At 62.5% G+C, this 57,671-nt stretch carries 46 protein-coding genes, 6 tRNA genes and 1 pseudogene (2 of these 53 running past the window's edge); 35 read left to right on the top strand and 18 right to left on the bottom strand.

Annotation, left to right across the window (positions count from 1 at the left end; genetic code table 11):
* From cysS to PQQ52_RS10105, 7 genes are all read left to right on the top strand, one after another.
* On the top strand, nt 1-19 hold the 3' end of the coding sequence (cysS, locus tag PQQ52_RS10135; protein WP_408209934.1) for a cysteine--tRNA ligase. The gene continues 1,379 nt to the left of window position 1, outside the view; 19 of the gene's 1,398 nt are visible here — the last part of the coding sequence; its start codon lies beyond the left edge, outside the window; it ends in the stop codon at nt 17-19.
* A 47-nt stretch (nt 20-66) separates the two neighbouring features.
* Nucleotides 67-1,143 carry a DNA-3-methyladenine glycosylase family protein gene (locus tag PQQ52_RS10130; protein WP_408209931.1) on the top strand — a complete coding sequence of 359 codons (1,077 nt, stop codon included), beginning with the start codon at nt 67-69 and terminating at the stop codon, nt 1,141-1,143.
* Nucleotides 1,144-1,362: 219 nt separating this feature from the next.
* On the top strand, nt 1,363-2,334 hold the full coding sequence (locus PQQ52_RS10125; protein WP_074283028.1) for an acetyl-CoA carboxylase carboxyltransferase subunit alpha: 972 nt from the start codon (nt 1,363-1,365) through the stop codon (nt 2,332-2,334).
* A gap of 48 nt (nt 2,335-2,382) precedes the next feature.
* Nucleotides 2,383-3,891 carry a tRNA lysidine(34) synthetase TilS gene (gene tilS, locus PQQ52_RS10120; protein WP_408209928.1) on the top strand — a complete coding sequence of 503 codons (1,509 nt, stop codon included), beginning with the start codon at nt 2,383-2,385 and terminating at the stop codon, nt 3,889-3,891.
* Nucleotides 3,892-4,284: 393 nt separating this feature from the next.
* The gene (locus PQQ52_RS10115) at nt 4,285-5,535 is read left to right on the top strand and encodes an aspartate kinase (RefSeq protein WP_408209925.1); all 1,251 of its coding nucleotides are present in this window, start codon (nt 4,285-4,287) and stop codon (nt 5,533-5,535) included.
* A 193-nt stretch (nt 5,536-5,728) separates the two neighbouring features.
* Nucleotides 5,729-5,822: transfer RNA gene (locus PQQ52_RS10110), tRNA-Ser, on the top strand.
* 723 nt (nt 5,823-6,545) lie between these two features.
* The gene (locus PQQ52_RS10105) at nt 6,546-6,893 is read left to right on the top strand and encodes a hypothetical protein (RefSeq protein WP_408209922.1); all 348 of its coding nucleotides are present in this window, start codon (nt 6,546-6,548) and stop codon (nt 6,891-6,893) included.
* 131 nt (nt 6,894-7,024) lie between these two features.
* Here the strand turns inward: PQQ52_RS10105 and PQQ52_RS10100 are convergent.
* Nucleotides 7,025-7,126, bottom strand: a pseudogene (locus PQQ52_RS10100) (enoyl-[acyl-carrier-protein] reductase FabI); the annotation flags it as partial.
* Between the two features lie 165 nt (nt 7,127-7,291).
* Here PQQ52_RS10100 and PQQ52_RS10095 point away from each other — a divergent pair.
* The 5 genes from PQQ52_RS10095 (at nt 7,292) to PQQ52_RS10075 (ending at nt 13,903) form a co-directional block, all read left to right on the top strand.
* Entirely contained in the window at nt 7,292-9,286 is a 1,995-nt protein-coding gene (locus PQQ52_RS10095; protein ID WP_408209920.1) for an extracellular solute-binding protein, read from the top strand.
* 40 nt (nt 9,287-9,326) lie between these two features.
* On the top strand, nt 9,327-10,364 hold the full coding sequence (locus PQQ52_RS10090) for a microcin C ABC transporter permease YejB (protein WP_266257344.1): 1,038 nt from the start codon (nt 9,327-9,329) through the stop codon (nt 10,362-10,364).
* On the top strand, nt 10,364-11,470 hold the full coding sequence (locus tag PQQ52_RS10085) for an ABC transporter permease (protein WP_408209918.1): 1,107 nt from the start codon (nt 10,364-10,366) through the stop codon (nt 11,468-11,470). The genes PQQ52_RS10090 and PQQ52_RS10085 overlap by 1 nt, the downstream gene beginning before the upstream one ends.
* A gap of 5 nt (nt 11,471-11,475) precedes the next feature.
* Nucleotides 11,476-13,101 carry an ABC transporter ATP-binding protein gene (locus tag PQQ52_RS10080; RefSeq protein WP_408210332.1) on the top strand — a complete coding sequence of 542 codons (1,626 nt, stop codon included), beginning with the start codon at nt 11,476-11,478 and terminating at the stop codon, nt 13,099-13,101.
* Nucleotides 13,102-13,237: 136 nt separating this feature from the next.
* Nucleotides 13,238-13,903, top strand: a complete 666-nt coding sequence (locus PQQ52_RS10075; protein ID WP_408209915.1) for a C40 family peptidase — start codon at nt 13,238-13,240, stop codon at nt 13,901-13,903.
* Nucleotides 13,904-14,086: 183 nt separating this feature from the next.
* On the opposite strand, the gene PQQ52_RS10070 is transcribed toward PQQ52_RS10075, so the two are convergent.
* Nucleotides 14,087-15,037, bottom strand: coding sequence for a patatin-like phospholipase family protein (locus PQQ52_RS10070; protein WP_408209913.1), 951 nt, complete (start codon nt 15,035-15,037; stop codon nt 14,087-14,089).
* A gap of 403 nt (nt 15,038-15,440) precedes the next feature.
* Here PQQ52_RS10070 and gltX point away from each other — a divergent pair, with 403 nt between their 5' ends.
* The 7 genes from gltX (at nt 15,441) to PQQ52_RS10035 (ending at nt 18,363) form a co-directional block, all read left to right on the top strand.
* Complete coding sequence (gene gltX / locus PQQ52_RS10065) at nt 15,441-16,850, top strand: glutamate--tRNA ligase (RefSeq protein ID WP_408209911.1); 1,410 nt, start codon at nt 15,441-15,443, stop codon at nt 16,848-16,850.
* Between the two features lie 122 nt (nt 16,851-16,972).
* Nucleotides 16,973-17,048: transfer RNA gene (locus tag PQQ52_RS10060), tRNA-Ala, on the top strand.
* 165 nt (nt 17,049-17,213) lie between these two features.
* Nucleotides 17,214-17,289, top strand: a tRNA-Glu gene (locus PQQ52_RS10055).
* A gap of 82 nt (nt 17,290-17,371) precedes the next feature.
* A tRNA-Asp gene (locus PQQ52_RS10050) sits at nt 17,372-17,448 on the top strand.
* Nucleotides 17,449-17,509: 61 nt separating this feature from the next.
* Nucleotides 17,510-17,585 (top strand) — tRNA-Glu (locus PQQ52_RS10045).
* An 83-nt stretch (nt 17,586-17,668) separates the two neighbouring features.
* A tRNA-Asp gene (locus PQQ52_RS10040) sits at nt 17,669-17,745 on the top strand.
* Between the two features lie 153 nt (nt 17,746-17,898).
* The gene (locus PQQ52_RS10035) at nt 17,899-18,363 is read left to right on the top strand and encodes a GNAT family N-acetyltransferase (RefSeq protein WP_408209908.1); all 465 of its coding nucleotides are present in this window, start codon (nt 17,899-17,901) and stop codon (nt 18,361-18,363) included.
* Between the two features lie 74 nt (nt 18,364-18,437).
* Here the strand turns inward: PQQ52_RS10035 and PQQ52_RS10030 are convergent, their stop codons facing one another.
* The gene (locus PQQ52_RS10030) at nt 18,438-19,307 is read right to left on the bottom strand and encodes an AraC family transcriptional regulator (RefSeq protein ID WP_408209905.1); all 870 of its coding nucleotides are present in this window, start codon (nt 19,305-19,307) and stop codon (nt 18,438-18,440) included.
* A 236-nt stretch (nt 19,308-19,543) separates the two neighbouring features.
* Between PQQ52_RS10030 and rraA the strand changes: the two genes are divergently transcribed.
* Nucleotides 19,544-20,038 carry a ribonuclease E activity regulator RraA gene (gene rraA / locus PQQ52_RS10025; protein WP_408209902.1) on the top strand — a complete coding sequence of 165 codons (495 nt, stop codon included), beginning with the start codon at nt 19,544-19,546 and terminating at the stop codon, nt 20,036-20,038.
* A gap of 52 nt (nt 20,039-20,090) precedes the next feature.
* The gene (locus tag PQQ52_RS10020) at nt 20,091-20,492 is read left to right on the top strand and encodes a gamma-glutamylcyclotransferase family protein (RefSeq protein ID WP_408209899.1); all 402 of its coding nucleotides are present in this window, start codon (nt 20,091-20,093) and stop codon (nt 20,490-20,492) included.
* Between the two features lie 243 nt (nt 20,493-20,735).
* On the opposite strand, the gene aceB is transcribed toward PQQ52_RS10020, so the two are convergent.
* Together aceB and PQQ52_RS10010 are read right to left on the bottom strand one after the other, a co-directional pair.
* Nucleotides 20,736-22,346 carry a malate synthase A gene (gene aceB, locus PQQ52_RS10015; protein ID WP_408209897.1) on the bottom strand — a complete coding sequence of 537 codons (1,611 nt, stop codon included), beginning with the start codon at nt 22,344-22,346 and terminating at the stop codon, nt 20,736-20,738.
* Nucleotides 22,347-22,429: 83 nt separating this feature from the next.
* On the bottom strand, nt 22,430-23,260 hold the full coding sequence (locus PQQ52_RS10010) for a (S)-2-haloacid dehalogenase (protein ID WP_408209894.1): 831 nt from the start codon (nt 23,258-23,260) through the stop codon (nt 22,430-22,432).
* Nucleotides 23,261-23,433: 173 nt separating this feature from the next.
* Here PQQ52_RS10010 and PQQ52_RS10005 point away from each other — a divergent pair, with 173 nt between their 5' ends.
* Together PQQ52_RS10005 and PQQ52_RS10000 are read left to right on the top strand one after the other, a co-directional pair.
* Nucleotides 23,434-24,336: a LysR family transcriptional regulator gene (locus PQQ52_RS10005; RefSeq protein WP_408209891.1), complete on the top strand. Its 903-nt coding sequence runs from the start codon at nt 23,434-23,436 to the stop codon at nt 24,334-24,336.
* 226 nt (nt 24,337-24,562) lie between these two features.
* A complete protein-coding gene (locus PQQ52_RS10000; RefSeq protein WP_408209888.1) occupies nt 24,563-24,997 on the top strand; it encodes a universal stress protein in 435 nt (144 codons plus the stop codon).
* 258 nt (nt 24,998-25,255) lie between these two features.
* On the opposite strand, the gene aceA is transcribed toward PQQ52_RS10000, so the two are convergent.
* The 3 genes from aceA to PQQ52_RS09985 all read right to left on the bottom strand — a co-directional run bounded on the left by aceA (nt 25,256) and on the right by PQQ52_RS09985 (nt 29,505).
* Nucleotides 25,256-26,560, bottom strand: coding sequence for an isocitrate lyase (gene aceA, locus PQQ52_RS09995; protein ID WP_325046871.1), 1,305 nt, complete (start codon nt 26,558-26,560; stop codon nt 25,256-25,258).
* A 451-nt stretch (nt 26,561-27,011) separates the two neighbouring features.
* A complete protein-coding gene (locus PQQ52_RS09990; RefSeq protein WP_408209885.1) occupies nt 27,012-28,667 on the bottom strand; it encodes a DEAD/DEAH box helicase in 1,656 nt (551 codons plus the stop codon).
* 568 nt (nt 28,668-29,235) lie between these two features.
* Complete coding sequence (locus PQQ52_RS09985; protein ID WP_408209883.1) at nt 29,236-29,505, bottom strand: acyl-CoA-binding protein; 270 nt, start codon at nt 29,503-29,505, stop codon at nt 29,236-29,238.
* 160 nt (nt 29,506-29,665) lie between these two features.
* Here PQQ52_RS09985 and tsaB point away from each other — a divergent pair, with 160 nt between their 5' ends.
* From tsaB to PQQ52_RS09965, 4 genes are read left to right on the top strand one after another with little or no spacing between them, the layout of a single operon-like run.
* On the top strand, nt 29,666-30,481 hold the full coding sequence (tsaB, locus tag PQQ52_RS09980) for a tRNA (adenosine(37)-N6)-threonylcarbamoyltransferase complex dimerization subunit type 1 TsaB (RefSeq protein ID WP_408209880.1): 816 nt from the start codon (nt 29,666-29,668) through the stop codon (nt 30,479-30,481).
* The gene (rimI, locus tag PQQ52_RS09975; protein ID WP_408209877.1) at nt 30,478-30,972 is read left to right on the top strand and encodes a ribosomal protein S18-alanine N-acetyltransferase; all 495 of its coding nucleotides are present in this window, start codon (nt 30,478-30,480) and stop codon (nt 30,970-30,972) included. Before tsaB ends, rimI begins: the two co-directional genes overlap by 4 nt.
* Complete coding sequence (locus tag PQQ52_RS09970) at nt 30,959-32,014, top strand: uracil-DNA glycosylase (RefSeq protein WP_408209875.1); 1,056 nt, start codon at nt 30,959-30,961, stop codon at nt 32,012-32,014. The genes rimI and PQQ52_RS09970 overlap by 14 nt, the downstream gene beginning before the upstream one ends.
* Nucleotides 32,011-33,111: a DUF1853 family protein gene (locus PQQ52_RS09965; RefSeq protein ID WP_408209873.1), complete on the top strand. Its 1,101-nt coding sequence runs from the start codon at nt 32,011-32,013 to the stop codon at nt 33,109-33,111. The genes PQQ52_RS09970 and PQQ52_RS09965 overlap by 4 nt, the downstream gene beginning before the upstream one ends.
* Nucleotides 33,112-33,165: 54 nt before the next feature.
* Here PQQ52_RS09965 and thiD read toward each other — a convergent pair whose 3' ends face one another.
* Both thiD and lplT read right to left on the bottom strand, forming a co-directional pair.
* A complete protein-coding gene (thiD, locus tag PQQ52_RS09960; RefSeq protein ID WP_408209872.1) occupies nt 33,166-33,972 on the bottom strand; it encodes a bifunctional hydroxymethylpyrimidine kinase/phosphomethylpyrimidine kinase in 807 nt (268 codons plus the stop codon).
* 58 nt (nt 33,973-34,030) lie between these two features.
* On the bottom strand, nt 34,031-35,338 hold the full coding sequence (lplT, locus tag PQQ52_RS09955) for a lysophospholipid transporter LplT (protein ID WP_408209869.1): 1,308 nt from the start codon (nt 35,336-35,338) through the stop codon (nt 34,031-34,033).
* A gap of 218 nt (nt 35,339-35,556) precedes the next feature.
* Here lplT and alr point away from each other — a divergent pair, with 218 nt between their 5' ends.
* The 3 genes from alr to PQQ52_RS09940 all read left to right on the top strand — a co-directional run bounded on the left by alr (nt 35,557) and on the right by PQQ52_RS09940 (nt 38,576).
* A complete protein-coding gene (alr, locus tag PQQ52_RS09950; RefSeq protein WP_408209866.1) occupies nt 35,557-36,627 on the top strand; it encodes an alanine racemase in 1,071 nt (356 codons plus the stop codon).
* A 149-nt stretch (nt 36,628-36,776) separates the two neighbouring features.
* Nucleotides 36,777-38,153 (top strand): DNA repair protein RadA, encoded by a 1,377-nt coding sequence (gene radA, locus PQQ52_RS09945; protein ID WP_408209863.1) that lies wholly within the window; start codon nt 36,777-36,779, stop codon nt 38,151-38,153.
* Between the two features lie 144 nt (nt 38,154-38,297).
* Nucleotides 38,298-38,576 (top strand): DUF2866 domain-containing protein, encoded by a 279-nt coding sequence (locus tag PQQ52_RS09940; RefSeq protein ID WP_408209861.1) that lies wholly within the window; start codon nt 38,298-38,300, stop codon nt 38,574-38,576.
* A 99-nt stretch (nt 38,577-38,675) separates the two neighbouring features.
* Here the strand turns inward: PQQ52_RS09940 and PQQ52_RS09935 are convergent, their stop codons facing one another.
* Together PQQ52_RS09935 and PQQ52_RS09930 are read right to left on the bottom strand one after the other, a co-directional pair.
* The gene (locus PQQ52_RS09935) at nt 38,676-39,746 is read right to left on the bottom strand and encodes a CaiB/BaiF CoA transferase family protein (protein WP_408210329.1); all 1,071 of its coding nucleotides are present in this window, start codon (nt 39,744-39,746) and stop codon (nt 38,676-38,678) included.
* 133 nt (nt 39,747-39,879) lie between these two features.
* Nucleotides 39,880-41,814, bottom strand: a complete 1,935-nt coding sequence (locus tag PQQ52_RS09930) for an ATP-binding cassette domain-containing protein (protein ID WP_408209858.1) — start codon at nt 41,812-41,814, stop codon at nt 39,880-39,882.
* A gap of 135 nt (nt 41,815-41,949) precedes the next feature.
* Between PQQ52_RS09930 and PQQ52_RS09925 the strand changes: the two genes are divergently transcribed.
* Nucleotides 41,950-42,429 (top strand): glutathione peroxidase, encoded by a 480-nt coding sequence (locus PQQ52_RS09925; RefSeq protein WP_408209855.1) that lies wholly within the window; start codon nt 41,950-41,952, stop codon nt 42,427-42,429.
* 143 nt (nt 42,430-42,572) lie between these two features.
* Here the strand turns inward: PQQ52_RS09925 and cls are convergent, their stop codons facing one another.
* The 6 genes from cls to dapC form a co-directional block, all read right to left on the bottom strand.
* The gene (cls, locus tag PQQ52_RS09920; protein ID WP_408209852.1) at nt 42,573-44,012 is read right to left on the bottom strand and encodes a cardiolipin synthase; all 1,440 of its coding nucleotides are present in this window, start codon (nt 44,010-44,012) and stop codon (nt 42,573-42,575) included.
* A 398-nt stretch (nt 44,013-44,410) separates the two neighbouring features.
* Complete coding sequence (gene prmB / locus PQQ52_RS09915) at nt 44,411-45,295, bottom strand: 50S ribosomal protein L3 N(5)-glutamine methyltransferase (RefSeq protein ID WP_408209850.1); 885 nt, start codon at nt 45,293-45,295, stop codon at nt 44,411-44,413.
* A 16-nt stretch (nt 45,296-45,311) separates the two neighbouring features.
* The gene (dapE, locus tag PQQ52_RS09910; RefSeq protein ID WP_408209848.1) at nt 45,312-46,451 is read right to left on the bottom strand and encodes a succinyl-diaminopimelate desuccinylase; all 1,140 of its coding nucleotides are present in this window, start codon (nt 46,449-46,451) and stop codon (nt 45,312-45,314) included.
* Nucleotides 46,452-46,697: 246 nt separating this feature from the next.
* Nucleotides 46,698-47,063, bottom strand: a complete 366-nt coding sequence (locus tag PQQ52_RS09905; protein WP_408209845.1) for an ArsC family reductase — start codon at nt 47,061-47,063, stop codon at nt 46,698-46,700.
* Entirely contained in the window at nt 47,063-47,890 is an 828-nt protein-coding gene (gene dapD / locus PQQ52_RS09900) for a 2,3,4,5-tetrahydropyridine-2,6-dicarboxylate N-succinyltransferase (RefSeq protein WP_063496544.1), read from the bottom strand. The genes PQQ52_RS09905 and dapD overlap by 1 nt, the downstream gene beginning before the upstream one ends.
* Nucleotides 47,891-47,972: 82 nt before the next feature.
* The gene (dapC, locus tag PQQ52_RS09895; RefSeq protein ID WP_408209843.1) at nt 47,973-49,190 is read right to left on the bottom strand and encodes a succinyldiaminopimelate transaminase; all 1,218 of its coding nucleotides are present in this window, start codon (nt 49,188-49,190) and stop codon (nt 47,973-47,975) included.
* 368 nt (nt 49,191-49,558) lie between these two features.
* Between dapC and PQQ52_RS09890 the strand changes: the two genes are divergently transcribed.
* From PQQ52_RS09890 to ligA, 4 genes are all read left to right on the top strand, one after another.
* Complete coding sequence (locus PQQ52_RS09890; RefSeq protein WP_408209841.1) at nt 49,559-50,545, top strand: DMT family transporter; 987 nt, start codon at nt 49,559-49,561, stop codon at nt 50,543-50,545.
* A gap of 149 nt (nt 50,546-50,694) precedes the next feature.
* Nucleotides 50,695-54,213 carry a chromosome segregation protein SMC gene (gene smc / locus PQQ52_RS09885; protein ID WP_408209838.1) on the top strand — a complete coding sequence of 1,173 codons (3,519 nt, stop codon included), beginning with the start codon at nt 50,695-50,697 and terminating at the stop codon, nt 54,211-54,213.
* A 117-nt stretch (nt 54,214-54,330) separates the two neighbouring features.
* Complete coding sequence (locus PQQ52_RS09880) at nt 54,331-55,602, top strand: cell division protein ZipA C-terminal FtsZ-binding domain-containing protein (RefSeq protein ID WP_408209835.1); 1,272 nt, start codon at nt 54,331-54,333, stop codon at nt 55,600-55,602.
* Nucleotides 55,603-55,777: 175 nt separating this feature from the next.
* Nucleotides 55,778-57,671, top strand: the 5' portion of a protein-coding gene (gene ligA, locus PQQ52_RS09875) for an NAD-dependent DNA ligase LigA (RefSeq protein ID WP_408209833.1). It continues 173 nt past the right edge of the window; the window shows 1,894 of its 2,067 coding nt (coding positions 1-1,894); it begins with the start codon at nt 55,778-55,780; its stop codon lies off the right edge, out of view.

Here is a 57,671-nt window from a genome sequence, read left to right as displayed (position 1 = left end):
CGAGTGGCGGCGCGTGTGAGCGCACCTCGAGCTTCCCTTTGATCGACTCGCCAGGCAGGAGGCAGGATGGCAACGGCCACGAAGACGCCGGCTAAACGAGCCGCGTCTCAAACAAACGCGGCAGCCGCGGCAAAGTCGACACGAACGTCGGCTCGCGCGGGCAGCAGCGCGGTAAAGAAAGCATCGTCGAAAGCCGCCGGAGCGGCTGCGAAGACTGGCGTGCGCGCAGCGGCGGGCTCGGCTGCGACGGGCGTGGTGAAGAAGGCCGCGGTCAAACGCGCGCTGAACGGTGCGTCGGCGCATGCGCCTGTTTCGACGCGTGCCAAGGCATCGCGTGCAAAAAGCAATGGTGCGTTGCCTGCCGAACTCGCCGGCGACGTGCAGGAACTCGCGCGCATTACGAGCGAAGGGCATGAAGGCGAAGTCGTGCGCAAAACGCGTGCGTCATCGAGTGCGGGCGGCGAAGCAGCGGGTGCTGCTGAAATCGCGGTGCCGGTGCAGATCGGCGGCCTCACGCCTGAAGTCACGCGTCCGGTATATTGGGACAAAGCGTGCGCGGACCTCGTCAAACGCGACCGCATTCTGAAGAAGCTGATTCCGAAGTTCGGCCCGGTGCATCTGCTGAGCCGTGGCGATCCGTTCGTCACGCTCGCGCGTTCGGTGGTCGGGCAGCAGATTTCGGTGGCGTCCGCGCAAGCAGTCTGGGCGAAAGTCGAGGCAGCGTGTCCGAAGCTCGTGCCGCAACAGTTCATCAAGCTCGGTCAGGACAAGCTGACCGCGTGCGGATTGTCGAAGCGCAAGGCCGAATACGTGCTCGATCTCGCAGAACACTTCGTGTCGGGCGCATTGCACGTCGGCAAGTGGACCTCGATGGACGACGAGGCGGTGATCGCCGAACTTACGCAGATCCGCGGCATCGGCCGCTGGACCGCGGAAATGTTCCTGATCTTCAATCTGTCGCGCCCGGACGTGCTGCCATTGGACGACCTCGGCCTGATCCGCGCGATCAGCGTCAATTACTTTAGCGGCGAACCGGTTACGCGCAGCGAAGCGCGTGAGGTTGCGGCAAACTGGGAGCCGTGGCGCACCGTCGCCACCTGGTATATGTGGCGTAGTCTCGATCCGTTGCCGGTCGATTACTAAGCGCCCGCGACGCGGCGGTTCGCGGAGGGCAATCCCCGAGTCCCCACGGGTCTCCTGCGGTGCGGAAAGCTTGCGGCGTCCCCGGCGGTTTCTTGAGAAGAACAGGAAGCATTGTTTAAAAAGCTATCAATTGTTAAAAATTGATAGTTGTGAGATGGTTTTGACATCGGCGAGCGCGGTTAGAATACGCGCTGCCGGTAAGTCCAAGGATTACAACCAATGAAGACCACGTTTCTGGATTTCGAACAGCCGATCGCTGAACTCGAAGCGAAGATCGAAGAATTGCGCTTCGTGCAGGACGATTCGGCCGTCGATATTTCGGAAGAGATCGAGCGGCTGTCCAAGAAGAGTCAACAGCTCACCAAAGATCTGTACGCGAACCTCACCCCGTGGCAGGTTTCGCAAATTGCCCGACACCCCCAGCGCCCGTACACGTTCGATTACGTGAGCGAGCTGTTTACTGATTTCCACGAGCTTCACGGCGACCGCAACTATGCGGACGACCTGTCGATCGTTGGCGGCCTCGCGCGTTTCAACGGCCAGGCTTGCATGGTGATCGGCCATCAGAAGGGCCGCGACACCAAGGAGCGCGCGCTGCGCAACTTTGGCATGCCGCGCCCGGAAGGCTATCGCAAGGCTGAACGCCTGATGCGTCTCGCCGAAAAGTTCGGCTTGCCGATCTTCACGTTCATCGACACGCCGGGTGCTTATCCGGGTATCGGCGCGGAAGAGCGCGGCCAGTCGGAAGCGATCGGCCGTAATCTGTACGTCATGGCTGAACTCAAGACGCCGTTGATCGCTACGATCATCGGCGAAGGCGGTTCGGGCGGCGCGCTCGCGATTGCCGTCGGCGACAGCGTGCTGATGCTGCAGTTCTCGACCTATTCGGTGATTTCGCCGGAAGGCTGCGCGTCGATCCTGTGGAAGAGCGCCGCGAAAGCGCCGGAAGCAGCGGAGGCGCTCGGTCTGACCGCGCATCGCCTCAAGGCGCTCGGCCTGATCGACAAGATCGTCAACGAGCCGCTGGGTGGCGCGCATCGCGATCCGAAGGGCATGGCCGCGATGTTGCGCCGTGCGCTCGCCGACTCGCTGCGCCAGTTCCAGGGCATGAGCATCAACGACCTGCGTCAGCGCCGTTTCGAACGGTTGATGTCGTACGGCAAGTTCAAGGAAACGACGCCGGGTGCTTAAGCCCGCGCGCGTTCTCTTTCGTCCTTCAGCGCTTCACGCGCGAGCGACGTGACTCCCACCGCTGATTCGCCCGCCGCCCGCCGCGTTCTCGCGGCGGTCGGCGTGGCGCTGTCCGCGTTGCCTGCGAATGCACGCATCGCGGTCGCGTTCAGTGGCGGAGTCGATTCGAGCGTGTTACTCGATGCGGCCGTGCGTGTCGCGGGTGCGTCGCGTTGTGTTGCGCTGCATGTGCATCACGGCCTGAGCGCTCACGCCGACGAGTGGCTCGCGCACTGCAAAGCATTTGCACAGGAACATGGCGTTGAGTTCGCGGCGCAGCGTGTGGACGTGGCGCGCGACGGGGGCATAAGTGTTGAAGCGGCGGCGCGTGATGCGCGTTATCGCGCATTGGACGCAATGTGCGCAGCACGCGCCGTTCACACGCTATGGCTCGCGCAACACGCGGACGACCAGGCGGAGACGGTGCTCCTGCAACTGCTGCGCGGTGCGGGTCTGGCGGGTCTTGCCGCGATGGCGCCCGAGTACTTGCCGGCGGGTGCCGCTGCGGTGCGCGTGAGGCCGTTGCTGCACCTGCTGCGTGCCCAACTCGAGCAGTACGCGAGCGCGCGCAATCTGCGCTGGATCGACGACGAATCGAACGCGGACACACGTTACGCGCGCAACGCATTGCGCCATGAGGTGACGCCGGCGCTGGCCGTCCACTTTCCTGGTTTTCGCGACGCACTCGCGCGCACGGCAGCGCATGCGGCATCGGCCCAACGTCTGCTTGACGATCTCGCGCGCATCGATCTGGACGCAGTAGTGCGCGATGAAGGCCGTGCGCTTTCGCATGATGCCTTGCTCACCCTCGACGACAATCGTGCGCTCAACCTGCTGCGTTACTGGATGCGTACGCTGGGTTTCATCGCGGCGTCGACCGCGCGTCTTACCGACGCTTTGCGCCAGTTGCGCGAAGTCAGCGAGGCAAACGAAGGTCATAGCCTGCGTATCGATCACGCAGGGCAGGCGTTGCGCAGTTATCGCGGCCTCGTCTATTGGGAAGCCGGTGATAGCGGCGAACCCGCTGACGAAACCGCGCTTACCGAGCGCGCCGTCAGCGAACTCGTCTGGCAGGGTGAAGCGATCTGGCGTTTGCCGCAATGGCGTGGCACCTTTGTGTTCGTCGCTGTCGATGCGAATCTGCATGGGGATATGGACGCGGATCCCGATGCCGGTCCCGATCCCGATGCCTCCGGCAACGCAGATACCGTGCAGGATGGCCCCGATACGCTCCCCGTCAGCGTGCTGCGCCGGGCAGTGTTGAGCGCGCGATCGCGCATCGGTGGCGAACGGATGCGCACCGGCGCTGCACAAAGCAGCCCGAGCCGCACGCTGAAAAACCTGTTCCAGGAGCGCGGCATTCCTGCATGGAAGCGCGACGTGCCGCTGCTTTATGTAGGCGATGATCTGCTGTTCGCGCCCTTGCTCGGCCTGAACCGCGCAGCGTTGCCCGAGCAGGTCAATGCGGCCGAACCGCGCGTCAGGATCATCTGGCGCGACGACCTGCTGATTGCGTGACCGACCGATCGGACGGGCCGCTTAACTGGACGGTGCATCCCGGAAATAGGGCGCAAAACCGCACCGGATAAGCCTTTGCGGGCCGCAATGTGGGCCATCCGACCGGCATTTCGGCTTGTCTTTTTGCGCTCGATCGGGTAATTTAACTTGTTTGCCCGACCCGATTTCGCCGTCGCTTTTGTCATTTTTTCGTATTTGCCGGTTTGCGAGCGTGATCCGTCGTTCCCGGTAAGCCACTAGCGATCATTCCCGGGCAAATCCGCGCGTGTTACACGCGCGCTGCATCTACGCCGCCACACACTTTGCCGTCGTTCACAAGACGTTGCGCTCCTGTGCTTTTGTGCGGTCGTCTCCAGCGCGCCAGCGCGGTTTATCCTCCAGTTCAGAACGACAATGGCACTCATCGTACATAAATACGGCGGCACCTCGATGGGCTCGGTCGAGCGCATCAAGAACGTCGCCAAGCGCGTCGCGAAATGGCACAAGGCCGGCCACAAGATGGTCGTCGTGCCGTCGGCAATGTCCGGCGAAACCAACCGCTTGCTCGGTCTCGCGAAAGAAATCACGAGCCAGCCGAGCCCCCGCGAACTCGACATGATCGCCGCTACCGGCGAGCAGGTCAGCTCGGGACTGCTCGCCATCGCGCTGCAGGAAGCCGGCGTCGACGCGGTTAGCTACGCCGGCTGGCAAGTGCCGGTCAAAACCGATAGCGCATTCACGAAAGCGCGCATCAGCGAAATCGACGGCGAGCGCGTGCTGCGCGATCTCGAGGCGGGCAAAGTGGTGGTGATCACGGGTTTCCAGGGTATCGACCCTGACGGCCACATCACCACGCTCGGCCGCGGCGGTTCGGATACGTCGGCTGTTGCAGTCGCTGCCGCATTGAAAGCCGACGAGTGCCTGATTTACACGGACGTCGACGGCGTCTACACGACCGATCCGCGTGTGGTGGAAGAAGCACGCCGCCTCGATCGCGTGACGTTCGAAGAAATGCTGGAAATGGCAAGCCTGGGTTCCAAGGTGCTGCAGATCCGCTCGGTGGAATTCGCCGGCAAATATCAGGTGAAGACGCGCGTGCTGTCGAGCCTGACCGATCCGCTCATCCCGCTCGACGCTGAAATGAAGTCGGGCACCCTGATTACTTTTGAAGAAGACGAGACCATGGAAAAAGCAGTCATCTCGGGCATCGCGTTCCAGCGCGACGAAGCTCGTATCGCCGTAATGGGTGTGCCCGACAAGCCGGGCATCGCGTATCAGATTCTCGGCCCGGTGGCGGACGCGAATATCGACGTCGACATGATCATTCAGAACCAGAGCGTCGAAGGCAAAACGGCCTTCACGTTCACCGTTGGTCGCGGCGACTATCAGCGCGCCATGGACATCCTCACGGGTCAGGTGAAGGGCCACGTGCAGGCTGAACAGGTGCTGGGTGATCCGAAAGTGTCGAAGGTGTCGGTGGTCGGTGTCGGCATGCGTTCGCATGTGGGTATCGCGAGCACGATGTTCCGCACGCTGTCGGAAGAGGGCATCAATATCCAGATGATCTCGACCTCCGAAATCAAGATTTCAGTGCTGATCGACGAGAAGTACATGGAGCTCGCCGTGCGCGCGCTCCATAAGGCGTTCGAACTGGATCAAGCATAATTTGCTGCACGGGGTGGGGCGTACAAGAGCGCCTCATCTTTTATGCGTTACCGTGTGCGCGGCCGGTGTGAATAAATTGCGTCATCCATGACAAACCTGGCACAAAAAATGTGCGGTAGACATTGACCTTCGCGGTTCGGCCCGCTATTATCTTGGCTTCGTTGCGCTGACTCCCTGCGCAACCGAAAGTTTGGGAGACGTGGCCGAGAGGTCGAAGGCACTCCCCTGCTAAGGGAGCATCTGGGCCAAAACCTGGATCGAGGGTTCGAATCCCTCCGTCTCCGCCAGAAGTGGTAGAGAGAACCCCGCAGAGTCTAGGCTCTGCGGGGTTTTGTTTTTTCGGCTCGCAGTTTACACGGCGGCAAGTCGCGGCGGCGGCTGGGCTGCAGCGTATTCCGTGCTTTGCGTGTTTCAGCGGACAGGCTGGCTCAACGCCGGTAGCGACCCGGTTGATTTCATACGCCAGTCTGTCGGTGTGTGAAGCACTCCGCCGCGAGAGTCGATCGCATCATCCATGCTGATCCGGTAAGAGCTCCGATAGAGAGGGGTAGGGCGCCAGCGCGCGGTAAGGCAAGGGCGATTGAAGTGGATGGGATGGACGGGTCTCAGAGTCTCGCCAGACTCGTTGCCCCGCTACATGCCGCAAGAATGCTTCGACATCCTACTGATTTTGATGCGTCGGCAATATCGCGGCCACAAGGCTGATCGTGGAGTCCGCGGCCGGATCGCGCATGGCGCATGGCGCATGCGGGCGCAACGCCAGAATGGCCACGCAGCGGATGCGCTCGGTGACAGATGGGTAAAACCATCGACAAACGGGTGACTAACGGTGAGGCTGTTCGATTACACCGTCACTACTTTTTCACCAGACTTCTGCCCAATGTAACGAGACGTAACCAGGCGGCCAGCACTGCGATGTTATGCATCAGTTATTACAAAGTTGAAATACGCGGATTGCTACCTTGCGCTATATTTCGGCCAACAACACACATTCTTCAAAAGGGTGATCAATGAAGTCCGCACGTCTTGTTCCACTTCTGATCGGGGTTCTCGGGTTGGCTGCGTCGGGTGCTGCAATGGCCGGCGGGCTCAACATTGGCGTCAATATCGGTATTCCCGCGCCGGTCTATGTGGCCCCGGCGCCGATCTATGCACCGCCGCCGCCTCCGCCGCCGCCCGTCGTCTATCAACCGGCTCCTGTGTACTACGGCGGTCCGGCGATCGTGATCGGCTGGCACGGCGACCGCTATTGGGACGGCCGCCGCTATTGGGCGCGTGACGACTGGTATCGCCGTCATCCCCCGGGCCGCTACGACTACGGTCGTGACCACTACGACAATCGTCGCGGCTGGCACTAAGCCAGGTAGCCGCGGTTGATCCAGACGCGAAGTAAAAAAACCGCCCGTGCAGGGCGGTTTTTTTTTATTGCGCTCGCGAAACCGGCAGACCTGGTGACAGGCACCTGCGTCAATGCAGCAAGCAAGCCCAATTATTCAGCTGCGGCAGCCATACCGCCGACCACAACAGCGTTAAAGCTGCTGTCTACGTGCACGATTTCCGCCGTCACGGCGGAGGTCAGATTCGACAGCAGGCCGGTCAGCAAGATGCGTTTACCCGCGAGGAAGCCCATCAATTCTCCCGACGAGGTCTGCGCACCACGCACGTGAACGTCGTGCAGTTCAGATGTGCGGATTGCGCGAGTTTATTGGGTAGAATTCTCTCACATTGCAATTGCCCACTGACCAACAAGGCCCCTATGACAACTGGCTCGCGATGGGCTAAAACGCCTCGTGCACTTCGATGCAGCGTGATTCACGGGCTATCGCGTGTCGGTCTGCCGGTTGTGTCGCGGGTTGTACCTTATTCCTGGCGGTCGGTGCGCGCCGTCGTGCTGTGTGGCCTGTCCGTCGTGGCCGGTTTGCTCGCAGCGCCCGAGGCCCACGCGGTCTACGCGATCGCGCAATACGGCGAGCCGAAATATCCGGCCGATTTCAAGCACTTCGACTACGTCAACCCGGATGCGCCGAAGGGCGGCACGCTCGTGATGGCGAATCCGAGCCGGCTCACCAGCTTCGATAAATTCAATCCGTTCACGCTGCGCGGCAATACCGCGCCGGGCGTGGATCTGACGTTCGAAAGCCTGACCATCGGCAGCAGTGACGAAGTGGCCTCCGCCTATGGCCTGCTCGCCGACGACATCAATATTGCACCGGACGGCTTGTCGACCACCTTCCACATCAATCCGCGCGCACGCTTTTCGAACGGCGATCCGGTCACCGCGAACGACGTCAAATTTTCACTCGACACGTTGAAAAGCCCGCAAGCCGCGCCGCAATTCGCGTCGATTTTCGGCGAGATCACGCGCGCAGTAGTCGTTGACCCGTACACGATCCGTTTCGAGTTTCGCCAGCGCAATCGGGAGTTGCCGCTGCTGGCGGGCAGTATGCCCGTGTTCTCGCACAAGTGGGGGATGAAGCCGGACGGCAGCCGGATCGCGTTCGTCCAATTGGCGTTTGAGAAACCCATTGCCAGCGGACCCTATCTGATCGACCAGTACGACAATGGCCGCACGATTACGTATCGGCGCGATCCGAACTATTGGGGGGCGACGTTGCCTGTGCGGGTCGGCACGAACAATTTTGACCGGATCGTCTACAAGCTGTATTCGGATAACACGGCGCGGCTCGAGGCGTTCAAGGCGGGCGAGTACGACGTACTGGTCGAATACGTCGCGCGCAATTGGGTGCGGCGCGACGTCGGCAAGAAGTTCGACAACGGCGAGCTGATCAAGCGCGAATTTCCGCAACATAACGGCACCGGCATGCAGGGCTTCGTACTCAACACGCGGCGGCCGCTGTTCCAGGACGTGCGGGTGCGCAAGGCGCTCGATCTCGCACTCGACTTTCAGTGGCTGAACCGGCAACTTTTCTTTAACCAGTACACGCGCATCGACAGCTTCTTCGCCAATACGGATTTGCAAGCGAAGGGGGTGCCAACGCCTGGTGAGTTGGCGCTGCTCGATCCGTGGCGTTCCAGGCTCGATCCGGCCGTATTCGGCCCGCCGCCGAAGCAGCCGGACACCGATCCGCCGGGCTCGCTGCGCGCCAATCTGCTGCAAGCGCGCGCGTTGTTGCAGCAGGCGGGGTGGACCTATCGTGACGGCGCATTGCGTAACGCCAAAGGTGAGCCATTCCAGTTCGAGATTCTCGACGACTCCGGCTCGTCCGCGCAGTTCGAGCCGATCGTCGCGACGCTCATCCGCAATCTGCAGAAGCTTGGCATCACCGCGTCGTTTCGCGTATCCGACTTCGCGGTCTATCAGAAGCGACTCGACGCATTCGACTTCGACACGACCACGATCCGTATGGCGGACGTGCAGGTGCCCGGTTCGGAGCAGATCGACCGGTTCGGCAGCAAGGCCGCGGACACGCCGGGCTCGGACAACGTGATCGGGCTGAAGTCGCCGGCTGTCGATGCGATCCTGAACGGGCTCGTGCATGCGCAGACGCGGGAGCAACTAATCGACGCGACGCATGCGCTCGACCGGGTGCTGATGCATGGCTACTATGTGATTCCGCAGTGGTACAGCGCGTCGCATCGGGTGGCGTTCAAGCGTGGTCTCGCGTGGCCAAAGACCTTGCCTCTGTACTATGGCGCGGAGGGCTGGGTCACGTCGATGTGGTGGTATGCACAGCCGCACCAGCCGCACCAGCCGCAGCAAGCGCAACAGCCGCAAGCCCTGGCGCGCTAAAGCGTCATTCACTCATCGCCTTCGCACCGGAAACGACGCCATGTGGAGCTACATCCTCAAACGCCTGCTGTTGATGATCCCGACCTTGCTCGGCGTGCTGACGCTGACCTTTGTCGTGATCCAGTTCGTCCCCGGCGGCCCGGTCGAACAGATGCAGCACGAACTGCGCAAAGGCGCGGAGAACGGGGCGCCGTTCGGTCTGCGTGCGCATACCGGCGTCGACGCGCAGCAGATCGCGCAACTGAAAGTGCTATATGGCTTCGACAAACCGCCGCTCGAACGCTACGTCCTGATGCTAAAACGCTTCTCGACGTTCGACCTCGGTCAGAGCTATTTCCGTCATCAAAGCGTGTGGTCGCTGATCGTTTCGAAGTTGCCGGTGTCGATCAGCATCGGCTTATGGACTTTCTTCCTGACGTACCTGATATCGGTGCCTCTGGGTATCGCCAAGGCGGTACGCAACGGCTCGCGCTTCGATATCGCAACGAGTCTCGTCGTGTTAGTCGGCTATGCCATTCCGGGTTTTGTGCTGGGCGTGCTGTTGCTGGTGCTGTTCGGCGGCGGCAGCTTCCTGCAACTCTTCCCGCTGCGCAATCTCACCTCGGATAACTGGGCGCAGTTGAGTTTTGGCGGCAAGATCGTCGATTACCTGTGGCATATCACGTTGCCGATCACGGCCTCGGTGGTGGGCAGTTTCGCCGTCGTCACAATGCTGACGAAAAATGCCTTCCTCGACGAAATCCGCAAGCAATACGTGCTGACCGCGCGCGCCAAAGGTTTGTCGGAAAAGCGTGTGTTGTGGAAGCACGTGTTTCGCAATGCGTTGTTGCCGCTGATCGTCGGATTCCCGGCGGCGTTTATCGGGGCGTTTTTCACGGGGAGTCTGCTGATCGAGACGCTGTTTTCGCTCGACGGACTCGGCTTGCTGTCGTACGAATCGGTGGTGCGGCGCGACTATCCGGTCGTGCTCGGCACGCTCTATCTATTCACATTGATCGGTCTTGCGACCAAGCTGATTTCCGATCTTTGCTATGTGTGGGTCGATCCCCGCATCCAATTCGAACAACTGGAGCGCTGATGAATCGAGCCCGTCTTTCAGCCGATGCGGCGGCGCGCACCGAACCGGCTCGCGCTTTCGTGTCGCCTACGCCGGCGCGCCGCGTCTGGCGGCGTTTTCGTCAGCAGCGCCTTGGCTACTGGAGTCTGATCATTTTCGTCGTCGCGTTTGCGGCGAGCCTCGCGGGACCGCTGTGGTCGAACGACAAGCCACTCGTGGTGCGCTACGAAGGGCAGTTGTATTTTCCGATGTTCAAGACCTACGCGGAGACGACCTTCGGCGGCGATTTCCCGACGCCCGCCGACTATCTCGACCCGTATATCGAGCGTCGTTTCGACACGCCGGGTAATTTCGCGGTGTATCCGCCGAACCGGTACTACTACGACACGCTGAATTATTTCTCGAAGGAACCGAACCCGGCGCCGCCGTCGCGCGATAACTGGCTCGGCACGGACGACCGCGGCCGCGATCTCTTCGCACGTCTGCTGTACGGTTTTCGCGTGTCGGTGGAATTTGGCCTGGTGCTGACCTTGATTGGCACCGTGCTCGGGATTGCCGCGGGCGCCGTGCAGGGTTACTTCGGAGGACGTACCGATATCATCGGGCAGCGTCTGATCGAAATCTGGAGTGCCATGCCGGAGCTTTACCTGTTGATCATTTTCTCGTCGATCTTCGAGCCGGGGTTCATTCTGCTGATCGTGCTGCTGTCGTTGTTCGGCTGGATCGGTTTGTCCGATTACGTGCGCGCGGAGTTTCTGCGCAACCGTCACCAGGACTATGTGCGTGCCGCGCGGGCGATGGGACTCTCGAACTGGCAGATCATGTGGCGGCACGTATTGCCGAACAGTTTGACGCCAGTGATCACGTTTCTGCCGTTCCGCATGAGCGGCGCGATTCTCGCGCTCACCAGTCTCGACTTTCTTGGGCTCGGCGTGCCGTCACCGACACCGAGCCTGGGCGAACTGCTTGCGCAAGGCAAGGCGAATCTCGACGCATGGTGGATATCGTTGTCCACTTTCGGCGTGCTGGTGGCGATGCTGTTGCTGCTGACGTTCATGGGCGATGCCCTGCGCAATGCGCTGGACACGCGCATCTCCGACGCCATGCGTGCAGGAGGCAACCAGTGAGCGCCATGGTGGAAAACAACGCAAAACAAGGCACGACGCCGCCGCTGCTAGAACTCGATCATCTGCATGTGACCTTCGGCGACACGGTTGCGGTGAACGACGTGACGCTCGCGATCCAGCGCGGCGAGCGGGTCGCGCTGGTCGGTGAATCGGGTTCGGGCAAGAGCGTGACCGCACTGTCGATCCTGCGTCTGTTGAGCGATGCGCAAGTGAGCGGATCGATCCGCTTCGACGGCGAAGATCTGCTCGCAAAAAGCGAACGCGAGATGCGCGGCATGCGCGGCTCGGCCATCGCGATGATTTTCCAGGAGCCGATGACAGCGCTCAATCCGCTCTATACGGTCGGCGACCAGATTGCGGAGACGATCGTCGTGCACGACGGCGTAACGGCGAACGAGGCACGTAAGCGCGCCGTGGCGTTGCTGGGGCGCACAGGCATTGCCGAGCCCGGCAAGCGTGTGAACAGCTATCCGCATCAGCTCTCGGGCGGTCAGCGGCAGCGCGCCATGATCGCGATGGCGCTCGCGTGCCGCCCACGCCTGTTGCTGGCCGACGAACCGACAACGGCGCTCGACGTGACGATCCGCGCGCAGATCGTCGACCTGCTGCTGGAACTGCAACGCGACGAAGCCGAGAAACGCGGCATGGCCGTGCTGCTGATCACGCACGACCTGAATCTGGTGCGGCACTTCGCGCAACGCATCGCCGTGATGGAGAGGGGCGTACTCGTGGAAAGCGGGCCGGTCGAGCAGGTATTCGAGTCTCCGCAGCATCCGTACACGCAACGTTTGCTGGCGAGCCGTCCGCAGCGCACGGTGGTCCCTGTGCTGCCGATTTCACCGGTGCTGCTCGAAGCGCGCGATGTTTCGGTCGATTTCAAAACGAAACTGCCGGGCTGGAGCGGCTGGTTCCGCTCGGGGCACTTTCGTGCCGTCGCCGATGCGAATGTGTCGGTGCGCCAGGGCGAGACGCTGGGGATCGTCGGCGAATCGGGTTCGGGCAAATCGACGCTCGCGATGGCGTTGCTTGGCTTGCAACGCACCGCGCACGGTGAGATCGAATTTCAGGGCAGGGTGCTCGGCAGCTATCGCGGCGCCGAACAGACCGCCTTACGCTCGAATATGCAGGTTGTCTTTCAGGACCCGTTCAGTTCGCTGTCGCCGCGCCAGACCATCGAGCGGATCGTCGGCGAAGGGCTGGCGTTGCATCGGCCGCAAATGAGTCAGGAGGCGCGGCACGACAAGGTGGTATCGGTCCTGCGCGAAGTTGGGTTGGACCGCACGGTGCTGTATCGCTATCCGCACGAGTTCTCCGGCGGCCAGCGTCAGCGAATTGCGATTGCGCGTGCTCTGGTGCTGGAGCCGCGCATTCTGATCCTCGACGAACCGACCAGCGCGCTCGACGTGTCGATCCAGCAGCAGGTGCTGAAACTGCTCGCCGGGTTGCAACAGAAGTACAACCTCGGCTTCGTTTTCATCAGCCACGATCTGGCCGTGATCGGGGCGATGGCGCATCGTGTCGCGGTCATGCAAAACGGTTCAATCGTCGAAAGCGGCGACGTTGAGCAGATTTTTGCGACACCGGCGCATCCTTACACTCGAAAGCTGCTGAAAGCGGCGCTTGACCACTGATTTTGCACTCTTTCACCAATTGGGTGCGTGTCTCGATTGTATTTTTCTATTTGTTTTGACACACGAATACTTACTGGCTAGTATCGACCAAACTTTTTCCGTAGCCCACTGATTTTTAGGCAAAAAATACCGACCAATGCAGCACAGAAACCTAACCCAGGCTTGCACGCGCGTCGTCGCCGGGATGTTCATTGGCGTCTTGATGGCAGCAGCTCCCGGCGCTTTCGCCGACGAAGTAAGCAGTTTTAATCAGAATGCCTCATATTCGACCCCCAGCGGGTCGAATTCTTTGTCTCCCCTCAATTCGCAATCCGCCGCGCCTGACAGCGACGGCGGCGCCAAATCGTTCCTGTCCGGCATGGCCGGAAAAGCGGGCGACGTGGTGGTCGGCGCGCTGAACATGATCGGCGTTCGCTACCGTTGGGGTGGTAATACGCCCGATTCGGGGCTCGATTGCAGCGGTTTCGTTCGTTACGTGTTCCAGGACACGCTCGGTATGGCGCTGCCGCGCCGCGCCGAGGAAATGAGCCGCGTCGGCGAGAAGGTTCGCGTCAGCGACCTGAAGCCGGGCGATCTGGTCTTCTTCAATACGATGCGCCGTACGTTCTCGCACGTCGGCATCTATATCGGCGACAACAAGTTCGTGCATTCGCCTTCCACGGGCAGCACGATCCGCGTCGACGATCTGGATAGCGGCTACTGGGAAAAGCGTTTCACGGGTGCACGCCGGATCGAGACGTCCTATCAGGAAGGTGACGATCTGCGCAAACGCGTGAATGCCTCGATTGGTGGTAATCAGTAACTGATTTAGCCCGCACCGGCGGTTGGGGTGTGAAAAAAAGCCTGCTTCGTTCGAAGCAGGCTTTTTGCGTTTGAACTTGCCGATGTGTCGGCGAATCATTCGCGCCGTACCCCAGGCTATGTCCGCGCCGCGCGCGTGAGGACAGCCGAAGTGCCGGTCGCTGTAACCGGCGCTTTCCTCGGCTTAAGCCGCGATGCGGCTCGCGGCTAGCTTGCGTTGCAACTCCGGCATTATCTTCGCCACTGCTTCCTCACCGGCCAGGATCGCTGCGTTGCGCTGCGAGAAATCGCTGCCGCTCATGGCTGCCAGATTCGGCCGGATCACGACGTCGGCGTACTTGTCGAGTTCGTAGGTCTTGATCGTCTGGCCCATGATCGTGAAGGTCTGCATCAGCACGTCGAACGAACTGACAGTGAGACCGCTTTCCGGGCGCTGAGAAATGTCCACGGCGATCACGAAATCCGCGCCCATCTTGCGTGCGAACGAGGCGGGCACGGGGCTTACCAGGCCGCCGTCCACATATTCGTGGCCGCCGATCTTTACCGGCTCGAAAATCGACGGCACGCTGCATGACGCACGCACCGCAATGCCGGTGTTGCCGCGCTGGAACAGGATCGGCTGGCCGGTCCCCAGATCGGTGGCGACCACGCCGAGTGGCTTGACCATTTTCTCGATCGGACGATTGTTGAGCGTCGTATTCAGGTAGTTCTGCAACGCGATGCCTTGCAGAAAGCCGCGCGTGCGAAACGGCATGGCCCAGTCGCTGATTGACGCTTCGTCCATGGTCAGCGCGAGCTTGTTCAGCGCAAAGCCGTTCATTCCCGAGGCGTACAGCGCACCGACTACCGAACCCGCGCTCGTGCCGGCCACCAGATCGACCTGGATATTGCGCGCCTCGAGTGCCTTGATCACGCCGATGTGCGCGAAGCCGCGCGCCGCGCCGCCGCCTAGCGCGAGCCCGACGCGGATCGTTCGCTGCGGTTTGTCGAGCGGTGGCATGCTGGTGGCCGGCGTGGCGGCAACCGGTGTGCTATCGGTCTTGCTGGCGCCGGTCGTGGTGCAGGCGGCCAGCAACGCGGATGCGGCCGCCAATGAGAAGTGACGACGGGCGAGGCGAGGGGATGACGGTTTCAACGGGTTCTCCAGCAACGGCCAAGGGCGGCGCAATCGGCGCCACCTGTGCCGCGATCAGGCGGATAGTCAAACGGATCGGAGTGCCGGTGGCGATTCCATACGCTGTGGTTCTATCCCCACCCGCAGCGCGCGCACATCATAAATCAAAGCTCCGGGTGCGCGTTGACCCGGTAATGAAACGTTGCAGAGGAAGTGCTCGCAGGCTTCGCGAGCGCCTTGTGTGCTGCCGTTGGCCATTCGGACGAGGGCGGGCAACAGGTGTTCGGAAGGTATAATTCGGCTCTCGCATTTATTTCCTTCGTGTCCGTGTAAGGCGTTGTCTGCTGCACGGACGCGGTCCGCAGCCGCGCTTCACTGGCGATGTTTGCTACGGCGCCGGCGCCCGTCTTCCGAGTAACCGCTAATGACCACCTCCGTCCGTACCCGTTTCGCACCGAGTCCCACCGGCTTCATCCACCTCGGCAACATTCGCTCCGCGCTTTATCCGTGGGCGTTCGCGCGCAAGATGAAAGGGACCTTCGTGCTGCGGATCGAGGACACCGACGTCGAGCGCTCCACTTCCGAATCCGTCGACGCCATTCTCGAAGGTATGGCGTGGCTCGGCCTTGACTTTGACGAAGGCCCGTTCTATCAGATGCAGCGCATGGACCGTTACGGCGAAGTGCTCAAGCAGATGCAGGACGCAGGGCTCGTGTATCCGTGCTACATGTCCACGGAAGAACTGGACGCACTGCGTGAACGTCAGCGTGAGGCCGGCGAAAAGCCGCGCTATGACGGCACGTGGCGCCCGGAACCCGGCAAGGTCTTGCCGGAGCCGCCGGCGGGTGTGCAGCCCGTGCTGCGTTTCCGCAATCCGCTCACGGGTGTAGTCGCATGGGACGACGCCGTGAAGGGACGTATCGAGATCTCGAATGAAGAACTCGACGACCTCGTGATCGCGCGCCCGGACGGCACACCGACCTACAACTTCTGCGTGGTGGTGGACGATCTGGACATGCGCATCACGCACGTCATTCGTGGTGACGATCACGTGAATAACACGCCGCGGCAGATCAACATCCTGCGCGCGCTGGGCGGTGAGCCGCCGGTCTACGCGCACTTGCCGACCGTGCTGAACGAGCAGGGCGAGAAGATGAGCAAGCGTCACGGCGCGATGAGCGTGGTGGGTTATCGCGACGCAGGCTTTCTGCCAGAAGCCGTGGTCAACTATCTGGCGCGTCTGGGCTGGTCGCATGGCGATGCGGAAATCTTCACGCGTGAGCAGTTCGTCGAATGGTTCGATCTGGAGCATCTGGGCAAGTCGCCGGCTCAGTACGACCACGACAAGTTGAACTGGCTCAACGCGCACTACATCAAGGAAGCGGACAACGCGCGCCTCGCGGAGCTTGCAAAGCCGTTCTTCACTGAACTGGGTATCGACGAAGCCGCCATCGCACAAGGCGCCGATCTGACGTCGGTGGTGGGCTTGCTGAAGGACCGCGCGTCGACAGTGAAGGAAATCGCCGAAAATGCCGCGATGTTCTATCGCGTGCCCGCCCCCGAAGCCGATGCGCTTGCGCAGCACGTCACTGATATCGTGCGTCCGGCGCTTGCCGAGCTGGCTGCTTCGCTCAAGACGGTTGAGTGGACCAAGGAAGCGATCGCTGCGACATTGAAGGCAACGCTCGGCGCACACAAGCTGAAGATGCCGCAACTGGCCATGCCGGTTCGTCTGCTGGTGGCGGGCACCACGCATACGCCGTCGATCGACAGCGTGCTGATGCTGTTTGGTCGCGATGTTGTGGTGAGCCGTATCGAAAAAGCGTTGGCTTAAGCGCGTTCCTGCATGCCTTGAGATTGTTTGCATGCGACTTGCGAAAAAAGTCGCATGCGATTGCTCAAAGGGTATTTACAAAGCGCAAATTGGCCTCTAAAATCTCGTTTCTGTTCTGCAAGGGGGGTATAGCTCAGCTGGGAGAGCGCTTGCATGGCATGCAAGAGGTCAGCGGTTCGATCCCGCTTACCTCCACCATCAGAGCAGAGTGAAGTGGTTCCGAAGTCTGGAGCTTGTAGCAAAAAAGACTTCACAAACAGCTGTAACGTAGTTAGAATATTGGTCTTTGCTGCTGACGGAACAAAGTTAGCCTGAAGTTAAGGCGAGTTAGCGGCAAGATAAAGACAGATCTGAAAAGATTATGTCCCCTTCGTCTAGAGGCCTAGGACATCACCCTTTCACGGTGAGTACAGGGGTTCGAATCCCCTAGGGGACGCCAAACATCAGCGTCGCTTGGAAGTAGTGAAGCAGCGCAGCTTGCAGAGAAAAAACCAACGCTCGCAAGTCATGATGGGAAAACTGGAGTGGTAGTTCAGTTGGTTAGAATACCGGCCTGTCACGCCGGGGGTCGCGGGTTCGAGTCCCGTCCACTCCGCCAGACAAAGCCCGTTCATGCGAACTTGAACGGGCTTTTTCATTAAAGGTGTAAGCAGTACGTTGTCCCCTTCGTCTAGAGGCCTAGGACATCACCCTTTCACGGTGAGTACAGGGGTTCGAATCCCCTAGGGGACGCCAAGACATCGGCGTCGTTCATTGATCAATGTGAACGGTGTAGTTGGTGAAATGAGCAAAGCTCACAAGCCACGATGCAAAAATCTGGAGCGGTAGTTCAGTTGGTTAGAATACCGGCCTGTCACGCCGGGGGTCGCGGGTTCGAGTCCCGTCCGCTCCGCCAGATTTTAAGAAGCCCTCTTCGAAAGAAGTGGGCTTTTTTTATTTCCGCGGTCAGTTTGCCCGGGTATCGTCCGGGTATGCTCGGGACAAACAGCCATTGCCAGCGCGCGCGGCCTGTTTTACCGTTGACCCGACTCATCTTCGTCGCTCCACCATGTTCGATCCAACCGAAGCTCCGTCACCGTTTCATCTGCGCAGCGCCAGCATGGACGATTTCGAGTTCGCCGAGGCGCTGACCCGCGATAACATGGGTGGCTACTATCGCCGGCACCATCTGGTCTGGCGTGGCGATCTGTTTCTCGGCAGCTGGCGCGAGTCGGAGAATTTCATTCTCGAAGTGGACAGCCAGCCAATCGGCGTGCTGCGCATCACGCAAGAAGGCGATTCTCTGCATATTCGCGACGTGCAGATCGCTGAAGGGCATCGGCGGCTCGGCGCCGGCACGTATCTTCTCGATATGTCCCATCAGTGGGCGCGCGAGCGCGGGCTGCGCGAGTTGCAGTTGCGTGTGTTCGTCGACAATCCTGCCGCGCGGCTGTATCAGCGCAAGGGGTACAAGCTGACGGGACCGCGTCTGGCGCAACTCGGGGCGATCCGTCATCTGGCGCGGCGTGTCTGACTCAACGCGGTTGACTCACTGAGTTTGACTCACCGCATCTGATGCAACGCGGCTAACGGTTGTGAGCTATGCCGTCACTTTCGCGCTGTCTCTTCATCAGTTTCTGTATCGCTAGGATTACCGCTCTCCACACGATGTTCGGAGCCGCGTTCGATGAATGCACGTGGACTTTCGCCGAATGCCCGCCGGAACATTGCCGAGAACGCACTCTGGCTCTGATAACCCAGTTCCTGCGCGACATGCGAAAGCGGCCGTCCTTGGCTCAACAGCGGAATCGCGCGCGCCAGAACTGCCTGCTGACGCCATTGCGAAAAGCTTACGCCCAACTCCTGACGAAACAGCCGCGCAATCGTGCGCGTACTCGCACCCACGCTCGATGCCCATTGTTCGAGCGAATCGCCGTTCGTCGGGTCTGCGATCACGGCCTCGCACAACGCGCGCAAGCGCTTCTCGTTGGGCATCGGCACGGACAGAGGCAGTGGCTCCGAACGCGTCAGTTCGTCGAGTGCGAGCGCACCTAGCAACTGTTCGCGCGTCGCCGAGATGCCAGGCGTATCGAGCGCGGCGATGACTTCACGCAGCAGATCCGATACTTCGACCACGCGTGGCGTATCCAGTCCTTCCGGGACGGTGCTTTCGGTAATGTATAGCGTGCGCAGAAAGGCATCCTCGACTGCGACCACTTCGTGTGTCACATGCGGCGGCACCCAGATCGCCCGGGACGGCGGCACCATCCACGTCGTACCGGTCGTCGCGACACGCAACACGCCGCGCGACGCATAGGCCACCTGTGCCCACGCGTGTGTGTGTCGTGCGATACGCCAGCCCGAGGGCATCAGCCGCGAGCGCACGCGGATCGGGTGCGTTTGCGTCGGCTGGAATTCAGGCGGGATGTCGGCGAAATCGTTCCGGCTCGACTGGACTGGGTCAGTGGGCGAATTCATGTTGAAGAGCGATCCAATGGACGTAACTCAAAAACCGCAGAGCCTGCAAACACGGAACCCACGAGTTCAGAGCGCTCGGGCACCGAGCCTTCAGGCGCATAGCGTTAGGAGCGCAGACCCGAAGGCCCAGACCCGAAGGCCCAGATCCAAAACCACCCGGGGCTTCTCATTGTAGGTGTTACGCCGGTGTCAACGTTGCATAATGTCCCGATTGCACGGATCCCGAGGAGGCCCCCATGAGCTTTGCAACCGCTGACTTGTGCGACGCGCACGAGGATCAACTGGCGCTCGGAACGCTGCGCGTCCTCGAACCGGTCTTCCATCTTTTCAGTCGCGCTGAGTGTTTCAGCGGCGAGGCGGTCACGCTAAAGGTGTTCGAAGACAACGCACTCGTACGCACCACGCTCGAGGAGAAGGGCGCGGGCCGGGTGCTGGTCGTCGACGGCGGGGGCAGTCTGCGTTGCGCGCTGGTAGGCGGCAATCTCGCGCAAATTGCTGAGCAGAATGGCTGGGCAGGCATCGTGCTGAATGGCTGCGTGCGCGATACGCTGGAACTCAATGAAGTCAATGTCGGGGTGGCGGCGCTGGCGACCTGTCCACGGCGTGGCCAGAAGCTCGGCACGGGCGAGCGTGACGTGCCGGTGCAATTGCCGGGCGCGCTGGTCCGTCCAGGCGAATGGATCTATGCGGATATCGACGGCGTGCTGGTGGCGAGCGCGCCGCTGAACTGAACCCCCGGCAACGGCCAGGGCATAAACCGGTAATCAAGGAGAGCAAACGACGATGCAGACCGTCTTTGTATACGGCACGTTGCGGGCCGGTGAAGTGAACGACATCAGTGAGGCCGCGGCGCGCAACGACGTCGCCGCACCGAATCTGCTCGGTACGGCCACGGTACGCGGCCATCTATTCGACTTTGGCTTGTATCCGGGCCTCGTGGTCGACGAAGCGGGCGTGGACGTCATAGGGGACGTCTACGAAATCAACGATGAACTGGTTGCGGTGCTCGACGAGATCGAAGCGGTGTATCCCGGCGTCGAAGATCGTTTCCTCGCGCGCGAAGTGATCGTGAAAGTAGACGGTAACGTCGTGAACTGCCGCTTCTATCCAGTGGCTCCCAATGCGGTGAAAGGCCTTCCGGAAATCAGGTCGGGCGATTGGGTCGAGTATCGCAGCGCGCGCTGAGGGCGCGTAATTCGCCGACCGCGAACTCACCGCGCACACACGACGAACGCATAGCGGGCACATAGCAGCACATCGCGAGCGCATAAAAAAACGGCCCGGCAGGCATACGCCTGTCGGGCCGTCCGGTCGGTCAGCCTTGCGACCCGGGCCGCTCTTTCATCTTGCGTGGCGGGTGAAAGCGGGCCCGGTACGACGTCGTTATTGCTGGTAAATCAGGCTGATGCATGAGGCCGTTCAGGCGCCTCAGATTTCCTCGTACAGCGGCAGCGTCAGGAAGTCGGTGAACTGCTCCGACGTCGACATTTCTTCGAAGATCTGTGCGGCACGATCGTACGGCTTCGTATCGCCGCTGACTGCCTGCTTCACCTTGTCGAGTTCTTGCGCCGACAACTCGCGCACCAGCTCGGCCGTGACCTTGCGGCCGTCTTCGAGCTTGCCCTTCGGCGAGCGAATCCATTGCCATACTTGCGAGCGCGAGATCTCCGCAGTGGCGGCGTCTTCCATCAGGTTGTGAATCGGCACGCAGCCATTGCCTGCGAGCCACGAACCCAGGTAGTGAATGCCGACGTTGATGTTGTTGCGCAGACCGGCTTCGGTGATCGGCGCCTCAGGACGGAAGTCCGTCAGATCGGTCGCCGTGACGAGCACGTCGTCGCGCTGCTTGCCGATCTGGTTCGGTTTGTCGCCGAGCACCTTGACGAATTCTTCCATCGCGATCGGCACGAGCCCCGGATGCGCGACCCAGCCACCGTCGTAACCGTCGCCCGCATCGCGTGCCTTGTCCGAGCGCACACCGCCCATTGCCTTGTCGTTCGCGGCCGGATCGTTCTTGATCGGGATCAGCGCACTCATGCCGCCGATTGCCGGCGCATTGCGGCGATGGCAAGTCTTCAGCAACAGCAGCGCATAGGCACGCATGAACGGCGAAGTCATGGTGATCTGCGAGCGGTCGGCGAGACAGAAATCGCGGTCGTTCTTGAACTTCTTGATCGCCGAGAAGATGTAGTCCCAACGGCCAGCGTTCAGACCCGAGCTGTGTTCGCGCAGCTCGTACAGGATCTCGTCCATTTCGAACGCGGCGACGATCGTCTCGATCAGCACGGTCGCGCGAATTGTGCCGCGCGGCACACCGACGGCTTCCTGTGCGGCGAGGAAGATGTTGTTCCACAGACGCGCTTCCAGATGGCTCTCCATCTTCGGCAGATAGAAGTAGGGCGCCGTGCCGCGCGCAACCTGTTCCTTCGCGTTGTGAACCATGAAGAGCGCGAAATCGAAGATGCCGCCGGAGACGCGTTTGCCGTCCACCGTTACGTGCTTTTCGTCCAGGTGCCAGCCGCGCGGACGCACGATCAGCGTGGCGACCTTGTCGTTCAGTGTGTACGACTTGCCGTTCTGTTCGAGCGAAATCGTGCGGCGCACCGCGTCCTTCAGATTGATGTGGCCGGTGATCTGGTTATCCCAGCTCGGCGCATTCGAATCTTCGAAGTCGGTCATGTACGAATCCGCGCCCGAATTCAGCGCGTTGATGATCATCTTGCGCTCGACCGGTCCGGTGATTTCCACACGGCGGCATTGCAGATCGTGCGGCAGCGGCGCGATCGTCCAGTCGCCTTCGCGCACGCTTTTCGTGGCGGCGAGGAAATCGGGACGCTCGCCGGCGTCGAGCCGCTTCGTGCGTTCCGCGCGCGCCTGCAACAGCTGCTGACGGCGCGGTTCGAACGTGCGATGCAGCGCGGCGACGAGTTCGAGTGCTTCGCGGGTGAGGATTGCTTCATAGCCCGGCTTGATCTCAGCCGTGATTTCCATGCCCTGCGGCAGCGACAGCGATGATTGCGATGACAGCGGATTCGCCATGGTTTCTCCTTGGTCGGTCAGATTGCAAAGGTGCAAATGTTGAGATGCGGTTGAATTGCGTCGTGGGGTTCAGGGAGTCGCCGTCATGTGCCAGGGCTGTGGCGCGTGCGGTTGCCACCTGGATTGCCCGTGCCGCTATTGCGGTCGGACGACGCAAGGGACTTCAGAAACGCGAGCAGATCGTTCATGCCTCCGCCCGCGCCGTGCGGCGTGACGCCGAGTTCTTCGGCTGGTGCGTTTTGCCGGTTAAGCCAGAAAGTCGTGAAGCCGAACCAGCTCGCGCCTGCCACGTCCCAGCCGTTCGACGACACGAAGACGATCTCGCGCGGCGGCGCATCGAAGGCTTGTGTGCCGAGCGAGTAGGCCGTGGGCGAGGGTTTGTAGGCGCGGACTGTGTCGACGGATAGAACATGGTCGAACAGGCCCGTCATGCCGGCGCTCTTCACGGCGATGTCGAGCATTTGCGGATTGCCGTTCGAGAGGATTGCGAGACCGGGCCGTGAGCCGGGTCTGCTGCACGCAGACGCAGACGCAGGCGATGCCGAAGGCGTGTCGCGCAACTGACGCAGCGTGGGCACGGCATCGGGGAAAGCGGACAGGCACGCATATTCGTCCATCAGACGCTTCTCTGCCGCGCGGCCCAGCGTGAGATGCAGTTTCTTGGTGGCGAAGCGCAGGGCGTCGAGCGTGATATCCCAGAACGGCCGGTAATGCGTGCCGGGTGCATCGGCCGGATCAGCGAGCGTACGCAACTGCGTGTATTCGATCTGTTTTTGGCGCCACAACTGCGACAGCGCGTCGCCGTGGCCGGGAAACATCTGCTCCGCGGCGGCGATTACCGAATGCACGTCGAAAAGCGTGCCGTACGCGTCGAAAATCACTGCTTTAGGGAAGGGTGTCGTTGTGGCCGACATTGCCGTGCACTCCTATCAGAGGTCAGGACGGATTGTATTAGTGATGCTATGCGCTAAAAAAGAGGCTAAAGATCACTTGATCTTTTACTTTCATACACCTAATCTGGCGCGCACCGACCACTTTCCCGTGTAGCCCCGAGGATTTCCTTCGCGGCGTTGCGGCTCCGCTACCCATGGACCGTTTCAAGCAGATCGAGACTTTCGTTACCGTCGCGGCCAAGGGCAGCCTGTCCGCCGCGGCGCTCGCCGAGGGCGTCGCCCCCGCGATCATCGGCCGTCGCATCGATGCGCTCGAAGAGCGCCTTGGCGTCAAATTGCTGGTGCGCACCACGCGCAAGATCACGCTGACCTTCGAAGGCTCGGCGTTTCTCGAAGATTGTCAGCGCGTCATCCACGACATGCAGAACGCCGAGGCCAGCGTGTCGGCGGGCGGCGTGAAGGCGAGCGGCCATTTGCGGCTGTCGGCGCCGGCCGGCTTCGGGCGCCGGCATGTTGCGCCGCTGGTGCCGCCCTTTACCGTCGCACATCCGGATGTGTCGATTACGCTCGATCTGTCCGACCGGCTGGTCGACCTTGTCAACGAAGGGTTCGACTGCGCCGTGCGGCTCGGCGAGTTGCCCGATTCGTCGCTGGTGTCGCTCAAGCTCGGTGAGAACCGCCGCGTGTGCGTGGCCTCGCCGTCGTATCTGAGCCGGCGCGGTTCTCCGCACACACTGGCCGATCTCGCGCACCACAACTGCCTCGCGCTTGGCGCGAGCGCCAATCAGCAGCGCGGCTGGATGTTCCAGCAGGGCGACAAGGTGGTATCGATCAAGGTGTCCGGCACGATGGAATGCTCGGACGGCGCCGTGCTGCACGAGTGGTGCCTCGAAGGTTATGGACTCGCATGGCGGTCGTGGTGGGAGGTCGGGACGGATATCGCGGCTGGCCGGCTCGTTAGCGTGCTCGACGAGTTCGCCGCACCGCCGATCGGCATCCATGCGGTTTTTCCGCAGCGCCGCCATTTGCCGCTGCGGGTTCGGCTGTTTCTGGACTTTCTCAAGCATACGTACGGCCACCCTGACTACTGGAATTGAGCGTGGTTGAGTTGCACCAGACGTTTGGTGATTGGGTGCAAGGCGCCCTTGTCCCGCATTGCACAAGCGTCGCGCAGGCCCGCGCAACGGGTTTCCGATATGCGGAAAGACCCGCACGACGGCCTTACCCGCATTTCTGCGAACTACAATCGATTGAAGCGGCTTCTATGTCGAGCCTCGTGGAACGCTGACGCCGCGCTGCGCGCAGCCGGCGACGGAGGGCATTATGTTCAGGCACATCCTGGTTCCGACAGATGGTTCAGACCTGTCACGCAAAGCGATAAACGGCGCCATCGATCTAGCGCAGGCAGTCGGCGCTCGCGTCACCGCCTACGCCTGTCTGCCGCAATATCCCTACTCGCCGTTCTCCGACGTCGTGATCGAGCCGCCGGTTGAATTTTTGCAACGCAGCGAGCGTGAGGCGCGGGTGCATCTGCGGGAAGTGGAGTTGGCCGCGCGCCGTGTCGGGGTCGCGGTCGAGAGCCGCACCAGCGTGCATCCAGCGCCCTACCTCGGCATCATCGAAGCGGCCGAGCAGGGCACCTGCGACGTGATTTTCATGGCTTCGCACGGACGGCGCGGCCTTGGCAGCCTGCTGATCGGCAGCGAGACGCAGCGGGTCCTGACGCATACGAAGATTCCGGTGATCGTGTATCGCTGAGGTGCACGCTCACGATTCCCGTCGCGAGCAGGTACGACATAGCAAAAAAACGCGCCGGCGATGAGACCGGCGCGTCCTATGCTCGCCGCACAATGCGTTGTGCTGGCTTTGGTTGCTCCTGCCATCTCTCCCTAGATCCAGCTATCAGGGCAGACCGGCTACGCCTGCCCTGATAGCTTTGCTCCTCCCTGACGGCGGCCCTCTCAGGGGCCGCTTTTTTGTCTGCCTTGCCGTTATCGCGATCAGACCGCGGGGGTCTTAAGCGACCTTCTTGTCGAAGAACTGTTCGTCTTCCGTCGAACCGTGCAGCGCGGTCGTCGACGCGTCGCGCTCGACCGTTTGCGTCACGGCGTCGAAGTAGCCGGTGCCGACTTCGCGCTGGTGCTTGACTGCGGTGAAGCCCTTTTCGGCCGCTGCGAATTCAGCCTGCTGCATTTCGACGAACGCGGTCATCTGGTTGCGGGCATAGCCGTACGCCAGGTTGAACATCGAGTAGTTCAGCGCGTGGAAGCCGGCCAGCGTGATGAACTGGAACTTGTAGCCCATTGCGCCGAGTTCGCGTTGGAACTTGGCGATGGTTGCGTCGTCCAGGTTCTTCTTCCAGTTGAACGAGGGCGAGCAGTTGTACGACAGCAGCTGGTCCGGGAATTCCTTATGGATCGCGTCGGCGAATTTCTTCGCGAACTCGAGGTCCGGCTTGCCGGTTTCGCACCAGATCATGTCGGCGTACGGCGCGTAGGCGAGGCCACGCGAAATCGCTTGTTCCAGACCCGGCTTCGTGCGGTAGAAACCTTCCACCGTGCGTTCGCCCGTCAGGAACGGCTTGTCGTTGTCGTCCACATCCGACGTGATCAGGTCGGCAGCTTCAGCGTCGGTGCGGGCCAGCAGCACGGTCGGCGTGCCCGAGACGTCGGCGGCCAGACGCGCGGCGGTCAGCTTCGCGATGTTTTCGCGGGTCGGCACGAGCACCTTGCCGCCCATGTGACCGCACTTCTTCACCGAAGCGAGCTGGTCTTCGAAGTGCACACCTGCCGCGCCGGCTTCGATCATGGCCTTCATCAGTTCGAACGCGTTCAGCACGCCGCCGAAACCGGCTTCCGCGTCGGCCACGATCGGTGCGAAGTAGTCGATATAGCCTTCGTCGCCGGGATTCTTGCCTTCCGACCATTGGATCTGGTCAGCGCGCGTCAGCGTGTTGTTGATGCGCTTCACAACGAGCGGCACCGAGTTTGCCGGGTACAGCGACTGGTCCGGGTACATTTCACCGGCCACGTTCGCATCGCCCGCCACTTGCCAGCCGGACAGGTAGATCGCCTTCAGACCGGCCTTCACCTGTTGCATAGCCTGGTTGCCGGTCAGCGCGCCGAGCGAGTTCACGAACGGCTCGTTGTTGACGCTTTCCCACAGCTTTTCCGCGCCGCGCTTGGCGAGCGTGTGTTCCACTTGCACCGAGCCGCGCAGACGGATCACGTCTTCAGCGGTGTACGTACGCTTCACGCCTTTCCAGCGCGGATCGGTTTCCCATTGCTGTTGAAGTTGTTTGGCTTGTTGTTCGCGGGACATGGTGTGCTCCTTGGTTGCCTGTAATGGATAAGTGACGCTTGTCTTCGTCGAAGCGGCTGGCCCCTTAAGGCGTTTCGTTTCGTGAAGTCTTATATAAGAGTCTAGGCAAATCGATCGTCGCGCAATAGCGGCCGAGGCGTGTTTTTGTAATTTTTATTCTGATTAAAAATCAATGGCTTACTCATAGCGTTCCGCATTGAGAAATGCCTTTTTCCATCTTGCAATAGGGTATCTTGTGCCTTGCAGCACGATTTTTTACGACGCAAAAAAATTTTCCACATCGTGAAATTTCGAGGGCCGACAAAGCAGGGACGAAAAAAAACCGGCGCCTGAGCACCGGTTTCTTTTGACTGATGGGCGGCGCGGGGCCGTCCGGGTCTTTTTTCAGGCCGCCTTACGTGCTGAACGAGTCACGTAAATAGCGTTTGCCTGATGACTGCTGAGTCGCTGCTTAGCTGCCGCGACGCGCCGTACGCGGACCGTCGCTGCGGCGTGCGCCGTAGCCGCCGTCACGCGAACCGCCGCCGAAGCCGCCGCCGCCTTCACGCGAACCGCCGCCGAAGCCGCCTTCACGCGAACCGCCGCCAGCCGACTTGCCGGCCCAGCCGCCGCCATTGCCGCTACCGCTGCGAGCGCCGCCGCCGTTACCAGCCGGCTTGCCAGCACCGCTGCCGCTGCCGAAGCGACGGCCAGCACCGCTGTTGCCACCGCCCGGACGGCCACGGCCGCCAAAGCCAGGACGGCCGCCGTTGCCCGACGGAGCCGACTTGCGCGGCTCGAAGCCTGCGACGACATTGACCGCCAGCGGGGTACGCACGAAACGCTCAATGCGCTTCAGCGCGCCTTGCTCGGCGTGGTGCACGAGGCTCACTGCGATACCCGAGCGGCCAGCACGGCCGGTACGGCCGATACGGTGCACGTAGTCTTCAGCGAACTTCGGCAGGTCGTAGTTGAACACGTGCGTGATGCCCGGGATGTCGATACCGCGAGCGGCGACGTCCGTGGCGACCAGCACGCGCACACGGCGCTCGCGCAAAGCCTTGATCGTGCGGTTACGCGCGCCTTGCGGCAGATCGCCGTGCAGAGCAGCCGATTCGAAACCAGCGTCGGCCAGACGGCCAGCCAATTGGTCAGCGTCCATCTTGGTTGCCGTGAAGACGATAGCCTGATCGAGGCCCTCGTCGCGCAGCAGATGGTCGAGCAGACGATCCTTGTGATCGCGGTCGTCAACATAGTGGACGGTTTGCGCGATGTTGGTACGTTGTTCGAGGCGTTGAACGATCTCGATACGTTCCGGATCCTTCAGCAGACGGCCGGTCAGCGAACCGATCTTGCCGTCGAGCGTAGCCGAGAACAACATGGTTTGACGCGAAGCCGGCGTAGCGGCGACGATCGTTTCGATGTCTTCGATGAAGCCCATGTCGAGCATGCGGTCGGCTTCGTCGAGCACGAGGATCTGCAGTTGCGACAGATCGATACGGCCGCGTTCCAGGTGGTCGATCAGACGGCCAGGCGTAGCAACCAGGATTTCCGGGTTCTTTGCCAGCAGCATCAGTTGTTGACCATAAGCGACGCCGCCCAGAATGCTGACGGTGCGCAGACGCTTGAGGTGCTTGCCGTACGTGGAAGCGGCGGTGGTGACCTGCATCGCGAGTTCGCGGGTCGGCGTCAGAACCAGCATGGTCGGACGGGCAACCGGTTGCGGACGGCGCGTGCGGGCACCGTCAGCCGGACGCGGCTCACGCGGCTGGCTGGCTTGTGCTTTTTGCAGTTGCGAGAAACGTTCAATAGCGGGCAGCATGAACGCGGCGGTCTTGCCCGAACCGGTCGGGCTCGAGACCATCAGATCGCGGCCAGCGATCGCAGCGGGGATCGCGCGTTGCTGAACCGGAGTCGGGTTTTGATAACCAGCGGCGGTCAGGGCGGAGACGACATCCGCGGACAGACCGAGCGACGCGAACGACGGGCCGGTCGGCGCTGCGGCTTCTGCGGCGACAGCTTCCGGAGCGGCAGCAACGGCTGCTTCCTGCACGGGTGCGTCGGCGAGACCGAGGGCTTGATCGGCGATGGCGTTCAACGGGCTGCTGGGGGTATTGCTCGAAGTCATGAGAATCCTTGGTACACAGGGAATTAAAACGTCGGCGCCAATCGGCATACCCAAGTCGTCGGATTCAGCGAGCAAAGAAGCAGCGAGCAAATCGAAAAACGGGGGCAGCTCGCGACAATAAAGGCGAGCTTTTCGTTAGAAGCTGTATCGGATGCGGCATGCCAACACGGCGCGCCGCCAGCCTGGGACATGATCGCCCGTAGGGGGCTAGGCAGGAGGGGACAGGTTCTAAACTGGATTGGAGCTAAACGCTACGAGGCGCTGCGCCGCAAAGGCCGCTAGAGGAGAGCCGGGCAAAGCAGTGAAGCGCAGGCAGCATTGTATAGGGTTTTGTTGCACTGCGCCACCGTTAAGAAGTTTCCTGGCGGAAAACTTCCGTTTGGCTGCCGAACGGGCTTAAGAAGCCTGCCCACAGCCTGCGCAGGAACCCGCTCGAGGATCTGGTCAGGAGGCCTGTGCCTTTTATGGAACCATTTAAGGACCACCCAGGCGACCTGCCTTGCAGTGGCCATTCCGGAATGACCTCCCGGAATGCCGTTTCGACAACGGATTTCGCCACGGGCCAGATTCAGGCCGCGGCGCCGCTCTTCAGTGATTCGACGAGATCGATGTATTGCTGCTTCGCGGCGTCCTGAGCGGTGCCCTTGAGGGCGGCCCACGCATCGTACTTGTATTTGCCGACGATATCGGTGAAGCCGGGTTTGTCACCGTGGACGTCGCCGTCGGTAGCCTGTTTGAAGAGGGCGTAGAGGCGCAGAAGCGTGAGATTGCCCGGACGCTCGGGCAGTTGCTTTGCATCTTCCTGGGCCTGGACGAATTGCGCGTTGATGTCTGTCATTGTGGTGTTACCTGCTGATGAGGTTGGTTCTGGCTGGGCCAATGATCATAACAACTGCATGCTGCCGCGGGGCCGAGGGGTTATTCCAAACATCCATCCGCGTCCGGCTGGTGATCCCAAAACCGCATCAGCACGTGCCGTGCCGATTACAATACGGTCCATGACTCAAACTGTGCTCCTTGCCCTCGATACTTCGACCGAATTCTGCTCGGTAGCGCTCCTGTCCGCCGCTAGCGGCGCGGCGAGCCAGATAGCGGACCCAGGCCGCGCCGAAGCCCGGATTTGGGTGCGTCACGAGCAAACCGGCGCAGTTTCCAGCACGCGTCTGCTGCCCGCCATCCGCGAGCTTTTCGACGAAGCCGGCCTGAAGCTGGCGGACTGCCACGCCATCGCGTTCGGCTCCGGTCCCGGCTCATTCACCGGTCTTCGCACCGCGACGGGCGTCGCGCAAGGCCTCGCATTCGGCCTGAATTTGCCGGTCGTGCCGGTCAGCACGCTGCTGGCGTGCGCGGAAAGCGCACGGCTGCGCGATCCGTCGGCGACCCGCGTGCTCGCTGCGCTTGACGCCCGGATGGACGAAATCTATTGGGCCGACTACGCATGGGACGCCGCCCTTGGCGAATGGCGCACGCTTCAGCCGGCTTCGCTCGACGCGCCGGAACGGCTGGTTTTGCCCGACGTCCCCTTCACCCTGGCAGGCAATGCGGCTGCCGCCTTCGGCGCGCGGTTGCCCGCCGTCGCGGCTGCGCGAATCGTCGACGGTGAAGCGTTGCCGCATGCCGTGCCGCTCGCGCACGCGGCGCTGCGCGCGTTTCGCGCCGGCCGCACCGTGCCCGCCGACCAGGCCGCGCCGGAATACATTCGCGACAAGGTCGCCCAGACCACGGCGGAACGCGTCGCCGAAAAAGCCGCCAAGGCCGAGCAAGCCGCCGCCAGGCTCGTCCATGATGTGGATCAAGGTGAGGGCCGGCAATGAGCGGCGTGTTGCTGGCGGACCGTTATATGTCGCCGATGACCGAAGCCGATCTGGACGAGGTCGCGGCGATCGAAAAAATCGCCTATGAATTCCCGTGGAGCCGCGGCAATTTCGGCGATTCGCTGCGCAACGGCTACTTCGGCATTTGCCTGCGTCACGTAACAGGCACGCTGATCGGCTATTGCGTGCTGATGCCGGTGGTCGACGAAATGCATCTGCTCAATTTGTGCGTGGCGCCCGCCGCGCAAGGCGTCGGTGCCGGGCTCGCGCTGCTGCGCGAAGCGGTACGTATTACGCGCGCGGAAAAACTCGAAGGCCTGCTGCTCGAAGTGCGGCCGTCGAATCATCGGGCGATCCGGCTTTACGAGCGCTTCGGCTTTGCGTCGATTGGCCGGCGCAAAAACTATTATCCGGCGCGGCTTCGCAGCCGGGAGGACGCCATCGTGATGCGTTTCTCGTTTGCCACGGAGGGCGCAGATGGCGCTGCATGAATCGGTACTGGAAGAGTTCGGACTTGCGCCGCTGTGGGTGCGTCGCGGGATGTCGGCGGCGCAGGAGCCCGTAGTTGACGCCGCGGTCGAGCAGGGCGCTGGTGCGTTCGCGGATCAGAAGGCGCATCGCGACGATCCGCCTGTGGCGGCGCGTGAGTCATCGTCGTCCGGGCTTGCGCAGAATGGCCTGGACGGTACGCGGCCGGCAATGCAAACCGGCGAAGCTCGACAAGCCGATTCCGCACAAGTACAAGGCGAGCGCCTTGCGCCGCCAGCGCAGGAACAGCAGAGACGCGTGCAAACGCCGGTCGAAGCGCGGCAGCCATCGCAGCAACCTCGTACACCTGAAACACCGGCGTTCGACGGCCCGCCCGACAACGACTTCGCATGGTTCGACGATCAGCCGGCCCATGCGCCCGCTGAAGCGCGCCGCGAAGCGCCCGAACCCTCATCGATCCAGACGCTCGACTGGGACGCGTTGAGCGAGCAGGTCGCTACCTGCGAACGCTGTCGCCTGTGCGAGAAACGCACGAACACGGTATTCGGCGTCGGCGATCGCAATGCTGACTGGATGTTGATCGGCGAAGCGCCGGGGGAGAACGAAGACCGCCTGGGCGAGCCGTTCGTCGGACAGGCCGGCAAGCTGCTCGACAATATGCTGCGTTCGCTCATGCTCGCACGTGACAGCAACGTCTATATCGCCAACGTGATCAAGTGCCGGCCGCCGGGCAACCGCAATCCCGAGCCGGACGAAGTCGCGCGTTGCGAACCGTATCTGCAACGGCAGGTCGCGCTGGTCAAGCCGAAGCTGATCGTCGCGCTGGGCCGCTTCGCCGCGCAAAGTCTGCTCAGGACCGAGGCAAGCATTTCGTCGCTGCGCGGCCGCGTGCACGAATATGAAGGGGTGCCAGTCATCGTCACCTATCACCCGGCGTATCTGCTTCGCAGCCTGCCCGACAAGGCGAAAGCGTGGGCAGACCTGTGCCTCGCGCGCGACACGTGGCTCGCGGCTGGCGGTGTGCCGTCCAACGCGGCAAAGTGAGCGACGCGATCCGGCCGACATCGCGCTTCGCCGCCGCGCCTGGCACGTCCGCAGCGGTTCTCGAGAATCTGCTCGACACCTTGCGCGAACCGGCCGTGCGCGATCTGGCGTGGTTGCTGCTGAGCGCCGATTTGTTGCGAGCGCAACCACCGGTGGGCGCGCTCGCCAGTCCTTTTGCCTCACAGCAGGAAGCGGATGCAACCGTCGACTGGTTACGCGCACTGGACACCGATCCGGCTGAATTGCAGCGCGACCTTGCCGCGACCCGTATCACCCGTCTTGGCCGCTACGCCGAACGGCTGCTCGGATGGTTCCTGCAACACGGACCAGCGGCGCGGCTTGTCGCGGCCGGCGTGCCGTTGCGGCGTGCCGGCGTCACGCTCGGTGAATGCGATTTTCTCGTGCAGACGCAGCAGGGCGCTCGCCTGCATTGGGAGTTGGCGGTGAAGTGCTATTTGCATGCGGGCGAAAGCCGCGCGCAGTCCGCCGCCCAGCCGGCTATGCAGCCGGCGGCGCGATTAGCCGACTACGTCGGCCCGAATCTGAAAGACCGGTTCGATCTGAAGCTTGCGCATGTGCTGAATCATCAACTGCCGTTGAGCGCGCGGGAAGAATTCGCATCGGTTGGTTATGCAGGGCCGTGGACGCCGCAGATGTTCATCAAAGGCTGGCTGTTCTATCGCGCTGGAGAGGCGCCAGCCGATCCCGTCGAGCTCGATCCGTCGCACGGACGTGGCTGGTGGGTGACCCGCAGCGAGTGGCCGGACTTTGCCGCGACGCATGCGCGAACGTGGCGCGTGCTGCCACGGTTGGAATGGCTTGCGCCGACGCGGTACGAGTCAGGTACGGTGGGCGCGCCGGGTGCGGCGGAGGGAGTGGGATTCGCTTTTGTTGATGCCCAAGCGCTTGCTGCGCAAACTTCAAATCAGCACGGACCGACCATGATCGCGGCGTTCGTCGATGACAGTGCAGGTAACCGCGTCGAATGTTCGCGTGGCTTCATCGTGCCCAACGAATGGCCTGAGTTGGCGCGGGCCTACGCGCAGCAGCTACTGCCGCGGGAGCAATTGGGGCGGACGGACGCAACCAGGGCGTAAAGCCGTGCAACGCAGCGGCTAGCACTGCCTCGATGCTGAAGCTCTTTCAGCCCCTCACCACCACCGATAAAAATGATGCACCGGCCCGACGCCGCTGCCGACGTCGAGCCGATCGCTCGCCTGCAACGCGCCGGTCAGATAGAGCTTGGCGTCGGCGACCGCGCGCGCCAGATCGTCGCGTTGCGGAATCAACGCCGCGATCGCCGACGACAGCGTGCAACCCGTCCCATGTGTATTCTTTACCGGCACACGCGGGCCGCCGAGACGCAGCGTGCCGCTGTCCTGTACGAGCCAGTCGGGACTGTCCGCCGCGCTCAAATGGCCACCCTTCATCAGCACCGCGCGCGCGCCAAGCGCGCGCAGCGCTTCGCCTTGTTCGACCATGCCGGCTTCATCTGTGGCAGCCTGCACGCCTAGCAAGGCCGCGGCTTCGGGCAGATTGGGCGTCAGCAGATCGGCCAGCGGCAGCAACTCGTCACGCACGGCCGCCACCGCATCCGGCAGCAGCAGCGCGTGATTGCTCTTCGAGATCATCACCGTGTCGAGCACGATGTGCTTCGGCTTATGCCGCCGCAGCGCATCGGCGACCGCGCGCGCAATCTGCGCATTCGCCAGCATGCCGATCTTCACGGCATCGATACGGATGTCGTCGAACACCGCATCGAGTTGCGCTGTGATGAAGGCGGGCTCCGGCGCATGAATCGCCGTGACGCCGCGCGTGTTCTGCGCGGTCAGCGCGGTGATCACGCTCGCGCCGTAGGCACCAAGTGCCGAGAAAGCCTTCAGATCGGCCTGAATGCCGGCGCCGCCGCCGGAATCGGAACCGGCGATCGTCAGCACATTGGGAATGGGTTGAGTCATGGCAAAACGAGGAAAGGGGGAAGGCGCGGGCACCACTAAGAACAGTGCCCGCCGCGGGTCAGTGCTTGACTTCGCCGATCAGCGCGACCGAGTCGAACGCGCGCTGATTCGCCTGGTGGCGGCGCATCACGAACCACATCATGACGCAGACGAAGGTGCCGAATAGCACGATCACCGCCGTCACCGGCACGTCGAGCCACACCAGCACGGCGTACAGGCACAGCATCACGAGCACAGAGAGATTTTCGTTGAAGTTCTGCACGGCGATCGAGTGACCCGCCGACAGCAGCACGTGGCCGCGATGCTGGAGCAGCGCATTCATCGGTACGACGAAAAAGCCCGACAGGCCACCGACGATCATCAGGAAGATATACGCGACGATCAGGTAGCCCGGCACATGCACACGGCCGAAATACAGGCCCCAATGCGTGGGGAACAGACTACGTGTGTAGAAGGCCATCAACATCACGGCGATGCCCATCATGATGCCGACCGGAAGTACCGTGAGCGACTTCTTCAAGGGCACGCGCGAGGCTGCGAAAATCGCGCCGGCGGCCACGCCGACGGCAACCACCGCCTGCAGAATCGCGGCTTCCGAAAGCGACATGTTCAGCGACACTTCCGCCCATTTCAGCACGATGAATTGCAGCGTCGCGCCGGCGCCCCAAAACAGCGTGGTGACGGCGAGCGAGATCTGGCCGAGCTTGTCGCGCCACAACACGAGAAAGCAGTCGGCGAAATCGGTGACCAGCTTGATCGGGCCGCGTTCCTGTTTCGGATAGCGCGCGCCGGTGTCGGGAATGCGCAGATTGAACAGCGCCGCGATCACGTAGATGGTCATGATCACCAGCATCGCTGCTTCGGCGGGCGTGTTGACGGTGGGGATGTGGTGCCGCAGGATCGGCGCGGCAATGTGCGGGCTGATGAGCGCGCCGCCAAGTACCGTGCCGAGAATGATCGAGCCGACCGTGGTGCCTTCGATCCAGCCGTTCGCCGCGACCAGCCGGTCAGGCGGCAGCAGTTCGGTAAGAATGCCGTATTTGGCGGGCGAGTAAGCCGCCGCGCCGAAACCCACAATGCCATAGGCGATCAACGGGTGCGCGCCGACCAGCATCGTGATGCAGCCAACCACTTTGATCGTATTGGTGACGAACATCACGCGTCCCTTCGGACGGGAGTCGGCGAAGGCGCCCACGAAGGCGGCCAGAACGACGTACGACAGCACAAAGAACAACTTGAGCAGCGGCGTCATCCAGTTCGGGGCGTGGAGATCTTTCAGCAGTGCGATAGCAGCGATCAGAAGCGCATTGTCGGCCAGCGACGAAAAAAACTGCGCGGCCATGATGGTGTAAAAGCCTTTTTTCATCTGATGCGATGCTGTCCTCGCTGCGGTCTGTCCGCCCCGGCCGTGTGCAAGGCGTCCGGGCTTATGCCGTTCGAAATGGGTTGTGCGCACGGCTTTATATCACGAAAATAGCTGGATTCGGACTAGCAGAATCCTTGATCGCACCGCCCAGTGGGCCGCCGAGCGTTGAAAACGCCCTGTAAGCTCCTGATTCGCAAGCGTCTTTACGAAAATTACCCATGCCGCGCCCCCTCTCAGCCACGATTCATACCGCCGCACTCGCCAACAATGTTGCCGTCGCCCGGCGTTACGCACCAAAATCCAGGATCTGGGCCGTCGTCAAGGCAAATGCTTACGGGCATGGCCTCGCGCGTGCTTTTCCCGGCTTGCGCGCAACCGACGGCTTTGGACTGCTGGACCTCGAAGAAGCCGTGAAGTTGCGTGAATTAGGCTGGGCGGGCCCAATTCTTTTGCTCGAAGGCTTCTTTCGTCCAACCGATATCGACGTGATCGACCGCTACAGCCTGACCACGGCGCTGCACTCGGACGAACAGCTACGCATGCTCGAAATGGCGCGCCTGTCCAAGCCGGTCAATATCCAGCTGAAAATGAACACCGGCATGAATCGCCTCGGTTACACGGCGGAAAAATTCCGCTCCGCATGGGAGCGTGCGCGAGCCTGCCAGGGCGTCGGCCAGATCACGTTGATGACCCATTTCTCGGATGCCGACGGCGAACGTGGCATCGCCCATCAGATGGAAACGTTCGAGCGCGGCGCGCAAGGCATTGCCGGCGCGCGCAGCCTCTCGAATTCGGCGGCCACGCTGTGGCATCCCGAAGCGCACTTCGACTGGGTGCGTCCGGGCATCATCCTGTACGGCGCGTCACCCTCGGGCGTGACGGCCGCGATCCAAAGCACCGGCTTGCAGCCGGCCATGACGCTCGCCTCCGAACTGATCGCCGTGCAGACGCTCGCGGAGGGCTATACGGTCGGCTATGGTTCGACGTTCAAGGCGCGCGGGGCGATGCGCATCGGCGTGGTGGCCTGCGGTTACGCGGACGGTTATCCGCGGGTCGCGCCGGACGGTACGCCGGTGATCGTCGACGGCGTGCGTACGCGGATCGTCGGACGGGTGTCGATGGACATGCTGACCGTCGATCTGACGCCGGTCCCGACCGCTAACGTCGGCTCGCGCGTCGAGTTGTGGGGAGCCGCGCTGCCGATCGACGACGTCGCGCAGGCGTGCGGCACGATCGGCTACGAGCTGATGTGCGCGGTGGCGCCGCGTGTGCCGGTGCGGGCGGAGTAAGGCGCGGCGCTGACAGACCGGATGAGGGCCGCCGATGGCGGTCCTACCGACGGTTGCAGGGAGATTCCCAATGACGGTTGCAATGAGCGCCTCGATGAGCGCTTCAGCAAGCGCATCAATCCAAAGAACAGCAACACAGGCAAGGGCGCGTGGCTAAACAGAAGACGTTGTACATCTGCAGTGAATGCGGCGGCCAATCGCCGAAGTGGGCCGGGCAGTGCCCATCATGCAATGCATGGAACACGCTGGTGGAATCGGTCGCGGAGGCGCCGTCCACGCATCGCTTCCAGTCGCTCGCGAAGAGCGCACCGGTGCGGCGTCTCGCCGATATCGACGCGTCCGACGTGCCGCGTTTTTCGACCGGTGTCAGCGAGTTCGACCGTGTGCTGGGCGGCGGTCTGGTGCCGGGCGGCGTCGTGCTGATTGGCGGCGATCCGGGCATCGGCAAATCGACGCTGCTGCTGCAGTCGCTCGCGGAAATCGCCGCGGACAAACGCGCGCTTTATATCAGCGGCGAAGAATCGGCCGCGCAGATTGCGTTGCGTGCGCAACGACTTTCGTTGCTGGAACCTGGCTCGAAGGCCAGCGAATTGCAACTGCTCGCGGAAATCCAGCTCGAGAGAATTCAGGCGACCATCGCTGAACAGCGGCCGGACGTCGCGGTGATCGACTCGATTCAAACCGTTTATTCCGACGCGCTGACCTCCGCGCCTGGTTCGGTCGCGCAGGTGCGCGAGTGCGCGGCGCAATTGACGCGCATTGCCAAGCAGTCCGGCACCACGATCATCATGGTCGGCCATGTCACCAAGGAAGGTGCGCTCGCCGGGCCGCGCGTACTCGAGCACATCGTCGATACGGTGCTTTACTTCGAAGGCGACACCCATTCGTCGTTCCGTTTGGTGCGCGCGATCAAGAATCGCTTCGGCGCGGTCAACGAACTCGGCGTGTTCGCGATGACCGAGCGCGGTTTGCGCGGCGTCGCCAATCCGTCTGCGTTGTTTTTGTCGCAGCATGAGCAATCGGTTCCGGGGTCGTGCGTGCTGGTGACGCAGGAAGGCACGCGGCCGCTACTGGTTGAAGTGCAGGCGCTGGTGGACTCCGCCAACGCGCCGAATCCGCGGCGCCTGGCAGTAGGGCTGGAACAGAACCGCCTGGCGATGCTGCTGGCGGTACTGCATCGACACGCCGGCATCGCCTGTTTCGACCAGGATGTATTCCTGAACGCGGTGGGCGGCGTCAAGATCACCGAGCCGGCGGCCGACCTGGCCGTGCTGCTCGCGATTCACTCGTCGATGCGCAACAAGCCGCTGCCCAAGGGGCTTGTCGTGTTCGGCGAAGTCGGACTCGCCGGCGAAATCCGGCCGTCGCCGCGCGGTCAGGACCGTCTGAAGGAAGCGGCCAAGCTGGGCTTTTCGATCGCAGTCATTCCGAAGGCCAATGCACCGAAGCAGCCGATTGAAGGCTTACAGGTTGTTGCGGTTGAGCGGATCGAACAGGCCATCGACCGGGTGCGCACACTCGAATAGACGGGGCTTTGGCGCCTGCGGGCGCTATCGGCCCCGGTAATGCGCGGTAAATATCTCCATATTGGCTGTAACCAATCCGCCATTCCTTTTTCCTAAGCTGCGAGGGTATTGCATCCCTTCTGATGCCCGAAAAAGGATCGCGCCTTGAAACAGTCATATGAAACCGTTGCCGAGCGACCGATGCAGGTGCGCGGTTGCCGCGTCTCCGAGCCTATTCGCCAGCCTTGGGGCGGCGCTTGCCGGATTGTCGAGTGGATTGATACGACGGGACAGATTTCGCGCCGGGTGGTGGCCGAAGATGTCACTCCGGCCGAAGTGCGCGCGACAATCAACCGTCATGTCGAAGGCCGCAAACATTTTCTGTACGACGACGAAAAAACGCCGCGCCAGGTTTTGCCGCGGCAGACAGCGGTGCGCCGCTGAGGCGCTGAGGATTGGAGCGGTGTCGGGCATTAGCCTGCACGGCCTGAATTCAAGTCGCGGCTTGGCCTTCGCTTCACCTTTGCCACGCTTCAATCGCGCTTAACGGGTCTGGCGACCCTCGTCCCCAGCATCGTCGCCATTCGGGTCTTCGTTCATCGCTGCGTACGCTTCGCGATTGAAGAGCGGGTGCTGCGCGGCTTCCGCCGGGGTCAGCACCGGCGAAACGCAGCAGTCTAACGATTCCAGCAGCAGTACCCATTCCGCCAGCGGACGCTTGCCGATCAGGTCGGCCAACTCCTGCGTCAACGCGGCGGCGTCCGGGCCGCCGATCGCCTGGCCCAGACTCCAGTGACGCGTCGCCCATTCGGGCCGGTCCAGCGCCATGCACAGCGTTTCCCAGAACTTCAGTTCGAGCGCGCCGACCGCCAGCCAGCGGTTATCGAGTGTCGGATACAGGTTGTAGCAGGGCACGCCGCCGTTCAGCAGACCGGCGCCCGCGGTCGGCGCGGCGCCCTCATTGGCGAGCGACACTTGCGCGACGACGTTGTGCGCGTACGTGACGTGCGTCATCGATACGTCGACGAAGCGGCCGACGCCTCCGCGCGACACATGCCATAACGCGGCGAGAATCTGCGTGACCGCACTCAGCGCGCCACCGAGCAGGTCGGCAATCTGGAAATTCGGCAGAATCGGCACGCCGTCACGGCTCGCCAGTTGATCGAGCACGCCCGCGTAACCGATGTAGTTCAGATCATGACCGGCATGATCGGCAAAGGGACCGCTCGCGCCGTAGCCGCTGATCGCGCAGTAGACCAGCCTCGGATTGACCGCACGCAGGATTTCATAGCCGATGCCGAGGCGCTCCATTACGCCGGGCCGGAAACTTTCGATCAGCACGTCCGCTTCGGCCGCGAGTGCGCGCAGTACATTGCATCCGGCTTCCGATTTGAGGTCGAGGCGCGTCTCACGTTTGCCGCGATTCACCAGCCGGTAAAACGCGCCGGGGCGGCCCGCCACACGGTCGCTCGACGACTGCATCATCGTGCGGGTGGGGTCGCCCGCGCCGGGCGCTTCGATCTTGAGTACGTCGGCGCCGAGTTCTGCAAGCCTCAAGGCGGCCACCGGACCGGGCAGCAGACGCGTCAGGTCGAGCACGCGCAGACCTTGCAGCGGAGCGGGCGCGGGCACGGATGATGACGCAACTGACGGTGCGGCTGACGCCGTAGCTGGCGACTCAGACGGGCTCACAGGTGACAAGGGCTACCTCCGATCGATGCCGGCGCGGACCGCGAACAGCCAGCCGCTAGCCGATTTGTTCGAGTTCCTCATGAGTCTCGAGCCATTGGGCTTCGAGCGCTTCGAGGCGCGCGTTCACATCTGCCTGACGGCGGATCGCCTCCGTCAGTTTGCTCTTCTGGTCGGGCTCGTAGCTGGCCGGATCGACGACAAACGCATCGAGTGTCGCTTTTTCCGCGTTGAGCGCGTCCATTTCCTTTTCGATCTTGGTGATGCGGCTTTGCAGCGGCTTTTTCAGGTGTGCGAGCTTCTGGCGCGTTTCCGCTTCGACGCGGCGTTGCTCCTTGCGATTGACGCCGCTGTCCGCGCTATCCGCGCCGTTCGATGCGGTGCCTGCTTTCAGTGCCGCGCGTTGTTCCGCGGCATGTTGCAGCAGCCAGTCGCGGTAGTCGTCGAGATCGCCGTCGAATTCCTGCAGACGATGCTTCGCGACCAGCATGAACACGTCGGTGGTGGCGCGCAGCAAATGCCGGTCGTGCGAGACGAGAATCAGCGTGCCCTCGAATTGCGCGAGCGCCATGGTCAGCGCGTGACGCGTTTCGAGATCAAGGTGATTGGTCGGCTCGTCGAGCAGCAGCAGGTTCGGCTTTTGCCAGATGATCAGCGCGAGCGCCAGGCGCGCTTTTTCGCCGCCGGAGAAGGGCGCGATCTTCGCGGTCGCCATCTCGCCGGAAAAGTTGAAGCTGCCGAGGAAGTCGCGCAATTCCTGTTCGCGCGTATCCGGTGCAAGACGCGCCAGATGTTGCAGCGGCGTGTCGTCCGCACGCAATGTTTCGAGCTGATGCTGCGCGAAGTAGCCGATGCGCAGACCCTTGCCTTCGCGCACATGGCCGCCGAGCGCTTCGAGCGTGCCGGCGAGCGTCTTGATCAGCGTCGATTTGCCCTGACCGTTGGCGCCAAGCAGGCCGATGCGCTGACCGTTCTGGATCGACAGCATCACATGGTCGACGATCGGAATTTCACCGTCTTCACCGCGATAGCCGCAGCGCACGTCTTCCATCACCATCATTGGATTCGGTGCGGAATCGGGCGTGCGGAATTCGAACGTGAACGGCGACGACGCATGCGCCGGCGCAATCAACTCCATCTTTTCGAGCGCCTTCACGCGGCTCTGCGCCTGACGCGCCTTGGTGGCCTGCGCCTTGAAGCGGTTGATGTAGCTCTGCAGATGCTCGACCGTGCGCTGTTGCTTCTCATACGCGCTTTGCTGCAAAGCGATCTGTTGGGCGCGCAGGATTTCGAACTGCGAGTAGTTGCCGCCGTAACGCTTGATCTGCCGATGCTCCAGATGCAGCGTCACGTTGCAGATCGAATCGAGAAATTCGCGGTCGTGCGAGATCACGATCAGCGTGCCCGGATATCGGTTCAACCAGTCTTCGAGCCAGACGATTGCGTCGAGATCCAGGTGATTGGTCGGTTCGTCGAGCAGCAGCAGATCGGAGCGGCACATCAGCGCTTGCGCCAGATTCAGCCGCATGCGCCAGCCGCCCGAGAAGCTGCTGACCGGCTCGCGCGTCTGTTCGAGCGTGAAGCCGAGGCCGAGCAGCAAAGCCTCGGCGCGGGCGGGGGCGGTATAGCCATCGGCGTCGGCGAATGCGGCGTGCGCTTCGCCTTCCGCCGCGCCATCATGCGCGGCTGATGCTTCGGCGATGCATACTTCGATCGCGCGCAGCGCCGCGTCGCCGTCGAGCGTGTAGGCAAGGGCGGTCTTGTCTGCCGCGGGCGTTTCCTGCGCGACATGGGCGATCTGCCAGTTTGGCGGGATAGAGAAATCGCCGCCGTCGGCGTGCAGTTCGCCGAGCAGCACGGCAAACAGCGTCGACTTGCCCGCGCCGTTCGCCCCCACCAGGCCGGCCTTCTCGCCGGGGTTAAGGGTGAACGTGGTGTTTTCAAAGAGCGGCTTGGTGCCGCGCGCGAGGCTGAACTGGTTAAAGCGGATCACGAAGAGGCCGACTGAAGAAAAACGCTATTTTAGACTGCCGGGGCTGACACCGGGCGCTCAACCGGGATCGGCCATTCGGCCGACTGTACCGGCGAAGCTTTTGGCATAGACTGACGGCTTTCACGGGGAGAGCACATGACATCGATTTATTCGTTTTCTGCACACACGCTCGGCGGCGAGGAAGTGAGCCTCGAGCGCTATCAAGGCAAGGTTTTGCTGATCGTCAATACGGCGAGCGAATGCGGGTTCACGCCGCAATACGCGGGGCTGCAAAAGGTTTATGGCACTTACGCGGCGCGCGGACTCGCGGTGCTCGGTTTTCCGTGCAACCAGTTCGGCAAGCAGGAACCGGGCGACGCCACGCAGATCGGCAGCTTCTGCGAAAAGAACTACGGCGTGACCTTCCCGATGTTCGACAAGATCGACGTGAACGGCGCCAATGCGCATCCGCTGTTCCGCTATCTGACGGGCGAGGCGCCGGGCTTGCTGGGGCTCGAGGCGATCAAATGGAACTTCACCAAGTTTCTGATCGGCCGCGACGGTAATGTGGTGAAGCGCTATGCGCCGCTGACCAAGCCCGAGGCAATCACCGACGACATCGAGAAACTGTTGTAACGCGTCGTGGAGTCGGCGGTTCGGCACGGGCTGGGGCGGGTGCTGGAGTTGGCGACTGGGCGCGAGCCGGCGCTCGAACCCGAGCTGATGTTAATGCCGGTGGTGATGCCAGTGCCGGTCTCGGTGACGCAGCCGCAGGGGCGCTACAGGATCGGCGAGAACAACCGCGCCACGTGCATCAGGACGCGCCGCAGCGCGCTCGCCTGGCGATACTCGTTGCGGTCGATTTCGAGGGATTCCGCGAAGTCCTTCAGCAGCATCGTTTCGACTTCTTTGGCGAAGCCGCGGTCCACCGTCAGCACCATGATCTCGAAGTTCAGCCGGAACGAGCGGTTGTCGAGATTGGCGCTGCCGATTGCTGCCGCCACGCTGTCGATCAGCACGACCTTCTGATGCAGGAAGCCCGGCTGGTAGCGGAAGATCCGGATGCCTGCGCGCAGCGAATCGTACGCATACAGTTTCGAGGCGGTGAACACCACGCGGTGATCGCGCCGGCACGGAATCAGAATGCGTACATCCACGCCACGTAGCACGGCCAGTCGCAGCGCGGCGAACACGGCTTCGTCGGGTATGAGATAAGGCGTGGTGATCCAGATCCGCTCGCGCGCCGCGTTGATCGCCTCGACGAAGAAAAGCGAACATGTTTCCTGCTTGTCGGCCGGGCCGCTCGGCACGACGAGGCAGTGCATGCCTTCGTCGCCGGATTGAGGGGGCGGCATGTCGAACTCGGGCAACTGCTGGGTCGCCCAGTGCCAGTCTTCGGTGAACACGAACTGGATGCTGGCGACCGCCGGGCCGCGCACTTCGATATGCGTATCGCGCCATGGCGACAGCGGCGGCTTGCCACCGAGATATTCGACACCCACGTTGTGTCCGCCGACGAACGCGCGTTCTCCGTCCACCGAGACGATCTTGCGGTGGTTGCGGAAGTTCAACTGCAAACGGTTGACGAAGCGGCGATTGGTGGCGAACGGATGCGTCTCCACGCCGGCTGCGCGCAGCGCCGCCACGTAGCGGTGGGGCAGATCGAAACTGCCGATACTGTCGTACAGAAAGTAGACGCGTACGCCTTGCTGCGCTTTCGCGATCAGTGCGTCCTTTAGCATTTCGCCAAGCGCGTCGTCGCGCACGATGAAGAACTGCACGATCACGTAGTTGCGTGCGCCCTCGATCGCTTCGAAGATCGCCTCGAAAGTCGCGGCTCCGTTCACCAGCGTGCGTACGGAATTGCCCGGCAGGAACGGCATGCCACCCAGGCGCGTAAGCGAATGCACGAGTCTCGCGCCAAGCTCCTGCGTAGGCAGCCCCGCGGAGGAGGCCCGCGTATCCCATTCCTGAGGATGGGCGCGCGTGCGCAGCAATTCGTTTTCGATGCGTCGAGCGTCCGCGTAACCCTGGAATTTGCTGCGGCCGAGGAACAGGTACGGCACCAGCGTCAGATACGGCATGGCGACCAGCGACACGGCCCACGCGATCGCACCTTGCGATGTGCGGGTGTTCAGAATCGCATGGCACGCGGCAACCACGCCGAGAATATGGGCGAGGGCGACCAGCGGGCCGATATGAAGCAGGTCGAATTGCATAGGCGGGCGAAGGGTTGGCAAAGCGCTGCCGTGGCTACCTAACGGCGCAGCAGACAGCTGACCGCGTCCATCTTACCGAACGTGAGTGCGTTGAGGGGACGTGACGGTCAGGCGTCTTTGAATCCTGCGCGGATCCGGGGAGGGGCGGGTACGGTTGGTTTACGGGCACGGCCGCTGCTGCATGCGCGCGAGAAGCCGGGTCAGGGGCGTCAGCTATGGCACGGGCACGGCGAGCTGGGCCAGGAGCGTTTGCTACGGCACGGGCACGACGAGCTGGGCCAGGAGCGTTTGCTATGGCACGAGCGAGAGAGGCCGGCTCAGGAAGCGCACTCAGGTGCGACACGCGCGGCAAGCAGTCAACACCTGCCGTGCGCGTCGCGAGATGGCGCTGCAAAACGTCAGACCGGCAGATCCGCGGCCTGAATCAGGAACACGTTGTCGTCGCCTGCACTCGTGGACAGCCAGACCAGATCGAGGCCGCCGAATGCCGCTTCGACGTTCGCGCGCTCGTTGCCGATCTCGACCACCAGCACGCCGTCTTCGGTCAGCCAGTTGCGCGCGTCAGCGATGATCCGTCGCACGATATCCATGCCGTCCGCGCCGCCGGCCAAAGCCATGTCCGGCTCGTGCTTGTATTCGGCGGGCAGTCCCTGCATCGCGGTGGCGTTCACATAGGGCGGATTGCTGATGATCACGTCGTAGCGGCGCTCGGCGAGCGGCGCGTACAGATCGCCTTCGAAGAGGGCGACGCGGTCGTCGAGCCGGTAGTCCGTAACGTTGCGCGTGGCGACTTCCAGAGCGGGCGCGGAGAGATCGACGGCGTCGATATCCGCGTTCGGGAATGCGTGCGCCGCGAGAATCGCGAGGCAGCCGGAACCCGTGCACAGTTCCAGCACGGCGCCCACCTGTTCGGGATCTTCGACGTAGGGCTGCAAACCGTCTTGCAGCAACTCGCCGATGAACGAGCGCGGCACGATCACGCGCTCGTCCACGTAGAAGCGGAAGCCGTGCATCCACGCTTCCTGCGTGATGTATGCAGCTGGTACGCGTTGGCCGGCGCGGCGCTCGATCACGTTTAATACGGCGTCGATTTCGGCCGCGGAGAGACGCGCGTCGAGAAACGGATCCAGCAGGTCGAGCGGCAGATGCAGCGTGTGCAGGATCAGATAGGCGGCTTCGTCGTAGGCGTTGGCGGAGCCGTGGCCGAACGACAACTCAGCCTGGTTGAAGCGCGACACCGCGAAACGCAGCAGGTCGCGGACGGTGGAAAACGGGAGCGTCATCGCAGATATTCCTTGGTCAGGCGATCAGTTGTTCGAGCACGCGGCGATACACATTCTTCAGCGGCTCGATGTGTGCGACTTCGATATGTTCGTCGATCTTGTGAATGCTGGCGTTGAGCGGACCGAATTCGATCACCTGCTCGCAGATGCGGGCGATGAAGCGGCCGTCCGACGTGCCACCGGTGGTCGACAGTTCAGTCGTGACGCCGGTTTCGTCCTTGATCGCTTTAGCCAGCGCGTTTGACAGATCGCCGCGCGGCGTGAGAAACGGCAGGCCGCTCACGGTCCATTGCAGGTCGTATTCGAGATTGTGCCTGTCGAGGATCGCATGGACGCGAGCCTGCAGGCCCTCCACCGTGCTGGCCGTCGAGAAACGGAAATTGAACATCACGTCCGCATGGCCGGGGATCACGTTGGTGGCGCCCGTGCCGCTATGGATGTTCGAAACCTGCCAGGTGGTGGGCGGGAAGTACTCATTGCCATCGTCCCAGCGTTCGGCAACCAGTTCGGCGAGCGCGGGCGCGAGCAGATGCACCGGATTTTTCGCCAGATGCGGATAGGCGATATGGCCTTGCACGCCCTTGACGATCAGATTGCCCGACATGGACCCGCGCCGGCCGTTCTTCACCATGTCGCCGAACTGCGCGCTCGATGTCGGTTCGCCGACGATGCAGTAGTCCATGCGCTCGCCGCGTGCCTGCAGTGCTTCGACGACCTTGACGGTGCCGTCAGTAGCGGGGCCTTCTTCGTCGCTCGTAATCAGGAATGCGATCGAGCCGCGATGCGCGGGGTGCGCCGCGACGAATTCCTCGCTTGCCACCACGAATCCGGCGATCGACGTCTTCATGTCCGCCGCGCCCCGACCGTAGAGCTTGCCGTCACGGTGGGTCGGCTCGAACGGCGCCGAGTGCCATTGTTCGAGCGGGCCGGTCGGTACGACGTCCGTGTGGCCGGCGAACGCGAGCAGCTTGCCGCGCGTTCCGTCGACGCCGCGTTTGACGGCCCACAGATTGGTCACACCGTGCGATTCGATGGTTTCGTGCTCGAAGCCGAGCGCGGACAGGCGTTCGATCAGGAGGCGCTGGCAATGCTGGTCGTCGGGCGTCACAGAGGCGCGCGCGATCAGTTGTTCGGTAAGGGCGAGGGTGCCGGACATGGATTCAGTACAAGCCACTTTGAAATGAAAAAATGCCGGCTGGCGGTTGGACACCGCAGCCGGCAACAGCTTTTAAGCAACGCGGCGACGCCGCGTTTTACATCTTTTGGCGTCTTTCAGCGTCTTCGCGTGTGATTTTCGCGTTCGGCCCTAACGTCTGATACTACGCCTCGCGCCAGGTTCGACTCTCTCGCTCGATCCTGAACTTCGGATCAGGATCACGCAATCGGCCAATCAGGCAGTCAATCAGGCAAACAGCGCTTCGTATTCGTCTGCCGCAAAACCGAGCGACTTGACCTTTCCGTTGATCACCAGCACCGGCCGTTTGATCACGGACGGCTTGTGGATCATCAACGCGATCGCGCCCGATTGCGTGTCCGCCGCCGCCTTCATGTCGTCGGACAGGCCGCGCCAGGTCGTGCCGCGACGGTTCAGCAACGCGTCGAGCTTCACGTCCTTCAGCCAGTCCTGCACGAGCGGCTCGGTTACGCCGTGTTTCTTGAAGTCGTGGAACTCGAACTCGACGCCGTGCTCTTCCAGCCACACGCGGGCCTTCTTCACGGTGTCGCAGTTCGGGATGCCATAGACGACGGTCTTGGTGCCGCGTGCCATTAGTCGCCTCGCAGAAGCTCGTTCAGGCCGACCTTTGCTCGTGTCTTGGCGTCGACTTTCTTGACGATCACGGCGCAGTAGAGGCTGTGCGAGCCGTCCTTCGACGGCAGGTTGCCCGCCACCACCACCGAGCCCGCCGGAATGCGGCCGTACGTGACTTCACCGGTTTCGCGGTCGTAAATCTTGGTGCTTTGACCGAGGTACACACCCATCGAGATCACCGAGTTTTCTTCGACGATCACGCCTTCCACCACTTCTGAACGCGCGCCGATGAAGCAGTTGTCTTCGATGATGACCGGATTGGCCTGCAACGGCTCCAGCACGCCGCCGATGCCCACGCCACCCGACAGGTGCACGTTCTTGCCGATCTGCGCGCACGAACCGACGGTGGCCCACGTGTCGACCATCGTGCCTTCATCGACGTAAGCGCCGATGTTGGTGTACGACGGCATCAGCACGACGTTCTTCGCGATGAACGAGCCGCGGCGCGCGATCGCGGGCGGCACCACGCGGAAGCCGCCGGCGGCGAAGTCTTCAGCGGTGTAGTTGGCGAACTTCGACGGCACCTTGTCGTAGAACTGCGAGTAACCGCCAGCCGGCTGCACCACGTTGTCTTCCAGGCGGAACGACAGCAGCACGGCTTTCTTCAGCCATTGATTGACGACCCAGTCGCCGTCCTTCTTTTCGGCCACGCGCAGCGCGCCCTTGTCCAGTTGCTCGATGGCGTGGGCGACGGCTTCGCGCACGTCGGCCGGCGCGGCCTTCGGCGACAGTTCGGCGCGGTTTTCCCAGGCGGTATCAATGATCTGCTGAAGTTGTTGCGACATATGCGTGCTTTTCTGAAGAGTTGAAGTCTGAAGAAGGGAATGCGGTGCGCGGGGTTGCTGAATACAGAAGCTCACGAAAAACTCAGCCCGCGAGCGCGCGGCAAAAATCGACGATCCGTTGTGCGCCCTGCGTGCATTCGTCGACATCGGCGACGAGCGCGAGGCGCACGAAATTGCGGCCGGGGTTCACGCCGTGCGCAGTGCGCGCGAGGAACGAGCCCGGCAGAACCGTCACATTATAGTCGGCGTAGAGGCGCTGGGCGAACTCGGTGTCCGACAGGCCAGTGCGCGAGATGTCCGCCCACAGGTAGAACGCGGCGTCCGGCAGGCGTACGTCGAGCACCTCGGCGAGCATCGGCGTCACGGTGGAAAACTTCTGCACGTACTTCGCGCGGTTCTCGCGCACGTGCGTTTCGTCATTCCAGGCCGCGATGCTGGCACTCTGGAACACGGTCGACAAGGCCGCGCCGTGGTATGTCCGGTATAGCAGGAAGTCTTTCAGGATCGCCGCGTCGCCCGCCACGAAGCCCGAGCGCATGCCAGGCACATTCGAACGCTTGGACAGGCTCGACAACATCACGAGGCGCTCGAAGCCGCGGCCGAGCTTATGGGCCGCTTCCAGGCCGCCAAGCGGCGGATTGGCTTCGTCGAAATAGATTTCCGAGTAGCACTCGTCCGAGGCGATCACGAAGCCGTAACGGTCCGACAGCGCGAACAGCTCGCGCCAGTCGTCGAGTGTGAGCACCGCGCCGGTGGGATTGCCCGGCGAGCATACGTACAGCAGCTGCGTGCGCGCCCAGATGTCGGCCGGCACCGCCGAATAGTCGCAGGCGAAGTTGCGCGCCGGATCGCTATTGACGAAGTACGGCTGCGCGCCGGCAAGAATCGCCGCGCCTTCGTAGATTTGGTAGAACGGGTTCGGACAGAGTACGATCGCAGGCTGGCCGTCAGCATTACGCTTGGGGTCGATGACCGTTTGTGCGAGTGCAAAAAGCGCCTCGCGCGAACCGGACACCGGCAGCACCTGGGTGGCCAGGTCGACCGGGGGCAGGTTATAGCGCTGCGTCACCCATTTCGCGATCGACTCCCGCAGTGCCGGCGAACCAATGGTGGCCGGATAAGCCGACAAACCGCCGAGCGAGGCAATCACCGCGTCGCGAATCAGCGCCGGCGTGGGATGTTTCGGTTCGCCGATGCCGAAGCTGATGTGCGCGAGGCCGGCCGGCGGCGTGACGTCCTTGAAAAGCGCGCGCAGCTTTTCGAACGGGTAGGGTTGAAGGGAGTCGAGTAGCGGGTTCACTGGGCGGATCGAGCCTGATCGAAGATGGGCGCAGACAGATGCAGGGAAATGTTGGGTACGCGCGCTGACAGCAAAACGCCTGAATGGCGCGAAAACGGCGGCAGCGACGGCGAGTGAACGATTATAGCGTGGCGCGCAGCCGTTCGCGGACCGGCGCGGCGCAACCCGCCAGGCAGCGCAGGCAATGCGACGCAGCGGGAACGACGTGAACCGCAGACGGTTCGCGCAAAAAAAGAAGCAGGAGCAGCAATGTATGTAGCAGCAACGGAGACATCCGCACGATTCAGACGAAGCGGGCGCAAGAACGCCGCCGTCGGCAAAGTCAGCCACATCGCCCGCAGCAGCAACCGCCGCGGGAGTCTTACATCATGACCAACTGGCTCCGCAATGGCTGGCCGACGCTCGCGATCATGCTGGGCGCCTCGGTGTGGGGGATGATCTGGTACCCGCTACGCATGCTGAATGCGCTCGGCGTGACCGGCACAGCAGCGAGCGCGCTCACGAGCGGCGCCGGTTGCCTGTTCGTCCTGCTGGTGCGCTATCGCGCGCTCAGGACCGTGCGCTGGCACTGGCTGCTGCCGGCCCTGGCACTGGCCGCGGGCGTAACCAATCTCGGTTTCGTCTGGGGCTCGATCCACGGCGAAGTGATGCGCGTCCTGCTGCTGTTCTATCTCACCCCCGCCTGGACCGCGCTCTTTGCCCACTTCATCCTGCACGAACGGTTAACGTGGGCGGGCGCGGGTCTCGCCGCGCTGTCGCTGGCCGGCGCGATGACCATGCTGTGGTCGCCGCAACTGGGCCTGCCGGTGCCCGGCAACCTCGCCGAATGGGCAGGGCTTGCGGGCGGCATGGGCTTCGCGATGAGCAACGTCCTGATCCTCAAGACGAGCCGCGTGCTGCCTGAGATGAAGCCCGAAATGCGCACGGCGACGATCTTCGGTGGCGCCGCGCTTTTCAGCGCCTGTGCGTCGCTGTTCGAGGCGATGCCCGCACCGCCCACCGGCGCGCATCTCGGCACGGCCGCGCTGCTAGTGCTCGGCCTCGGTTTTCTGCTGGCGTCGAACAATATGCTGGTGCAATATGGGCTCGCGCGCGTGCCGGCCAATCGGGCCTCGATCATCATGCTGTTTGAGATCGTGGTGACGGCCTTGTCCGCGTGGCTCTTCGCCGGCGAGACGCCGGGCCCGCGCGAATGGGCCGGCGGCGCGTGCATCGTGCTGGCATCGGCACTGTCCAGTTGGGTGCACCGGACCAAGGCGTTGCCGCCTGATCCCGCCAATCAGGATGTGGGGCTCGACGTCGATGACGACACAGACCGTAAGGACGGTAAGAACCGCTCACGCGCGATGGTATGATTGCCCCTCATTAGCTGACGCACGCTTCACCGTGTGCGATTGGCGCCCGTATCGCGGGGGTTCGCGGCCCGTTTCGCTGCATCGGCAAACGGCTGGCGCGGTCCTCACGAGCCACTTTTTATTTTCCCTTTTCAAACAGCGAAATCGCCGTGCGTCTGACCTCGATCAAACTCGCTGGCTTCAAGTCATTCGTCGATCCCACGCATTTCCAGGTTCCGGGCCAGCTCGTTGGCGTGGTCGGACCGAATGGGTGCGGCAAGTCCAACATCATCGACGCCGTGCGCTGGGTGCTCGGCGAATCGCGTGCTTCCGAGCTGCGCGGCGAGTCGATGCAGGACGTGATCTTCAATGGCTCGACCGCGCGCAAGCCAGGTAGCCGCGCCAGCGTCGAACTCGTGTTCGACAACGCCGACGGCCGTGCCGCCGGGCAGTGGGGGCAGTATGCCGAAATCGCCGTCAAGCGCGTGCTCACGCGCGACGGTACCTCGAGCTACTACATCAACAATCTGCCGGCGCGCCGTCGCGACATTCAGGACATCTTCCTCGGCACGGGTCTCGGGCCGCGTGCCTACGCCATCATCGGGCAAGGCATGATCGCGCGCCTGATCGAGGCGAAGCCGGAAGAGCTGCGCGTGTTCCTCGAAGAAGCCGCGGGCGTATCGAAGTACAAGGAACGCCGCCGCGAGACGGAGAACCGTCTGCATGACACGCGCGAGAATCTGATCCGCGTTGAAGACATCGTCCGCGAACTCAGTGCGAATCTCGAGAAGCTCGAGGCGCAGGCGGTCGTCGCGACCAGATACAAGGATTTGCAGGCCGACGGCGAAGAGAAGCAGCGTCTGTTGTGGCTGTTGCGCAAGAACGAAGCCGGTGGCGAGCAGGAACGCCAGCAACGCGCAATCGAACAGGCGCAGATCGACCTCGAAGCGCAAACCGCGAAGCTGCGCGAAGTCGAAGCGCAGCTCGAAACGCTGCGCGTCGCGCATTATTCCGCCAGCGACGCGATGCAGGGCGCGCAAGGCGCGTTGTACGAGGCAAATGCCGAAGTCAGCCGCCTCGAGGCCGAGATCAAGTTCATCGTCGAATCGCGCAACCGTGTGCAGGCGCAGATCGCCGCATTGACCGCGCAGCGGGAGCAGTGGCAGTCGCAAGCCCAGAAGGCACAAGACGATCTCGAAGACGCTGAAGAACAGCTGGCCGTCGCCGAAGAAAAAGCCGCGTTGGCCGAAGACGAAGCCGCCGGCAAGCATGATGCGATGCCGGCGCTAGAAGCCCGCTGGCGCGATGCGCAGACGGAACTGAACGCCGAGCGCGGCGGTATCGCGCAGACCGAACAGGCCCTCAAGCTCGAAGCCGCGCATCAGCGCAATGCCGATCAGCAATTGCAGCAGTTGCAACAGCGTCACGAGCGGCTGAAGTCGGAAGCGGGCGGTCTCGATGCACCCGACGAAGCGCAGCTCGAAGACCTGCGCATGCAGCTCGCCGAGCACGAAGAAATCCTGCATGACGCGCAGACCCGTCTCGCCGACGCGCAGGAAACGCTGCCGCGTCTCGACGGTGAACGGCGCACGGCCCAGGAGCGCGTGCAGTCGGAGAATGCCCAGATTCATCAGCTCGACGCACGCCTTGCCGCGCTCAAGCAATTGCAGGAAAACGTTCAGACCGAAGGCAAGATTCAGCCGTGGCTCGAAAAGCACGAGCTGAGCGGTTTGCCGCGTCTGTGGAAGAAACTGCACGTCGAAGCCGGCTGGGAAGCCGCGCTGGAAGCGGTGCTGCGCGAGCGGCTCGCCGCCCTGGAAGTGTCGAACCTCGACTGGGTCAAAGCGTTCGCCACCGATGCACCGCCCGCCAAGCTCGCGTTCTACGCGCCGCCGGCAGCCGGTCAGCCGGTCGCTACGTCGCCGGCTTTGCGTCCGCTGCTGTCGCTGGTTCGTATCGACGACGCAGGTATTCGCGCCGTGCTGAACGATTGGCTCGGCCTCGCCTTTGTCGCTGACGATCTGCAACAGGCGCTCGCCATGCGCGCGCAGTTGCCGGAAGGCGGCTCGTTCGTCGTGAAGGCTGGGCACGTCGTGACGCGTGTCGGCGTCCAGTTGTATGCCGCCGATTCCGAACAGGCCGGCATGCTGGCCCGTCAGCAGGAAATCGAAAATCTGGGCCGTCAGGTGCGTGCACAAGCCTTGCTCGCCGATGAGGCTAAGGCCACCGCGATCCGCGCCGAAGCTGCCCACACGCAAGCCGCGCAAGCGTTGACCGATGTACGTCAACAGTCGGAGCGCGCGACCCAACGCGTGCACGCCTTGCAGATGGACGTGCTCAAGCTCGCGCAGGCGCAAGAGCGCTACATGCAGCGCAGCACGCAAATCCGCGAAGAGCTCGAAGAAATCACCGGGCAGATCGAAGAGCAGCGTGCATTGCGTGGCGAATCGGAAGCGAATTTCGAGCGTCACGACTCCGAACTCGCCGAATTGCAGGCGCGCTTCGAAGACCACCAGATGGCCTTCGAAGCACTCGACGAACAGCTCACCGCTGCACGCGCCCAATCGCGCGATCTCGATCGGGCCGCCACCGACGCGCGCTTCGCCGCGCGCAACATGGCAAACCGCATCGAGGAATTGAAGCGCAGCATCCAGGTTTCGCACGAGCAGAGCGAACGCGTCGCAGCGTCGCTTGAAGACGCGCGCGCCGAACTGGAAACGATCAACGAGCAAACCGCGCACACTGGCTTGCAGGACGCGCTCGATATCCGCGCGGTCAAGGAAGAAGCGCTGCACGCCGCACGCCTCGAACTGGACGATCTGACCGCCAAACTGCGTGCCGCCGACGAAACCCGTCTGACCGCCGAGCGTGCGTTGCAACCGCTGCGCGACCGCATCAACGAATTGCAGTTGAAGGAACAGGCCGCGCGCCTGAGCGGCGAGCAGTTCATCGAACAACTGGCCGAGGCCGGCGTCGATGAAGCGCAATTGCAGGCCAAGCTCACGCCGGACATGAAGCCGTCGTATCTGCAAGGCGAGGTCACGCGGATCAACAACGCGATCACGGCGCTCGGCCCGGTCAACATGGCCGCGCTGGACGAACTGAAGGCGGCGAGCGAGCGCAAGACTTTCCTCGATGCGCAATCGGCCGACCTGAACAACGCGATCGAAACGCTCGAAGACGCGATCCGCAAGATCGACGGCGAAACGCGTACGCTGCTGCAAGGCACCTTCGACGAAGTGAACCGTCATTTCGGCGAGCTGTTCCCGCGTCTCTTTGGCGGTGGCCAGGCCAGACTGATCATGACCGGCGACGAGATTCTCGACGCCGGCGTGCAGGTCATGGCGCAGCCGCCGGGCAAGAAGAATTCGACGATTCACCTGCTGTCGGGCGGCGAGAAGGCATTGACCGCCACCGCGCTGGTGTTCGCGATGTTCCAGCTGAATCCCGCGCCGTTCTGTCTGCTCGACGAAGTGGACGCGCCGCTCGACGACGCCAACACGGAACGCTTCGCGAACCTCGTGCGCGCAATGTCGGACAAGACGCAGTTCCTGTTCATTTCGCACAACAAGATCGCGATGGAAATGGCGCAGCAACTGATCGGCGTGACCATGCAGGAGCAGGGCGTGTCGCGGATCGTCGCCGTCGACATGGAATCGGCTGCCGGTTTCGCCCAGAATATCGTTTGAGTTTTCGTTTAAGTTGATCATCGCGGGCGTCCGCGTTCAGCGCTGTGGCCACCGGCCGCGCGACACATGGGACGGGCGCATAGCCGCGCAGACAGAAGAATTGCTGATGGAGCATGCATGGACGAGTTGACACTCGGTTTGATCGGCGCGGGTGCCGTGGTGGTCGGGGGCGTGGTCGTGTACAACGCGTGGCAAGGCGCGAAGGTGCGCCGCAAGATGCCGCGCCCGATGCCGGCCGATGCCGCCGAAAGTTTCGCGCGGGACGATCAGGAGAACCAGAGCCCGTTTATTGAACCGGCCAGGCCGACCACGCGGCGCGAACCGATAGTGGGTTCAGAGGCTGCAACGGAAACCGCGGCGGCGCGCGTCGAGCCGACTTTTGGCGTCACCGCCGCGCCGCTCGATACGCCGGCCGATATTCAGGCGGAGACGACTACGCCGAACGGTTATCCGGACGCCGAGGGCGGTGCTGAAGCCGAACGCGGCGTGGCGGGTGAAACGGGCAAGGCTGCGCAAGCCGGCGAACCGGTCGAGCCGATCCTGCCCGCTGCCACGACGATTTCGTCGGTGCCGCCGGCTATCGTCGATCGCCGCATCGACTGCATCGTGCCGATTCGTCTGAATGGACCGGTGGCCGGCGACAAGGTGATTCCGCTCGCGCAGCGTCTGCGCCGTGCCGGCAGCAAGCCGGTACATATCGAAGGCAAGCTCGAAGGCGGAGCCTGGGAACTGTTGCAGAACGGTGCGCGCTATGAAGAGCTGCGCGCGGCCGCGCAATTGGCCAATCGCAGTGGGGCGCTCAACGAACTGGAGTTTTCGGAGTTCGTAACCGGCGTGCAGCAGTTTGCCGATGCGCTCGACGCATCGCCGGAATTCCCCGACATGCTCGAAACGGTGGCGATGGCGCGTGAACTCGACGGCTTCGCCGCGCAGTGCGATGCGCAACTGTCGATCAACGTACTCTCCGACGGAGCGCCTTGGTCGGCCAACTATGTCCAGGCAATCGCGTCGCAGGACGGCCTGCTGCTCTCGCGTGACGGCACGCGCTTCGTCAAGCTCGACGCGAAGCAGAGCCCGGTGTTCATGCTGCAATTCGGCGACACTAATTTCCTGCGCGACGACCTGACCTACAAGGGCGGCCAGATGATCACGCTGGTGCTCGACGTGCCGGTCGCGGACGAAGACATTCTGCCGTTCCGCCTGATGTGCGACTACGCGAAATCGTTGGCTGAGCGTATCGGCGGACGGGTGGTCGACGATGGGCGCCGTCCGCTGCCGGAAACCGCGCTGCTGGCGATCGAAAAGCAGTTGATGACGCTTTACGCAAAGCTCGAACAGGCGGGCATTCCGGCGGGTTCACCGGCTACCCGGCGTTTGTTCAGCCAGTAACGCTTCTGGTTTTCATGCAGTGCTCGGCGGCCGCACGATGTGCGGCCGTTGGCGTTTTCAGCGGCCGTTTCACGGCAATGGCGAACGCACAAAACTGGCCATTCGGCCGATGTAAAGGGGCACGCTTCCTGCGATAATCCAATGTCTGAATTCCATTGAAGAAGCCTCCGACAGCATGGCCCGAACCCCCGCCTCAAACCCTGCAACCAGCGCTCCCGCAGAACGGGCCGCGTGGCTGCGCGCGGAACTCGAACGCGCCAATTACGCGTACTACGTGCTCGACCAGCCGGACCTGCCGGACGCGGAATACGACAAGCTCTTCAAGGAACTGGAGCGAATCGAGACGGAGCATCCGGACCTGATCGTGCCGGATTCGCCCACCCAGCGCGTGGGCGGCGAGGCGTCAACCGGTTTCGAGCCGGTCGTGCACGACCAACCCATGCTTTCGCTGAACAACGGCTTCGAGGACGAAGACATCGTCGCGTTCGACAAGCGCGTCGGCGACGCGCTCGGCAAGAACGCGAGCGAGCCGCCGGTGCCGGTCGATTACGCGGCTGAGCTGAAATTCGACGGCCTCGCCATCTCGCTGCGTTATGTCGACGGCACGTTCGTCCAGGCGTCCACGCGAGGCGACGGCGCCACCGGCGAGAACGTCACCGAAAATGTCCGCACGATCCGTTCCATTCCACTCAAGCTCAAGGGAAAACGCGTGCCGCATGTACTCGACGTGCGCGGCGAAGTGCTCATGTTCAAGCGCGACTTTGAACGCCTGAACGAGCGCCAGCGGGCTGCTGAGCAGAAGGAATTCGCCAATCCGCGCAATGCCGCGGCAGGCAGCCTGCGGCAACTCGATTCGAAAATCACCGCGCAGCGGCCGCTGTCGTTCTTCGCCTATGGAATCGGCGTGCTCGAAGGGTTCGAGACGCCGGCCACGCATAGCGAACTGCTCGACTGGTACAAGGAACTCGGTTTGCCGGTGAATGGCGAGCGGGCGGTGGTGCAAGGCGCCGAAGGCTTGCTGGGGTTCTTCCACGCGGTAGGTGAGAAGCGCGACACGCTGCCTTACGATATCGACGGCGTTGTCTACAAGGTCAACCGACGCGATGAGCAGGACGCGCTCGGCTTTGTCTCGCGCGCGCCGCGGTTCGCATTGGCGCACAAATTTCCTGCGCAGGAAGCGCTGACCAAACTTGTCGCGATCGACGTGCAGGTCGGCCGCACCGGTGCGATCACGCCGGTGGCGCGGCTGGAACCGGTATTTGTCGGCGGCGCGACGGTGACGAACGCGACGTTGCACAATGAAGACGAAGTGCGCCGCAAAGATATCCGCATCGGCGATACCGTGATCGTGCGGCGCGCCGGCGACGTGATTCCCGAGGTGGTGAGCGCGCTGCTAGATCGCCGCCCGGACGACGCCCGCGAGTTCATCATGCTCACGCACTGCCCCGTGTGCGGTTCGAGCATCGAACGGCTGCCGGACGAGGCGATTGCGCGCTGCACGGGTGGGCTGTTCTGCCCGGCGCAGCGCAAGCAGGCGTTGTGGCACTTTGCGCAGCGGCGGGCGCTGGATATCGACGGGCTCGGCGAAAAGATCATCGATCAACTCGTCGAGCAGAATCTGGTGCGTACGCCGGCCGATCTGTTCAACGTCGGCTTTGCAACGCTTGCCGAACTCGACCGCTTTGCCGAAAAGTCCGCTCAGAATCTGCTCGACTCGCTGGAAAAAGCCAAGCACACCACGCTGGCGCGCTTTATTTACGCGCTCGGTATCCGGCATGTGGGCGAATCAACGGCGAAAGATCTGGCCAAACATTTCGGCTCGCTGAATCCGATCATGGATGCTTCGGTCGAAGAACTGCTGGAGGTGAACGATGTCGGACCAGTGGTGGCCGAGTCGATTCATCAGTTTTTTGCCGAAGAGCACAACCGCACGGTGATCGAGCAACTGCGCGCGCCTGGCAAGGTCACATGGCAGGAAGGGCCGCCCGCGCCGAAGGCGCCGCAAGGCGTGCTGGCCGGCAAGACGGTCGTATTGACCGGCACCTTGCCGACGCTGGCGCGCGAAGAAG

This window comes from Paraburkholderia sediminicola (genome assembly GCF_046030555.1).
GTDB classification, from domain to species: Bacteria; Pseudomonadota; Gammaproteobacteria; order Burkholderiales; family Burkholderiaceae; genus Paraburkholderia; species Paraburkholderia sediminicola_E.
The sequence above is the reverse complement of the archived record's forward strand: the minus strand, read 5'-3'. Positions and strand labels throughout refer to the sequence as shown.

Excerpts from the sequence above, each read along its gene's own strand:
- PQQ52_RS10130 (WP_408209931.1), top strand. The coding sequence starts at position 67 with ATGGCAACGGCCACGAAGACGCCGGCTAAACGAGCCGCGTCTCAAACA.
- PQQ52_RS10125 (WP_074283028.1), top strand. The coding sequence starts at position 1,363 with ATGAAGACCACGTTTCTGGATTTCGAACAGCCGATCGCTGAACTCGAA.
- PQQ52_RS10115 (WP_408209925.1), top strand. The coding sequence starts at position 4,285 with ATGGCACTCATCGTACATAAATACGGCGGCACCTCGATGGGCTCGGTC.
- PQQ52_RS10105 (WP_408209922.1), top strand. The coding sequence starts at position 6,546 with ATGAAGTCCGCACGTCTTGTTCCACTTCTGATCGGGGTTCTCGGGTTG.
- PQQ52_RS10095 (WP_408209920.1), top strand. The coding sequence starts at position 7,292 with ATGACAACTGGCTCGCGATGGGCTAAAACGCCTCGTGCACTTCGATGC.
- PQQ52_RS10090 (WP_266257344.1), top strand. The coding sequence starts at position 9,327 with ATGTGGAGCTACATCCTCAAACGCCTGCTGTTGATGATCCCGACCTTG.
- PQQ52_RS10085 (WP_408209918.1), top strand. The coding sequence starts at position 10,364 with ATGAATCGAGCCCGTCTTTCAGCCGATGCGGCGGCGCGCACCGAACCG.
- PQQ52_RS10080 (WP_408210332.1), top strand. The coding sequence starts at position 11,476 with ATGGTGGAAAACAACGCAAAACAAGGCACGACGCCGCCGCTGCTAGAA.
- PQQ52_RS10075 (WP_408209915.1), top strand. The coding sequence starts at position 13,238 with ATGCAGCACAGAAACCTAACCCAGGCTTGCACGCGCGTCGTCGCCGGG.
- gltX (WP_408209911.1), top strand. The coding sequence starts at position 15,441 with ATGACCACCTCCGTCCGTACCCGTTTCGCACCGAGTCCCACCGGCTTC.
- PQQ52_RS10035 (WP_408209908.1), top strand. The coding sequence starts at position 17,899 with ATGTTCGATCCAACCGAAGCTCCGTCACCGTTTCATCTGCGCAGCGCC.
- PQQ52_RS10030 (WP_408209905.1), bottom strand. The coding sequence starts at position 19,307 with ATGAATTCGCCCACTGACCCAGTCCAGTCGAGCCGGAACGATTTCGCC.
- rraA (WP_408209902.1), top strand. The coding sequence starts at position 19,544 with ATGAGCTTTGCAACCGCTGACTTGTGCGACGCGCACGAGGATCAACTG.
- PQQ52_RS10020 (WP_408209899.1), top strand. The coding sequence starts at position 20,091 with ATGCAGACCGTCTTTGTATACGGCACGTTGCGGGCCGGTGAAGTGAAC.
- aceB (WP_408209897.1), bottom strand. The coding sequence starts at position 22,346 with ATGGCGAATCCGCTGTCATCGCAATCATCGCTGTCGCTGCCGCAGGGC.
- PQQ52_RS10010 (WP_408209894.1), bottom strand. The coding sequence starts at position 23,260 with ATGTCGGCCACAACGACACCCTTCCCTAAAGCAGTGATTTTCGACGCG.
- PQQ52_RS10005 (WP_408209891.1), top strand. The coding sequence starts at position 23,434 with ATGGACCGTTTCAAGCAGATCGAGACTTTCGTTACCGTCGCGGCCAAG.
- PQQ52_RS10000 (WP_408209888.1), top strand. The coding sequence starts at position 24,563 with ATGTTCAGGCACATCCTGGTTCCGACAGATGGTTCAGACCTGTCACGC.
- aceA (WP_325046871.1), bottom strand. The coding sequence starts at position 26,560 with ATGTCCCGCGAACAACAAGCCAAACAACTTCAACAGCAATGGGAAACC.
- PQQ52_RS09990 (WP_408209885.1), bottom strand. The coding sequence starts at position 28,667 with ATGACTTCGAGCAATACCCCCAGCAGCCCGTTGAACGCCATCGCCGAT.
- PQQ52_RS09985 (WP_408209883.1), bottom strand. The coding sequence starts at position 29,505 with ATGACAGACATCAACGCGCAATTCGTCCAGGCCCAGGAAGATGCAAAG.
- tsaB (WP_408209880.1), top strand. The coding sequence starts at position 29,666 with ATGACTCAAACTGTGCTCCTTGCCCTCGATACTTCGACCGAATTCTGC.
- rimI (WP_408209877.1), top strand. The coding sequence starts at position 30,478 with ATGAGCGGCGTGTTGCTGGCGGACCGTTATATGTCGCCGATGACCGAA.
- PQQ52_RS09970 (WP_408209875.1), top strand. The coding sequence starts at position 30,959 with ATGGCGCTGCATGAATCGGTACTGGAAGAGTTCGGACTTGCGCCGCTG.
- thiD (WP_408209872.1), bottom strand. The coding sequence starts at position 33,972 with ATGACTCAACCCATTCCCAATGTGCTGACGATCGCCGGTTCCGATTCC.
- lplT (WP_408209869.1), bottom strand. The coding sequence starts at position 35,338 with ATGAAAAAAGGCTTTTACACCATCATGGCCGCGCAGTTTTTTTCGTCG.
- alr (WP_408209866.1), top strand. The coding sequence starts at position 35,557 with ATGCCGCGCCCCCTCTCAGCCACGATTCATACCGCCGCACTCGCCAAC.
- PQQ52_RS09925 (WP_408209855.1), top strand. The coding sequence starts at position 41,950 with ATGACATCGATTTATTCGTTTTCTGCACACACGCTCGGCGGCGAGGAA.
- cls (WP_408209852.1), bottom strand. The coding sequence starts at position 44,012 with ATGCAATTCGACCTGCTTCATATCGGCCCGCTGGTCGCCCTCGCCCAT.
- prmB (WP_408209850.1), bottom strand. The coding sequence starts at position 45,295 with ATGACGCTCCCGTTTTCCACCGTCCGCGACCTGCTGCGTTTCGCGGTG.
- dapE (WP_408209848.1), bottom strand. The coding sequence starts at position 46,451 with ATGTCCGGCACCCTCGCCCTTACCGAACAACTGATCGCGCGCGCCTCT.
- PQQ52_RS09905 (WP_408209845.1), bottom strand. The coding sequence starts at position 47,063 with ATGGCACGCGGCACCAAGACCGTCGTCTATGGCATCCCGAACTGCGAC.
- dapD (WP_063496544.1), bottom strand. The coding sequence starts at position 47,890 with ATGTCGCAACAACTTCAGCAGATCATTGATACCGCCTGGGAAAACCGC.
- PQQ52_RS09890 (WP_408209841.1), top strand. The coding sequence starts at position 49,559 with ATGACCAACTGGCTCCGCAATGGCTGGCCGACGCTCGCGATCATGCTG.
- PQQ52_RS09880 (WP_408209835.1), top strand. The coding sequence starts at position 54,331 with ATGGACGAGTTGACACTCGGTTTGATCGGCGCGGGTGCCGTGGTGGTC.